Annotated in this window: 52 protein-coding genes and 2 riboswitches (2 of these 54 only partly in view); of the genes, 30 read left to right on the top strand and 22 right to left on the bottom strand. The window is 71.7% G+C overall.

Translation table 11 applies throughout. From position 1 onward, the window contains the following. Positions 1-1410, bottom strand: partial view of a flavin-containing monooxygenase gene (locus tag ACU6WY_RS13545; RefSeq protein ID WP_483820165.1) — the 5' portion only. The gene continues 54 nt to the left of window position 1, outside the view; the window shows 1410 of its 1464 coding nt (coding positions 1-1410); the start codon lies at positions 1408-1410; its stop codon lies off the left edge, out of view. After that, positions 1407-3812, bottom strand: a complete 2406-nt coding sequence (gene cofG, locus ACU6WY_RS13540) for a 7,8-didemethyl-8-hydroxy-5-deazariboflavin synthase CofG (RefSeq protein WP_483820164.1) — start codon at positions 3810-3812, stop codon at positions 1407-1409. Before cofG ends, ACU6WY_RS13545 begins: the two co-directional genes overlap by 4 nt. Positions 3813-3939: 127 nt before the next feature. Between cofG and ACU6WY_RS13535 the strand changes: the two genes are divergently transcribed. Beyond that, a complete protein-coding gene (locus tag ACU6WY_RS13535) occupies positions 3940-4329 on the top strand; it encodes a hypothetical protein (RefSeq protein WP_483820163.1) in 390 nt (129 codons plus the stop codon). A 186-nt stretch (positions 4330-4515) separates the two neighbouring features. Here ACU6WY_RS13535 and ACU6WY_RS13530 read toward each other — a convergent pair whose 3' ends face one another. Together ACU6WY_RS13530 and ACU6WY_RS13525 are read right to left on the bottom strand one after the other, a co-directional pair. Beyond that, positions 4516-5334: an ABC transporter permease gene (locus tag ACU6WY_RS13530; RefSeq protein WP_483820162.1), complete on the bottom strand. Its 819-nt coding sequence runs from the start codon at positions 5332-5334 to the stop codon at positions 4516-4518. After that, entirely contained in the window at positions 5331-6575 is a 1245-nt protein-coding gene (locus ACU6WY_RS13525; protein ID WP_483820161.1) for an ABC transporter ATP-binding protein, read from the bottom strand. Before ACU6WY_RS13525 ends, ACU6WY_RS13530 begins: the two co-directional genes overlap by 4 nt. An 87-nt stretch (positions 6576-6662) precedes the next feature. Here ACU6WY_RS13525 and ACU6WY_RS13520 point away from each other — a divergent pair, with 87 nt between their 5' ends. The 5 genes from ACU6WY_RS13520 to ACU6WY_RS13500 all read left to right on the top strand — a co-directional run bounded on the left by ACU6WY_RS13520 (position 6663) and on the right by ACU6WY_RS13500 (position 10605). Further along, positions 6663-7727, top strand: a complete 1065-nt coding sequence (locus tag ACU6WY_RS13520; protein WP_483820160.1) for an enoyl-CoA hydratase/isomerase family protein — start codon at positions 6663-6665, stop codon at positions 7725-7727. 7 nt (positions 7728-7734) lie between these two features. Next, positions 7735-8610, top strand: a complete 876-nt coding sequence (locus ACU6WY_RS13515; RefSeq protein ID WP_483820159.1) for an LssY C-terminal domain-containing protein — start codon at positions 7735-7737, stop codon at positions 8608-8610. Continuing rightward, positions 8607-9131 (top strand): hypothetical protein, encoded by a 525-nt coding sequence (locus ACU6WY_RS13510; protein ID WP_483820158.1) that lies wholly within the window; start codon positions 8607-8609, stop codon positions 9129-9131. The genes ACU6WY_RS13515 and ACU6WY_RS13510 overlap by 4 nt, the downstream gene beginning before the upstream one ends. 308 nt (positions 9132-9439) lie before the next feature. Beyond that, complete coding sequence (locus ACU6WY_RS13505; RefSeq protein ID WP_483820157.1) at positions 9440-10363, top strand: DnaJ domain-containing protein; 924 nt, start codon at positions 9440-9442, stop codon at positions 10361-10363. A 59-nt stretch (positions 10364-10422) separates the two neighbouring features. Then, positions 10423-10605 (top strand): DUF5302 domain-containing protein, encoded by a 183-nt coding sequence (locus ACU6WY_RS13500; RefSeq protein WP_483820156.1) that lies wholly within the window; start codon positions 10423-10425, stop codon positions 10603-10605. A gap of 98 nt (positions 10606-10703) precedes the next feature. On the opposite strand, the gene thiD is transcribed toward ACU6WY_RS13500, so the two are convergent. The 4 genes from thiD to ACU6WY_RS13480 all read right to left on the bottom strand — a co-directional run bounded on the left by thiD (position 10704) and on the right by ACU6WY_RS13480 (position 15171). Next, positions 10704-12125, bottom strand: a complete 1422-nt coding sequence (gene thiD, locus ACU6WY_RS13495) for a bifunctional hydroxymethylpyrimidine kinase/phosphomethylpyrimidine kinase (RefSeq protein ID WP_483820155.1) — start codon at positions 12123-12125, stop codon at positions 10704-10706. An 8-nt stretch (positions 12126-12133) separates the two neighbouring features. Further along, entirely contained in the window at positions 12134-12775 is a 642-nt protein-coding gene (gene thiE, locus ACU6WY_RS13490) for a thiamine phosphate synthase (RefSeq protein ID WP_483820154.1), read from the bottom strand. After that, a complete protein-coding gene (gene thiM / locus ACU6WY_RS13485) occupies positions 12772-13563 on the bottom strand; it encodes a hydroxyethylthiazole kinase (RefSeq protein WP_483820153.1) in 792 nt (263 codons plus the stop codon). The genes thiE and thiM overlap by 4 nt, the downstream gene beginning before the upstream one ends. Beyond that, a riboswitch (TPP riboswitch) is annotated at positions 13555-13646 on the bottom strand. Its footprint overlaps the gene before it by 9 nt. 19 nt (positions 13647-13665) lie before the next feature. Continuing rightward, positions 13666-15171: a D-alanyl-D-alanine carboxypeptidase family protein gene (locus ACU6WY_RS13480; RefSeq protein ID WP_483820152.1), complete on the bottom strand. Its 1506-nt coding sequence runs from the start codon at positions 15169-15171 to the stop codon at positions 13666-13668. A 37-nt stretch (positions 15172-15208) separates the two neighbouring features. Continuing rightward, a riboswitch (TPP riboswitch) is annotated at positions 15209-15318 on the top strand. Here ACU6WY_RS13480 and ACU6WY_RS13475 point away from each other — a divergent pair. From ACU6WY_RS13475 to ACU6WY_RS13445, 7 genes are all read left to right on the top strand, one after another. After that, complete coding sequence (locus ACU6WY_RS13475; RefSeq protein ID WP_483820151.1) at positions 15310-15948, top strand: ECF transporter S component; 639 nt, start codon at positions 15310-15312, stop codon at positions 15946-15948. (Overlaps the previous riboswitch by 9 nt.) Continuing rightward, entirely contained in the window at positions 15948-17399 is a 1452-nt protein-coding gene (locus ACU6WY_RS13470; protein WP_483820150.1) for an ABC transporter ATP-binding protein, read from the top strand. Before ACU6WY_RS13475 ends, ACU6WY_RS13470 begins: the two co-directional genes overlap by 1 nt. After that, positions 17396-18184 carry an energy-coupling factor transporter transmembrane component T family protein gene (locus ACU6WY_RS13465; RefSeq protein ID WP_483820149.1) on the top strand — a complete coding sequence of 263 codons (789 nt, stop codon included), beginning with the start codon at positions 17396-17398 and terminating at the stop codon, positions 18182-18184. Before ACU6WY_RS13470 ends, ACU6WY_RS13465 begins: the two co-directional genes overlap by 4 nt. 130 nt (positions 18185-18314) lie before the next feature. Next, positions 18315-19286, top strand: coding sequence for a hypothetical protein (locus tag ACU6WY_RS13460; protein WP_483820148.1), 972 nt, complete (start codon positions 18315-18317; stop codon positions 19284-19286). Positions 19287-19331: 45 nt separating this feature from the next. Next, positions 19332-20093 carry an SDR family NAD(P)-dependent oxidoreductase gene (locus ACU6WY_RS13455; RefSeq protein WP_483820147.1) on the top strand — a complete coding sequence of 254 codons (762 nt, stop codon included), beginning with the start codon at positions 19332-19334 and terminating at the stop codon, positions 20091-20093. Continuing rightward, the gene (locus ACU6WY_RS13450; RefSeq protein ID WP_483820146.1) at positions 20090-20866 is read left to right on the top strand and encodes an enoyl-CoA hydratase/isomerase family protein; all 777 of its coding nucleotides are present in this window, start codon (positions 20090-20092) and stop codon (positions 20864-20866) included. Before ACU6WY_RS13455 ends, ACU6WY_RS13450 begins: the two co-directional genes overlap by 4 nt. Beyond that, a complete protein-coding gene (locus tag ACU6WY_RS13445) occupies positions 20863-21693 on the top strand; it encodes an SDR family oxidoreductase (RefSeq protein ID WP_483820145.1) in 831 nt (276 codons plus the stop codon). The genes ACU6WY_RS13450 and ACU6WY_RS13445 overlap by 4 nt, the downstream gene beginning before the upstream one ends. A gap of 133 nt (positions 21694-21826) precedes the next feature. Here the strand turns inward: ACU6WY_RS13445 and ACU6WY_RS13440 are convergent, their stop codons facing one another. The 4 genes from ACU6WY_RS13440 to ACU6WY_RS13425 form a co-directional block, all read right to left on the bottom strand. Further along, entirely contained in the window at positions 21827-22672 is an 846-nt protein-coding gene (locus tag ACU6WY_RS13440; protein ID WP_483820144.1) for a Cof-type HAD-IIB family hydrolase, read from the bottom strand. A 59-nt stretch (positions 22673-22731) separates the two neighbouring features. Next, positions 22732-24147 carry a glycoside hydrolase family 1 protein gene (locus ACU6WY_RS13435; protein ID WP_483820143.1) on the bottom strand — a complete coding sequence of 472 codons (1416 nt, stop codon included), beginning with the start codon at positions 24145-24147 and terminating at the stop codon, positions 22732-22734. Positions 24148-24162: 15 nt separating this feature from the next. Continuing rightward, on the bottom strand, positions 24163-26019 hold the full coding sequence (locus ACU6WY_RS13430; protein ID WP_483820142.1) for a beta-glucoside-specific PTS transporter subunit IIABC: 1857 nt from the start codon (positions 26017-26019) through the stop codon (positions 24163-24165). 193 nt (positions 26020-26212) lie between these two features. After that, positions 26213-27121, bottom strand: a complete 909-nt coding sequence (locus ACU6WY_RS13425) for a PRD domain-containing protein (protein WP_483820141.1) — start codon at positions 27119-27121, stop codon at positions 26213-26215. Between the two features lie 173 nt (positions 27122-27294). On the opposite strand from ACU6WY_RS13425, the gene rlmN reads away from it, so the two are divergent. The 4 genes from rlmN to ACU6WY_RS13405 all read left to right on the top strand — a co-directional run bounded on the left by rlmN (position 27295) and on the right by ACU6WY_RS13405 (position 32045). Continuing rightward, positions 27295-28578: a dual-specificity RNA methyltransferase RlmN gene (gene rlmN, locus ACU6WY_RS13420; protein ID WP_483820140.1), complete on the top strand. Its 1284-nt coding sequence runs from the start codon at positions 27295-27297 to the stop codon at positions 28576-28578. A gap of 259 nt (positions 28579-28837) precedes the next feature. After that, positions 28838-29851, top strand: a complete 1014-nt coding sequence (locus tag ACU6WY_RS13415) for an aldo/keto reductase family protein (protein WP_483820139.1) — start codon at positions 28838-28840, stop codon at positions 29849-29851. A 77-nt stretch (positions 29852-29928) separates the two neighbouring features. Beyond that, complete coding sequence (locus tag ACU6WY_RS13410; protein WP_483820138.1) at positions 29929-31578, top strand: DUF4407 domain-containing protein; 1650 nt, start codon at positions 29929-29931, stop codon at positions 31576-31578. Then, positions 31578-32045 carry an NUDIX hydrolase gene (locus ACU6WY_RS13405; protein WP_483820137.1) on the top strand — a complete coding sequence of 156 codons (468 nt, stop codon included), beginning with the start codon at positions 31578-31580 and terminating at the stop codon, positions 32043-32045. Before ACU6WY_RS13410 ends, ACU6WY_RS13405 begins: the two co-directional genes overlap by 1 nt. A gap of 291 nt (positions 32046-32336) precedes the next feature. Here ACU6WY_RS13405 and ACU6WY_RS13400 read toward each other — a convergent pair whose 3' ends face one another. Next, positions 32337-33311, bottom strand: a complete 975-nt coding sequence (locus ACU6WY_RS13400; protein ID WP_483820136.1) for a zinc-binding dehydrogenase — start codon at positions 33309-33311, stop codon at positions 32337-32339. A gap of 68 nt (positions 33312-33379) precedes the next feature. Here ACU6WY_RS13400 and ACU6WY_RS13395 point away from each other — a divergent pair, with 68 nt between their 5' ends. Then, a complete protein-coding gene (locus tag ACU6WY_RS13395; RefSeq protein WP_483820135.1) occupies positions 33380-33958 on the top strand; it encodes a TetR/AcrR family transcriptional regulator in 579 nt (192 codons plus the stop codon). Positions 33959-34010: 52 nt separating this feature from the next. On the opposite strand, the gene ACU6WY_RS13390 is transcribed toward ACU6WY_RS13395, so the two are convergent. Continuing rightward, positions 34011-34325, bottom strand: coding sequence for a YbjQ family protein (locus ACU6WY_RS13390; protein WP_483820134.1), 315 nt, complete (start codon positions 34323-34325; stop codon positions 34011-34013). 107 nt (positions 34326-34432) lie between these two features. On the opposite strand from ACU6WY_RS13390, the gene ACU6WY_RS13385 reads away from it, so the two are divergent. Then, positions 34433-35617, top strand: coding sequence for a thiolase family protein (locus ACU6WY_RS13385; protein ID WP_483820133.1), 1185 nt, complete (start codon positions 34433-34435; stop codon positions 35615-35617). 115 nt (positions 35618-35732) lie between these two features. Here the strand turns inward: ACU6WY_RS13385 and ACU6WY_RS13380 are convergent, their stop codons facing one another. Beyond that, positions 35733-39245 carry a choice-of-anchor I family protein gene (locus tag ACU6WY_RS13380; RefSeq protein WP_483820132.1) on the bottom strand — a complete coding sequence of 1171 codons (3513 nt, stop codon included), beginning with the start codon at positions 39243-39245 and terminating at the stop codon, positions 35733-35735. Between the two features lie 187 nt (positions 39246-39432). On the opposite strand from ACU6WY_RS13380, the gene ACU6WY_RS13375 reads away from it, so the two are divergent. The 3 genes from ACU6WY_RS13375 (at position 39433) to ACU6WY_RS13365 (ending at position 42054) form a co-directional block, all read left to right on the top strand. Further along, positions 39433-40155 carry a VIT1/CCC1 transporter family protein gene (locus tag ACU6WY_RS13375; protein WP_483820131.1) on the top strand — a complete coding sequence of 241 codons (723 nt, stop codon included), beginning with the start codon at positions 39433-39435 and terminating at the stop codon, positions 40153-40155. Between the two features lie 58 nt (positions 40156-40213). Further along, positions 40214-41002: an enoyl-CoA hydratase-related protein gene (locus tag ACU6WY_RS13370; RefSeq protein ID WP_483820130.1), complete on the top strand. Its 789-nt coding sequence runs from the start codon at positions 40214-40216 to the stop codon at positions 41000-41002. A 74-nt stretch (positions 41003-41076) separates the two neighbouring features. After that, on the top strand, positions 41077-42054 hold the full coding sequence (locus tag ACU6WY_RS13365; protein ID WP_483820129.1) for a cytochrome b/b6 domain-containing protein: 978 nt from the start codon (positions 41077-41079) through the stop codon (positions 42052-42054). Positions 42055-42271: 217 nt separating this feature from the next. Here the strand turns inward: ACU6WY_RS13365 and ACU6WY_RS13360 are convergent, their stop codons facing one another. Next, the gene (locus ACU6WY_RS13360; RefSeq protein ID WP_483820128.1) at positions 42272-42871 is read right to left on the bottom strand and encodes a TetR family transcriptional regulator; all 600 of its coding nucleotides are present in this window, start codon (positions 42869-42871) and stop codon (positions 42272-42274) included. Between the two features lie 55 nt (positions 42872-42926). Between ACU6WY_RS13360 and ACU6WY_RS13355 the strand changes: the two genes are divergently transcribed. The 3 genes from ACU6WY_RS13355 to ACU6WY_RS13345 are packed head-to-tail and all read left to right on the top strand — an operon-like array spanning position 42927 to position 44805. Beyond that, positions 42927-43535: a biotin transporter BioY gene (locus ACU6WY_RS13355; RefSeq protein WP_483820127.1), complete on the top strand. Its 609-nt coding sequence runs from the start codon at positions 42927-42929 to the stop codon at positions 43533-43535. Beyond that, complete coding sequence (locus ACU6WY_RS13350) at positions 43532-44215, top strand: energy-coupling factor ABC transporter ATP-binding protein (protein ID WP_483820126.1); 684 nt, start codon at positions 43532-43534, stop codon at positions 44213-44215. Before ACU6WY_RS13355 ends, ACU6WY_RS13350 begins: the two co-directional genes overlap by 4 nt. Beyond that, a complete protein-coding gene (locus ACU6WY_RS13345; protein WP_483820125.1) occupies positions 44209-44805 on the top strand; it encodes a CbiQ family ECF transporter T component in 597 nt (198 codons plus the stop codon). The genes ACU6WY_RS13350 and ACU6WY_RS13345 overlap by 7 nt, the downstream gene beginning before the upstream one ends. A 72-nt stretch (positions 44806-44877) precedes the next feature. On the opposite strand, the gene ACU6WY_RS13340 is transcribed toward ACU6WY_RS13345, so the two are convergent. The 3 genes from ACU6WY_RS13340 to ACU6WY_RS13330 all read right to left on the bottom strand — a co-directional run bounded on the left by ACU6WY_RS13340 (position 44878) and on the right by ACU6WY_RS13330 (position 47819). Next, positions 44878-46443, bottom strand: coding sequence for an HNH endonuclease signature motif containing protein (locus ACU6WY_RS13340; protein ID WP_483820124.1), 1566 nt, complete (start codon positions 46441-46443; stop codon positions 44878-44880). Between the two features lie 106 nt (positions 46444-46549). Further along, a complete protein-coding gene (gene cofE, locus ACU6WY_RS13335; protein ID WP_483820123.1) occupies positions 46550-47311 on the bottom strand; it encodes a coenzyme F420-0:L-glutamate ligase in 762 nt (253 codons plus the stop codon). Between the two features lies 1 nt (position 47312). Continuing rightward, complete coding sequence (locus ACU6WY_RS13330; RefSeq protein ID WP_483820122.1) at positions 47313-47819, bottom strand: N-acetyltransferase family protein; 507 nt, start codon at positions 47817-47819, stop codon at positions 47313-47315. Between the two features lie 108 nt (positions 47820-47927). Between ACU6WY_RS13330 and ACU6WY_RS13325 the strand changes: the two genes are divergently transcribed. Continuing rightward, positions 47928-48869 (top strand): DUF817 domain-containing protein, encoded by a 942-nt coding sequence (locus ACU6WY_RS13325; protein WP_483820121.1) that lies wholly within the window; start codon positions 47928-47930, stop codon positions 48867-48869. Here ACU6WY_RS13325 and ACU6WY_RS13320 read toward each other — a convergent pair. Then, positions 48829-50424, bottom strand: coding sequence for an MFS transporter (locus ACU6WY_RS13320; protein ID WP_483820120.1), 1596 nt, complete (start codon positions 50422-50424; stop codon positions 48829-48831). The genes ACU6WY_RS13325 and ACU6WY_RS13320 overlap by 41 nt on opposite strands. Before the next feature lie 113 nt (positions 50425-50537). Here ACU6WY_RS13320 and ACU6WY_RS13315 point away from each other — a divergent pair, with 113 nt between their 5' ends. Further along, complete coding sequence (locus ACU6WY_RS13315) at positions 50538-51098, top strand: thioesterase family protein (protein WP_483820119.1); 561 nt, start codon at positions 50538-50540, stop codon at positions 51096-51098. A 1-nt stretch (position 51099) separates the two neighbouring features. Here ACU6WY_RS13315 and ACU6WY_RS13310 read toward each other — a convergent pair whose 3' ends face one another. After that, complete coding sequence (locus ACU6WY_RS13310) at positions 51100-51834, bottom strand: arsenate reductase/protein-tyrosine-phosphatase family protein (RefSeq protein ID WP_483820118.1); 735 nt, start codon at positions 51832-51834, stop codon at positions 51100-51102. 94 nt (positions 51835-51928) lie between these two features. On the opposite strand from ACU6WY_RS13310, the gene ACU6WY_RS13305 reads away from it, so the two are divergent. Together ACU6WY_RS13305 and ACU6WY_RS13300 are read left to right on the top strand one after the other, a co-directional pair. Continuing rightward, positions 51929-52255, top strand: coding sequence for an ArsR/SmtB family transcription factor (locus tag ACU6WY_RS13305; RefSeq protein ID WP_483820117.1), 327 nt, complete (start codon positions 51929-51931; stop codon positions 52253-52255). Next, a complete protein-coding gene (locus ACU6WY_RS13300; protein WP_483820116.1) occupies positions 52252-53235 on the top strand; it encodes an arsenate reductase/protein-tyrosine-phosphatase family protein in 984 nt (327 codons plus the stop codon). Before ACU6WY_RS13305 ends, ACU6WY_RS13300 begins: the two co-directional genes overlap by 4 nt. A gap of 15 nt (positions 53236-53250) precedes the next feature. Here ACU6WY_RS13300 and ACU6WY_RS13295 read toward each other — a convergent pair whose 3' ends face one another. Further along, the gene (locus tag ACU6WY_RS13295; protein WP_483820115.1) at positions 53251-54231 is read right to left on the bottom strand and encodes an acetylxylan esterase; all 981 of its coding nucleotides are present in this window, start codon (positions 54229-54231) and stop codon (positions 53251-53253) included. 256 nt (positions 54232-54487) lie between these two features. On the opposite strand from ACU6WY_RS13295, the gene ACU6WY_RS13290 reads away from it, so the two are divergent. After that, positions 54488-55499, top strand: the beginning of a protein-coding gene (locus ACU6WY_RS13290; protein WP_483820114.1) for an alpha-L-arabinofuranosidase C-terminal domain-containing protein. Its footprint extends 4493 nt past the window's final position; only the first 1012 of its 5505 coding nucleotides appear in the window; it begins with the start codon at positions 54488-54490; its stop codon lies off the right edge, out of view.

The following is a 55499-nucleotide window of genomic DNA, read 5'->3' as shown; positions in this document are numbered from 1 at the left end:
CAGTCTCTCGTGAAATGCCTGCACGGTGCCCGGCCACAGAAGTGTCAGCCGCCCCGATCTCTCGTCGACGTACCAGTTGCGGCATCCGCCGGTTATCCAGGGGGTGGATGCCGCGGCCGCGGCGATCTCGTCCGTGTACGCCGCTTCGGCCTCGGGGCGGACGCGCAGCACGCGGTCGGTGCGGCGGTCGCGCTCGGCGAGGGCGCGGACGACGTACGCGGCCTGCTCCTCCATCATGAGCACGGCCGAGTTGTGGCCGAGGCTCGCGTTCGGTCCGTTGAGGACGAAGAGGTTCGGGAAGCCCGAGACCACCGTGGAACCGAAGGAGGTCATGCCGGTCTTCCAGTGCTCGGCGAGGGTGTCGCTCTCGCCGCGCACGAGATCGGCGTACGGCTGCTGCGTCGAGGCGAAGCCGGTGGCCAGCACGAGCACGTCGGCGTCGTGCTGTCGGCCGCTCGCGGCGGTGAGCGTCGACCCGTCGACCCGGTCGAGGGCGGTCGGTTCGAGCGTGACCCGGTCGGATGCCACCGCGGGATAGAACGCGTCGGAGAGCAGCACGCGCTTGCACCCGAAGGCGTAGTCGGGCGTGAGGGCGGCGCGCAGGGCGGGGTCGGCGACCTGGGCGTACAGGTGCGCGAGGGCGGCGTCGCGGGCGGCGGCGGAAGCCGCGGTGTCGCCGGAGCGCGACGCGAAACGTGCCTCACCCTCGGCGTAGAGCTCGGCGCGCAGCCGCGCGAGAGCGCCGGGGCTCTGGGCGAGGCGTTCGCGCTCCTCGAGCGGGATCTCGCCGCCGCCGCGGGGCACGATCCAGGCCGGGGTGCGTTGGAAGAGCGTCACGTGGGCGGCGGTCTGCGCGAGTTCGGGCACGAGCTGCACCGCGCTCGCTCCGGTGCCGACGACGGCGACCCGCTTCCCGGTGAGGTCGACGTCGTGATCCCAGCGCGCCGAGTGGAACAGCGGTCCGGGGAAGGACTCGAGGCCATCGATCGCGGGCACGTGAGGCTCGGTCAGTCGCCCGCACGCGAGCACGAGGGAGCGGGCCTGGAGCTGCTCGGCGCCGGTGTCGACGTGCCACAGCGAGGTGTCGGCATCCCATTCCGCGCCCACGAGGGGGGTGCGCAGCCGGATGCGATCACCGAGGCCCGCGGCGACGTCGCGCAGGTAGGACTGGATCTCGTGCCCCTCGGCGAATGTCTGCGACCAGCCCGCGTGCGGGTGCGCCGCGTAGCTGTACAGGTGTGCCGGTACGTCGCACGCGACGCCCGGGTAGGTGTTGTCGCGCCAGGTGCCGCCGACGTCGCCGGCGCGCTCGATGACGATGACGTCGTCGCGACCGGCGCGGCGCAGAGCATCGGCCATGCCGAGCCCGGCGAATCCCGCGCCCACCACGACGACGTCGACGACGCTCACGTGCGGGTCCCCGACGTCGCTACCCCGTAGTCGGTGGTGCGCAGACGGAACGGCCGCATCAGGCTTCGCGCGATCCGTTCGGCCGCCGCGACCGGCAGTTCGAGGCCCTGCTCGATGCCGGTGTCGGGCCTCACGCGCCCGTCGTAGAGCGTGCCGCCGAGGTCGTCGCCGCCGGCGCGCAGCAGCACCGCGGCGTTCTCGCGTCCGACGCGGGTCCACGGGATCTGCACGTGCGGGATCGCCCCCGACAGCATGAGGCGCGACACCGCGATCATCGCGCGGTGCTCGTCGAGCGGGGAGCGCCCCTCGACCAGCGGCACGTCTCCGCCCGGGAGTGGGATCGGCACGAATTCGGCGAAGCCCCGCGTCTCAGCCTGGAGGTCGCGCAGCCTCCGCAGGTGCGCGATGCGCTCCGCGGCGGTCTCGACGTGTCCGTAGAACAGCACGGACGTGGAGCGGAACCCGGCGCGGTGCGCGGCAGTGATGCCCTCGACCCAGCGGTCGATCTCGAGGTCACCCGGGGCGACGAGCCCGCGCACACGCTCGCTCAGCACCTTCACGCCCGTGCCCGGCACGGTGTCGACGCCCGCCTCGCGCATCGCGGCGAGGGCGCCATCGAGGCCGAGGCCACCGCGATCGGCGAGGTCGCGCACGTCGAGCGGACGGTACGCGTGCACATGGATGCCGGGAGCCCCGCGCTTCACCGCACGCACGAGGTCGAGGTATCCCGCGGGGTCTTCGCCCGCCGGGAGCGCGCCCTGGAGGCAGATCTCGGTGGCGCCGAGGTCGGCCGCGTCGGCGGCGATCGCCTCGGCCTCCGCGAGGTCGAATTCGCCCGCGCCGTTTCGGCCGGCGCGGCGGAACCCGGTCGAGGTGAGGTTGCGGTTCTGCACGAGCGTGATGGGCTCGCCGACGGTGTAGCGGCGCGCGTCGTCGGCGGCCGTGGTCAGGGCGTCGAGCTCGGCGCCGGTGGCGTGCAGGAGTCGCGTCCAGTCGGCGTCGTCGAGCGCGAGGGGATCCGCGGCGGCGCGCTCGGCGAGGCGCTGCACGCCGGGGTCGGCGGGGCGGGCGGAGGAGATTCTGGCTGCGGAGGATGCGGCGGGGTCGGGGCGTCCTCCCGTCGCGGAATCCCCTCCCGTGGCGGGCACAGCCGGCACCGCGCCCGGGATCACGTCGGCCGCGAGGCCCGTGGCATCCGCCAGTGCCTGCACGGGAGCGTGCAGCGCCGGGTCGATCCACCGCTCGGCGTCGCGCACGTACTCGGGGTGGGACGTGAGCCGCTCGCGCAGCAGGAAGCCGTGGGCGGCCGTCTGCGCGGCGAGGTCGTCGATGTGCGGCCACGGACGCTCGGGGTTGACGTGGTCGGCGGTCAGCGGCGACACCCCGCCCCAGTCGTCGATCCCGGCCTCGATCAGGTGCCCGAGTTCGCGCGGGTCGGAGAGGTTCGGGGGTACCTGGATGCGCATGTCGGGGCCGAACACCAGGCGCGCGACGGCGACTGTCGCGAGGTACTCGTGCATGTCGGCATCCGGAGCGCCCTGCATGGCCGTGCGGGGCTTGGCGCGGAAGTTCTGCACGATGACCTCTTGCACGTGCCCGTATCGGTCGTCGCTCTCGCGCAGGGCGACGAGGGACTCGGCGCGGTCGCGCACGGTCTCGCCGATGCCGACGAGGATGCCGGTCGTGAACGGGATGCCAGCGACCCCCGCGTCGTCGATGACGCGCAGGCGCAGATCGGGGTCTTTGTCGGGGGAGCCGAAGTGCACCTGACCGGGCTCTTCGTAGAGCCGGCGGGAGGTGGTCTCGAGCATCATGCCCATCGACGGCGACACGGGGCGGAGCGCCGCGAGCTCGTCGGGGTGCATGACGCCGGGGTTGGCGTGCACGAGCATGCCCGTCTCAGCGGTGATGAGGTGCGCGATGTGCGCGACGTACTCGATCGTCGAGGCGAAGCCGTGCGCGTCGAGCCACGCGCGGGCCTCGGGCCAGCGCTCTTCGGGACGGTCGCCGAGCGTCAGCAGCGCCTCTTTGCAGCCCAGGGCCTGGCCCTGCCGCACCACCGTGAGCACCTGCTCGGGGCTCATGTACGCGGGCTTGCGGAGCAGGTTCAGCTGGCCGGGGGTGTCGACGAAGACGCAGTAGTGGCACCGGTCGCGGCACAGCGTGGTGAGGGGCACGAACACCTTGCGCGAGTACGTGATGACTCGCGGGCGCCCGGCGCGCCGCAGCCCCTCGTCGCGCATGGTCGAGGCGGCGCGGGAGAGCACATCGAGCGGCGCGTGGAGCAGCAGTTCGGTCTCATCGACGTCGGGGCGGTGCCCGGCGCTCACGCGCGCGAGGAGGTCGTGGATGGTTTCGCCGGGGCCGGGTGCGACCTGCGGCGCAGCGCTGCCCGTGCTCATCGCTCCAGGCTATCCCTCCCCTCCGACACCCGGGCCGTGGGCGGGCGGGCGCCGGCCGGAGGGATCGTTGCGTTCTCGTGAGGCGCGGCGGTGATTCGGGCATCGCGGCGCTGGCAGGATGGATGCCATGGTGACCCTGCTGCTCGATTCGACGCAGCTCGAGGTCGTGCTCTCGCCGACCGAGCGTGCCCTGTCGTTCCGCAAGCGCAACATCGTGGTGCCGCGCTCCACGATCGATCGCGTCCAGCTCACCGACGACGCGTGGACGTGGTTGCGGGGCGTTCCCAACCCCGGCACCAACCTGCCGACCGCCGTCGCGATGGGCACGTGGAAGTCGGCCGGGGGCAACGACTTCGTCATCATCCGGCGCCGCAAGCCCAGCGTGGTCGTCGACCTGCGCGGGCATGACGAGTTCGAGCGGCTCGTACTCACCACCAAGCACGGGGTGGCCCTGCTCAAGGCGCTGCGCCTCGACGTGGCATCCGAGCCCGAAGACGTCGCCGACCTCGTTTCCTGACGCCGGCGCGGAGGTCTGCCGGCGCGGGCCTTGGCGCCGAATGCACACGTTCGGGTCGAGCGCACACGGTGCGGACGTCTCGAACGTGTGCGCTCGTCTCGAACGTGTGCTCTCGCGGCACGGCCCTGCCCGGGCCGGCCCGCCCGCCGCCCGAACGCCCCGCGCCCCTCAGCCTGCCCGAACGCCTCAGTCGATGTCGCGGCGCCAGGTGGTGAACAGGCCGATCACGACGAGCACCACGGCGTAGGCGAGCAGCACGAGTCCGCCGGCCCACCACTCCAGCGGCTCCGACCCGCCGGTCGACACCGCGCCGAAGATCGTCTGGCCCACGAGCGCGTCGCTCGCGGCGCTGGGTAACCAGCGCACGACCTCGTCGAGCCCGTCGACGATACCGGCCACGGTCCGCACGATCGGCTCCACGAACAGGGTCACGGCCAGCACGATCACGATCGCCGCGACCTGGTTGCGCACGACCGTGCCGACGCCGATCCCGACCACCACCCACAGCGCGAAGGCGAGCAGCATTCGGCCCACGAGCACCCAGGTGTCGGACTCCCCGAGCGCGGTGTCGAGGCCGAACGCGGTGAGCACGCCCGCCCCGGCGCCGATCGCCGCGATCGAGCCGAGCACGCCGTAGAGGAGCCCGACCAGGATGCCGACGACGAACTTCCCCGCCAGAACGACACCGCGACGCGGTGTGGCGAGGAACGTGGGGGTGAGGGTCTTGTGCCGGAACTCCGTCGTGACCATCAGGGTCCCGATCAGGAGCGGAAAGACGTAGCCCACCGCCGTCGCGGAGCTGTAGATGAGCGCGGGCAGCCCCTCTGCCGTCGGCGCGGGGCCGTTGGCTCCCGTGAGACGACCGGATGCCACGCCCCCGAACGCGAGAGCGAGCACACCGGCGGTGAAGCCGACGTAGACCACGAGCACGATGGCGAGCACCCACCACCCGGCGGTGGAGAACTGCTTCGTGTATTCGGAACGGGTCGAGGCGATCACGCTCATCGCTGCACCTCCGTGTCGTCGGTGCGGGCTTCGTCGCCGGAGGGCACGACGTCGATGACGCCCGTCGAGGCCACGGCGTACGACGGACGCGGGGCGCTCGCCTCGGCGTCAGGCCCGGCCGGGGCCGCGTCGCCGACCGCGGACCGCGGCGGGGCGAATACCGGCACAACCTCCGTCGAGCGGCGGGGCGCCTCTACCGGCGCGGCCGCGTCGGCCGATGGGGATGCCTCGACCGGAGCCGGCGCGTCTACCGGCGTGGGCGCCGCTGCTGGCGTGGGCGCCGGGACAACGGCATCCGGAGCCCCCACCGGTGCCGGCGCGACCGGCCCCGCGGCGCTCGCGTGCACGCGCGCTCCGCTGACCAGGTCGAGGAAGATGTCCTCCAGGCTCGCGCCCTTGCTCTGCAGGTGTGACAGCGCCACGCCCGCGCCGGCGGCCATCGTCCCGATCTCGACGGGCTCGAGGTGACGGATCGTGAAGCCGTTGCGCAGCAGCTGGTAGTCGATGCTGCGCTCGTCGAGGAGGCGCGACAGGGCGTCGCGGTCGGGGGAGTCCACGACCGTGGCGTATTCGTCGGGGTCGGCGAGGTCTTCGGTGCCGCCCTGGAACACCAGTCGGCCGCGCGAAATGATGAGCAGAGCGTCGACGGTCTGCTGCACCTCGCTGAGGAGGTGCGACGAGATCAGCACCGTGCGTCCCTCTTCGGCGAGGTGACGCAGGAGCGAGCGCATCCAGCGGATGCCCTCGGGGTCGAGACCGTTCGAAGGCTCGTCGAGCACGAGCACGCCGGGGTCGCCCAGCAGCGCCGTCGCCAGGCCCAGCCGCTGCCGCATGCCGAGGGAGTATCCGCCGACCCGGCGTCCGGCGACGTCGGCGAGGCCGACGAGCCCGAGGACCTCGTCGACGCGCGAGAGGGGCAACCGCGCGGCCCGGGCGTAGGCCCGCAGGTGGTTCGCGGCCGATCGCCCCGGGTGGAAGCTGGATGCCTCGAGCGCGGCGCCGACGCTCTGCAGGGGCGCCGCGAGGTCGGCGTATCGACGGCCACCGATCGTGGCGGTGCCCGACGTGGGACGCACGAGCCCCAGCAGCATGCGCAGCGACGTGGTCTTGCCCGCGCCGTTCGGGCCGAGGAATCCGGTGACCAGGCCCGGCTCCACCCGGGCGGTCAGTCCGTCGACGGCCGACACCGCGCCGAAGCGTTTGGTCAGCCCCGAGAACTCCAGCACCTGTCCTTCGGGCATCGGGCACCTCTCGTTCGGCGGGCGTTTTCCTCATCTTCCCCGATCCGGGGCCGAAAACCCATCTCGCGGTCTGTGTAACGTGGCACCGTGAACGCACAGCGATCCGACGACGACGCGGTCGCCGCGCGAGCCTGGCGCGGCGTCGGCCACCTGACCCTGAACCGTCCGCGCGCGATAAACGCCCTCGATCTCGGCATGATCCGCGCTCTCGCGACGACGCTGGACCGCTGGGAGCACGACTCCGACGTCGACCTCGTGCTGCTCGACGGCGCGGGCGACCGGGGCTTCTGCGCCGGCGGCGACGTGCGCGCGCTCTACGACCTCATCGTGGCGGGACGCCTCGACGAGGTGCACACCTACTTCCGCGAGGAATACGCGCTCAACGCCCGCCTGTCCGCGTACCCCACCCCCCTCGTCGCGATCGCCGACGGCGTCACGATGGGCGGCGGCATCGGTCTCGCCGGCCACGCGCGCATCCGCATCGTCACGGAGCGATCGCGCCTGGCGATGCCCGAGACGCGCCTCGGATTCACCCCCGACGTCGGTGGGTCCTGGCTTCTCGGCCGCGCCCCCGGGCGCCTCGGCGAGTACCTCGGCCTCACCGGGGCGACGATGGATGCCGCGGACGCGCTGTACGCGGGATTCGCCGACCACCTCGTGCCCACCGCGCACCTCTCCGCCCTCCACGAGGCGCTGCAGTTCCGCGCCGACCCGGCGAGCCCCACCGAACTGGTGCTGCTGTTCGACGAGACCCCGGAGCGGTCGAACCTGGAGACCTGGCGCCCGTGGATCGACGACGCGTTCTCGGCGGACGACCTCGGCGGCATCCTGCACCGCCTGCGCCAGCGCTGGGAGCCCGAGGCCCACGCCACCGCGGATCTCCTGGAGACCTCGGCACCGACGGCGATCGCCGTGACGCTCGAGGCCGTGCGCCGCGCCCGCGCCCTCCCCTCGCTGCGCGCGGCGCTGGAGCAGGAGTACGGTCTGGTCATGTGGTTCGCCGCCACCCAGCCCGACCTCGTCGAGGGCATCCGCGCGCAGCTCGTCGACAAGGACCGGTCGCCCTCGTGGACGCCGTCGCGCCTCGACGACCTCCCGCCCGACCGCGTCGCGGAGGCCTTCGCCTACGCCCCCGAGCCTGCGCTGTGGTGACGGCGCGATGACGACGCACGGACCGCGACGGCGGTGGTCGATCGGGCGGATGCTCGACGGGTTCTTCTTCGTCTTCGCCGGCCTCGCCGCCGTCTGGCTCGCCTACCTGAGCTTCACCCAGACCTTCACCCTCGGCTGGGGCGGCGTCGTCATGGCGCTGGTGTTCTGGGGCCTCCTCGCGTACCTCGTGCTGCCGAGACTGCATCGCATCCTCACCTCCATCTACGTGCCGGACTACTTCATGGGGCGCACGCGCACGTCGGACGGTCTGCTCGGCGACCCTGTCAACCTCGCGTTCCACGGCGACCGGGCCCGGATCGAGGCGGCGATGGCCGCGGCGGGATGGATCCCGGCTGACCCCGTGGGCTTCGCCTCGTCGTGGCGCATCGTGGCATCCACGCTCACTCGACGCAGCTATCCGACGGCACCCGTGAGCCCGCTGTTCCTTTTCGGCCGTATGCACGACCTCGCCTACCAGCAGGAGGTCGCGGGGTCGCCGGCGCAGCGTCACCACGTGCGCCTCTGGCAGTGCCCGGACGAGTGGCTGCTGCCGGGCGGACGCCGGGTCGACTGGCTCGCGGCGGGAACGTTCGACCGCGCCGTCGGACTCTCGCTCTTCACGCTCCAGGTCACCCACCGCATCGACGCCGACACCGACATCGAGCGCGACCACATCGTCGAGACGGTGCGAGCGGTGCCGGGCGTCGCGGTCGATGTCATCCGTGATTTCTCCACCGGCTACCACTCGCGCAACGGCGGGGGAGACAGCATCACCACCGACGGCGACCTGCCGATCCTCGATGTGCGCGGGGTCGACCCGCGGGTCGTCGGGGAGCGGATGGATGCCAGCCCGCAGGGCATCACCGGGGAGGCGCGACCGTGAGCGAGCGGCATCCGAAAAAGAGGGCGGCCTTCGAGCCGCTCGCCGCCCCCGTCACCCACGACCCGATGATGCGTCGGCCGGGTGCGACGGTCGCCGGCGGAGTGCTCGTGCTGCTGCGCGCCGTCTCGGGACTCGTGTGGGCCTTCACGGTGGCCTTCGACCTCCCGCCGTGGCTGCAGGTGCTCTCGGCTGCCGCGGGTGGCGACGCCGACGAGCCGACGGCGCTCACGCTCTCCGACTTCGACGTGGATGCCGGGCTGTTCCTCGGCATCATGGGGGTGATCTTCCTCATCCAGACGGTGTTCGGCATCCTGCTGCTGCGCGGCAGCAACGTCGCGCGGGTCATCGGAATGCTGCTGTCGACGATCTCGATCACGGCGGCGTTCATCGGCTGGTGGGAGTTCGGGCAGGAGATCACCGTGGGTACCACCCTGATCACGGTGAGTCTCGACATTCTGGTGCTGCTCGCCCTGTCCAGTCGTGATGCCGCCGCCTACGCCCGCCGCAACGAACGGCGCTGACGCCGGGTCCGGTCGCGGGCGATCGGTGTCATCCGCACAACTCCTGCGGAGTGGTCGCTGAGGCGCCGACGGCGCGGGCATCCGGCAGTTCTGCCGGAGTTGTGCAGTCGGCGGCGCGCGGCCGGGTGAAAGCCAGGGGCGCACAACTCCTGCAGCATCCGTCCGTGGGCCGGGCGGCGGGGCGAACTCCCGGAATCTGCCGGAGTTGTGCAGCCGTCGGGGAGTCCCCGGCCGGATCCCGGGCCCCGCACAGACGGCGCCGACTAGCCTGGAGGATGCCGCGCCCGAGCGGCGGAACGGATGAGGGTGTGTTCGACAGTCCCATGTCGCTCTCGGCATACGAGGTGCTTCGCGTCGAGGCCGAGATCGACGACGAAGGTCTGCGCCGTGCCTATCGCGTGCGGTTGCGCGAGACGCACCCCGACACCGGTGGCGACGCCGCCCTGTTCGTGCAGGTTCAGCGGGCGTGGGAGCTCGTCGGGACGCCGGAGGCGCGCGCGGCCTACGACCGCGGGCGCGGGCACGCCGCCGCCGAGTGGGGCGGCGAGGCCACGGCATCCACTCCCGCGCGTCCTGACACACGTCCGCGGGCCCGGGCGTACGGGCAGCCCGGCGGGTGGCGGCGCGAGCGCTACCTGTCGCTGATCCGCGAGTGGGTCGGGCGCGGCGTCGACATCGCCGACCCGTACGACCCCGCGCTCGTGCGGTCGGCACCGCCGGAGATCCGACACATCCTCGCCGACGCGCTCGCCGAGGAGGAGACCGCGCGACTGGTCGCCGAGCTCGGCATGGGGTACACCGTGTGGCACGACGTCTTCGCCGACCGTGACGGCCTCGACCCGGAGCAGAAGGTCGATCACCTCGTGCTCGGGCCGAGCGGTCTCTTCGCGATGCTCAGCGAAGACTTCGGCGGCCCCGTGGGTGTGCGGCGCGGCGAAATCACGGGCCCGAACGTCATCGGCGCGCCCGTGACGCAGCTCGTTTCCCGCGCTCGGGTCGTCGCGCGGGCGTCCGGGGTGCGCTTCAGCGGTGCCCTCGTCGTGCTCCCCGACGACGCGATCCTCGACGCGGTGACCGAGCTGGGAAAGGTGCGCGGCACCCCGGTGGCGCTCGTCGCCCGCAGCGCTCTCACGACACTGCTGCGCCGCGGCCTCCCGGGGGCCCGCGAGGTCGGCGGCACCGAGCTGTTCGACATCCGTACCCGCCTGCAGCAGCGCGTCCGCCACGTCTGACGGCCACGCTCGGGCCCTTCGCGCGGCGGCGGCTCGTCGGAGGTGCCTAGGGTGGGGACATGAGTACCGACGAGACCCCGGATGCCACGGCATCCGACGACATGAAGCGAAAGTTCAAGGAAGCCCTCGAGAAGAAGAACGGGCAGCACCGGTCGGGTCAGGCGCACCTGGACGGTCACTCCGCTGTGCAGGGCACGCACGGAGCCGTCACCAAGCGGGAGTTCCGCCGCAAGAGCGGCTGACCCGGCCCGGTCAGAACTCCTGAGAATCGCGTCGGTGGAGGTCTCCTCCAGCGAGCCGGGGAGGCCCCGCCGCGAAATCTCAGGAGTTCGGCCCGCCCTCACCCGCGCAACGGCGCCTCGAAGAACGCGAGCTCCAGCGCCATCGACCGGTCGAACGCCGCGGCCATCGCGGCGCGGACGGAGGGGGAGGCCGCGCGGGCCGTGGCATCGACGATCCGTGTGGCCTCGGCCGACGACGCCGCGAAGGCCTCGTCGCCGTAGGCCGTGAGCCAATCGGCGTAGGGGTGCGCGGCGGTGAACGTGCCGCGCCACCGCGCACCGATGTCGGTGTACAGCGTGAAGCACGGCAGCACCGCGGCCACGAGCACCGCGTACGCTCCCGCGGCCGAGACCGCGTGCAGGTGGTCGGTGTAGGCGGTGGTGGCGGGCGCCGGCGCGAGGTCGGTGGCATCCACGTGCGACTCGTGCAGCGCCGCCTCTTCGGCGAGGCACGAGACCGACGCCGCCGCCCAGAAGCGCTGCTCCTCGGCCGTCGGGGCCAGCGCCGCGGCGCGCGCCAGCACACGGGCGTACTCCCGCAGGTACAGCAGGTCTTGGGCGAGGTACCAGGCGAAAGCCTCGCGATCGAGGTCTCCGGATGCCAGTCCCCGCACGAACGCGCACCGATCGACGTTGGCGCGCACCGCCGCTGTCGCCGCCCACCGCTCGGCGGTCCACGAGCCGCCCAGGTCGAGGAAGGGCCGTAGCTCGTGGAAGTGGTCGATCGGACCGTTGCCCCGCCCGACGTGCAGGGCCTCGGCGTTCTCGAGCGCGCCAGTGAGCCACCGCTTCGCGCGGGTGAGAGCCGCGGGCCAGTCGAGGCCGTGCGCGGCGAGGGTCGCCATCGCCGACGACAGCGAGCACCCGGTGCCGTGGGTGTGGCGGGTCGCGACGCGGCGGCCGGGCACGAGGTGCACCCCCGCGGCGTCGATGACGGCATCCGGACTGTCGGGTCCGGCGAGGTGTCCGCCCTTGAGCAGCACCGCGGTGCCGGCCCGCGCCGCCAGTGTCTGGGCCTGCGCGACGGCGGTGTCCCAGTCCGCGGCGACGGGCTCCTCGACGAGGACCGCGAGCTCGGGCAGGTTCGGGGTGACGAGGTCGGCGTGACGGCAGAGGTCGCGCACGGCGTCTTCGGCGTCGGCGTCGAGCAGGCGGTCGCCGCTGGTCGCGACCATGACGGGGTCGAGCACGACCACCGCGGGGCGCATCTCGTCGAGCCACGCGGCGACGACGGCGGCGACCTCGGCCGACCCCAGCATCCCGATCTTCACCGCGTCGATCTCGACGTCGTCGCTCACCGCCCGCAGCTGCGCGTCGAGGAACGCCACGGGCGGCACGTGCACGTCGCGCACCCCTCGGGTGTTCTGCGCGACGAGCGCGGTGACCACGGCCATGCCGTACCCGCCGAGCGCGGCGATCGACTTGAGGTCGGCCTGGACCCCCGCGCCGCCGGTGGGGTCGGTGCCGGCGATGCTCAGCACGCGGGGAATCATGCCCACGCCCCGCGCAGTGCCCGCGTCGCTGCCGCGGGATCCGCGGCACCGCTCACGGCCGACACCACCGCGACGCCCGCGGCACCGGCCCGCCGGAGAGCGGCGACATCGCCCACCTCGATCCCGCCGATCGCGACGCAGGGCAGAGGGGCGGATGCCACGAGCCCGGCGAATCCGTCGATGCCCAGCGGTTCCGGGTGATCTGTCTTGGTCGAGGTGGCGCGGATGACGCCGACCCCGAGGTAGTCGACGGTGCCGGACGGGAGCGCGGCGGCGGCCGCGAAGTGCGCGGCGGTGTTCGCCGTCCAGCCGATGAGGGAATCGGCTCCCAGGAGCCGGCGTGCGGCGAAGACCGGCAGATCCGTCTGGCCGAGGTGCACGCCGTCGACGCGTGCGCCCGCCGCGCGGGCGGCGAGCACGACGTCGACGCGATCGTCGACCACGAACATGACCCGCCCGGCGATGACGTCGGCGAGCGCCGTGACGCGGTCGAACAGGTCGTGCCCGGTCGCCGTCTTGTCGCGGAACTGCACGACGCTGACACCGGAGCTCGCGGCGGCGTCGACGATATCTGCCACGCGGGCGAACGGCATCCGGTGATCGGTGACGAGGTGCAGGCTCAGGTCGACGTCGGTCATGCCCGCACCCGCCCCTCGAGGTCGGCCGGTTCGATCGCCGCGAGGGCGTCGAGGAACGCGACCGCGAACGATCCCGGTCCGGTCGAGGCCGCCGCGGCACGCTCCGACGCCACGGCCCACACCGCGCTGGCCGTAGTCGCCGCGGTGAACGGGTCGGTCACCGCGAGGAAGCCCGCCATCGCCGCGCCGAGGGCGCAGCCGCCGCCGGTGACCCGGGTGAGCAGAACGCTGCCGCCGGGCACGCGCGCGGTGCGCTCGGCATCCACGATCAGGTCGACGGCGCCCGAGACGGCGACGGTCCCGCCGGTGCGGGCGGCGAGCGCCCGGGCGGCGTCGAGCGCGGCCTCGGGGGTGTCGGTCGAGTCGACGCCGCGGCCGCCCGCGCCGGTCCCGGCCAGGGCGAGGACCTCCGATGCGTTCCCGCGGATCACGGCGGGCCGTGCGGTGAGCAGCTCGTGCGCGAGCGCGGTGCGCACCGGCAGCGCGCCGACGGCGACCGGGTCGAGCACCCACGGCGTGCCGACGACGACGGCCTCCCGCGCGGCGTCGCGCTGCTCGGCGGTCGGGGTGCCGAGGTTCACGAGCACGCCCCCGGCAACACCGGCGAACATTCCCGCTTCGCCGGGGATGTCGCACATCGCGGGCGCGGCGCCGAGGGCGAGGAGCGCGTTCGCGGTGAAGTTGGTCACCACGGCGTTGGTGATGCACTGCACGAGCGGCGGGGAATCCCGCAGTGCGGCCAGGGCCTCGGCGGGGGTGGACGGAGACGACGACGTGCGAACGACCATTCGCGACATCCCTTCGCTAGTACGAACTAGATCAGGTTCGACGGGTGTGTTCTCAGCCCCGAAGGGCACCCCGTGTCACTGCCGCGACCGTAGCACAGCGGGTCAGTCGTTGAGCCCCAGCAGGTCGAGGGGATGGGTCAGCCGCCACCAGGGGCTCGGTGGCTCGATCTCGGTCGCCAGCCGCGCCTCGACGGTGTCGATGTCGAGCGGCCCGGTCGTGGACAGCGCGCCGACCGTGTCGCCCTGTCCGCGCGCCTCGCCGAGGTCGAACGTCGAGGAAGACTCCGCGCGGGCGCCGTTCCAGAGCACATTGATCGCGTCTTCGGCGGTGACGATGTCGACATCGTTCCCCCAGAGCGTCGAGACACGGCCCACGACGGTCCCCGCGGGCACCGAGGTGCGCGCCTGCACTTCCTCGGTGAGGCGGGCGAGCAGATCGCGGCTCGCCTGGTCGCGCTCCGCCGGACCGGGCTGCCCGAGCACGGCGGCGTAGACGCGAACGGTGCTCGTACCCACCACGAACTCTTTCGCCGACAGCAGGTTCCAGGCATCCAGGGTGCCGGTCTTGATGCCGATCACCCCCGGGTCGGCGAGCAACGGATTGCCGTTGCGGAACGACCCCGCCCCCGGGAGCGTGAGCTCGGGGGTGCGCACGATCTCGGCGATCACGGGGTTCTGCAGCGCCTTCTCGGCGAGGGCGATCAGCGCGCCCGGCGTCGCGACGTTCCCGGCTTCGATGCCCGTCGGGTTGACGATCGTGATGCCCGTGATCCCACGGTCGGTCAGGTAGGTGTTCGCGGCGGCGACGAAGTCGGCGTTCGAGGGCCAGAGATCGGATGCCAGGCGCTGGGCGTAGTTGTTCGCCGAGGCGATCAGCATGCCCTGGAGCATCTGGTACTGGGTCAGGGTCCCGCCGACGGGGACGTCGAGCGAGGACTCGCCGCGCGCGCGGTACTGCCAGTAATCGGCGCTGTCGGCCTCGGTGAACGCGTAGGTCGGCCCCTGTTCGCCGGGGGCGAGGGGGAGACGGTCGAGCACGAGCAGAGCCGTCACGACCTTCGTGATGCTCGCGATCGACTCGGGGGCGTCCGCGGACGAGAGCACATCGGGCATGCCCTCGACCGCGACCGCGGCCGCCCCCTGGCCGGGCCAGGCCGGGGCAGATATCGGGGCCACCGTGGTCTGGACGCCGACCGCCTGCACGCGGGGGGTGACCGCGTTCAGCGGCCAGAGCAGCGTCACCGCGCTGTAGGCGGCGACGAGCAGCAGGATCAGGAGCGTCGGAACGACGGTGCCCGGACGCAGGATCCGGCGGCGATGCCTGCCCAGCAGGTCGGCCGTCGGCGATACGGGGCCGGCGACGACGAACTCCGGCGCGGGCCGGGGCGCGCTCGCCTCCGCGGGGTCGACCCACGTCAGCGCGATCGGCGCGCCGATGGGCGTGGACGCCGGGGTGGCGGGCTCGGGAGCGACGGCGGTGTCGGGGGACTCGGGAGCGACGGCGGTGTCGGGGGCCGGGGTCTCGCCCTCACCCTCGCCTTCGCCCTCGCTCGAGGGTGCCTCCCGATCGCGCAGCGCGCGCCGCGTGGCCGGGGTCTCGTCGTGCACCCGCCCACGCTACCCCGGCGACCTGCCTATACTCGGGAAACACAACCACGGGAGTCCGGTGAGCCGGGCTGAGAGGAAGCGACCCACGCTTCGACCGTCGAACCTGATCCGGATCATGCCGGCGCAGGGAGGAGAGAAATGCACACGTCTACGTCTGCCCGCACGGCACCCGCCGTCGCCACGTCCGACCGCTTCCGCTGGCGCGTCGTCGACATCGTCGTCGCCGCCGTCCTCGGTGTCGCGATCGGCCTGGTGTTCTGGGCCTGGAACACCGTCGGCGGCCTGTGGTTCGCCGCGATGGACGGGTTCACCCCGGGCCTGGGCGGCATTGCCGTCGGCATCTGGCTGCTCGGGGGCGTCGTCGGCGGGCTCGTCATCCGCAAGCCGGGCGCGGCACTCCTGGTCGAGCTCGTCGCCGCCATCGTCTCGGCCCTCATCGGCAACGTGTGGGGCATCAGCACGATCTTCTCGGGCCTCGCGCAGGGGCTCGGGGCCGAGCTCATCTTCCTGGCGTTCCTCTACCTGCGCTTCACGCTCCCGGTGGCCATGCTCGCCGGCGTCGGCGCGGGTATCGGCGCGTGGGTGCTGGAGTTCTTCGTCGGAAGCTCCCCCAACATCCTCAAGACCGTCGAGTTCAACCTGCTGTACCTCGGCACGCTCGTGGTGTCGGGGGCGCTGCTGGCCGGTCTGGTCGGCTGGCTGCTCGTGCGCGCCCTCGCCGCGACGGGTGCCCTCGGCCGATTCGCCGCGGGGCGGGAACGGCGCCGCGACGTCTGATGCCGCATCCCGCTCGCGTCGACGTCGACGGCTGGGGGTGGCGGTACGCCGGCCGGCGCCTCCCCGCCACCCGTGACGTCGACCTCGTGATCGAGCCCGGCGAGCGCGTGCTGCTGCTCGGCGCGTCGGGTGCCGGTAAGTCGACGCTGCTCGCGGGCCTGGCGGGCCTCCTCGGCGGGAGCGACGAGGGCGAGCGCACCGGCCGCATCCTGGTCGACGGGGCACCGCCCGAGGCGCAGCGCGGGCGCATCGGACTCGTGCTGCAGGACCCCGAGGCGGGGGTCGTGCTGTCGAGAGTCGGCGACGACGTGGCGTTCGGCTGCGAGAACCTCAGGGTCCCCGCCGACGCGATTCCGGCCCGTGTCGCCGAGGCGATGGCATCCGTGGGTCTGACCGTGCCGCCGGACCGCCCGACGAAGGCGCTCTCCGGCGGGCAGAAGCAGCGGCTGGCGCTCGCCGGGGTGCTCGCGATGCGGCCGGGGCTGCTGCTGCTCGACGAACCGACCGCCAACCTCGACCCCGACGGGGTGCGGGAGGTGCGCGCCGCCGTCGAGCGCGTCGTTGCTCGCGATGAGACGACCCTCGTGCTCATCGAGCACCGCACCGCGGTGTGGGCCGACCTGGTCACCCGCGTCATCGTGCTCGCCCCCGGCGGAGGTCTGCTGGCCGACGGCCCGCCCGCGTGGGTGTTCGCCGAGCACGGCGATGCGCTCGCCGCGGCGGGGGTGTGGGTGCCGGGGCGTCCGGTCGATCTCCCCGTTCTGGAGCCGGTGTCGTCGGGGGTGGATGCCGCGCTCTCGACGTCGATGCTCACGATCGGTCGCGATCGCCGGGAGCCCGTTCGGTCGGCGCTGAACCTGTCCGTGCCCGTCGGAGCCGGAACGGTGGTCACGGGACCCAACGGCGCCGGCAAGTCGACGCTCGCGCTGACGCTGGCGGGGCTTCTCCCCGAGCTGTCCGGCGAGGTGGTCGCCGCGCCCTCGCTCGCCGCCCGCGGCGTGCGCCGCCCGTCGCGCTGGCGCTCGACCGAGCTGCTCACCCGCATCGGCACCGTCTTCCAGGAGCCCGAGCACCAGTTTCTCGCGGCGACCCTCCGTGACGAGCTCGCCGTCGGTCCGCGGGCGCTGCGGATGCCGGCATCCCAGGTCGACGCGATCGTCGACGAGCTGCTCGAGCGGCTCGATCTGGCCTCCCTCGCCGAGGCGCACCCCTTCACGCTCTCGGGCGGGCAGAAGCGGCGGCTGTCGGTGGCGACGGTGCTCGCGTCGTCACCCGCGGTGATCGTGCTCGACGAGCCGACGTTCGGTCAGGACCGGCGCGGTTGGAGCGAACTCGTCGGGCTCCTGCAGCGGGAGATCGCGCGCGGCCGCACGGTGGTCGCGGTCACCCACGACGCCGACGTGGTGCGCCATCTCGGTCAGCACCGGATCGTGCTGGGGGATGCCGCGTGACCGGGCTCATCTCTCGTCGGGAGCAGGCGATCGCGTGGCTCGATGGGGTCAACCCCGTCACGCGGATCGTCATCGCGCTCGTGCTGTCGGTGCCGCTGTTCGTCACGCTCGACGCCGTCAGTGCCGCGACCGCCGTCGTGCTCGAACTCCTATGCGTCCCGCTCACCGGTCTCACGTACGCGACGGTGCTGCGCCGCCTCGTCCCCGTCGCGGTGTTCGCGCCGATCGCGGCGTTCAGCATGCTGCTGTACGCCCGGCCGGGCGGCACGGTCTACGGACAGTTCCTCTTCGCCACGATCAGCGACGACTCCATCGCCCTGTCGATCGCGGTGCTCATCCGGGTGATCGCGCTGGGGCTGCCCACGATCCTGCTCTTCGGCCGCACCGACCCCACCGAGCTCGCCGATGCGCTCGCCCAGGTCGCGAAGCTGCCGAGTCGGTTCGTGCTCGGCGTTCTGGCGGGAGCGCGCACGGTCGGTCTCTTCGTCGACGATTGGCGCACGATGACCCTCGCCCGCCGCGCGCGGGGTCTGGGCGACCGGGGAGCCGTGCGGCGGTTCTTCTCGATGGCGTTCGTGCTGCTGGTCTTCGCCGTGCGCCGCGGCACGATGCTCGCCACCGCGATGGAGGCCCGCGGCTTCGGTGCCGACACCGAGCGCACCTGGGCGCGGCCCTCGCGGCTTCACCCGCGCGACGCCGTGGCGCTGACGGGGGCCGTGGGGCTGATCGGCGTGGCGCTGCTCGTCGCCGTGGCAACCGGGGCGTTCCGCTTCGTGGGGGGCTAGTCGGGTGATCCCGACATATCTCGACCCCGGGTTAACGATGCGGTGAACATCACTGGTCCGTCTGCCCCGGGGGCTACTCTGTTACCCGGGCGTCGGGGGTACTCGCCCGGAACGCGTGTGAGGGGATGCCGTGGGTTATCCGTATGCGCTTCTGGTGATCAGCGTCGCCGTCGTCGCGGCCGTGCTGTTCGTCGCCATGCCGCACGTCGGTGCGCGGGGTCCGCAGGCGCTGTTCTTGCGCTTCGCCGCGGCATCCGGGATCGCCGCCGTCGGCGCCAGTGTTCTCTACCTGGCCTACGGCAGCGGGGGCGGCTCGGTCGCTCTCGCGCTCGGAGACATGTGCATGGTTCTCGTGCCGCTCCTGCTGTTCGTCGCCGTCCGCACTCTCGAGGGGCGCCGCGCGCTGCGCACGTCGCTCCTCGCCTTCGTCGTGGCGATCGTCGTTGCGGTCGTGACCTCCCTCACCCCGCTTCCTGATTCCCTGGCGGTAAAGGTCGCGGTGCTCGCGGCCACGTGCGGCGCGTGCGCCTGGGCGGCGGCGCGGGCACAGGTCGAACCGCGGGCGCCGATGCTCACGATCGCGATCGCGACCGGCGGGTACTCCCTCTTCTCTCTCGCGCGCCTCGCGGTCGCCGCCGTCCTGGGGTGGGGGTCCCCGCCCTACGCCGTCGGGTTCTCGTTCCTCCCCGCCATGGTCGTCGGATCGCTGGTCATCCTCGCCATCGGGATCGCGGTCGTGCAGCTGCGGGTGCTGACCCGGGGCGCTCCCGAGCGCGCATCCACCCCTCGCACCGGGACGATCGTCGTGGTGGGTGACTGGAGTCTGGCATCGGCGGCGTACGGACCCGACCGGGTGCGCGCCCTCGTGCTCGACCTGCGTGCCGCGGGGCGCGCGCTCGACCCGGAGGCGGGCCAGGTGCCGCGCGGTGTCGAGGTCGGCATTCCGCAGGCGGTGGCGGTGCTATCGGAACGGCTGCGCACGGCCTACGGCTGGACGCCCGACGAGATCGCTCTCCTCGCCGACGGCTCGGCGACGGCGGCGCTGCGCACGCACCCCGTGCGCGTCTCCGGGTGGACGTGGCCGCGATCGACGCGATCCTGAGTCCCGGGTAGAGTGACACTCGGTTTCTGCTTCGAAGGAGAAGGCATGGACATCACGGGTGCATCCGCCCTCGTCACCGGCGGGGCCTCGGGCCTGGGTCTGGCGACGGTGCGCCGCCTCGCCGCCGCCGGCGCGCACGTCACGGTCGTCGATCTCCCCTCGTCGGACGGCGCGCGCATCGCCGACGACCTGGGCGCCTCGTTCGCCCCGGCCGACGTGACCGATCCCGAGCAGATCGCCGACGCGGCCGCGCTCGCCGCCGACGCCGGCCCACTGCGCGTTGTCGTCAACTGCGCCGGCATCGCCCCGCCGGCGAAGGTGCTCGATCGCGACGGCGTCCCCACCGCGCTCGCCGATTTCGAGCGCGTGGTCCGGGTGAACCTCCTCGGCACGTACAACGTCATCGCGCAGACCTCGGCCGTGATCGCCGCGACCGACCCGACCGACGGCGGTGACCGCGGCGTCATCATCACCACCGCCAGTGTCGCGGCCTTCGACGGGCAGATCGGGCAGCCGGCCTACTCCGCCAGCAAGGGCGGCGTGCACGCGATGACCCTGCCGATCGCGCGGGAGCTCGCGCGTCACGGCATCCGGGTGGTCACGATCGCCCCCGGCATCATGGAGACCCCGATGCTCAAGGGACTCCCGCAGGCCGCGCAGGACTCGCTCGGCCAGCAGGTGCCGCACCCCTCACGCCTCGGCGCCCCCGACGAGTACGCGCGCCTCGTGCTCGCCATCGTCGACAACGGCTACCTCAACGGCGAGACGATCCGCCTCGACGGCGCGATCCGGATGGCCCCGAAATGACCGACGGCATCCGGCTCCACGTCGAGGGCGCTCTCGCCCGCGTCACGTTCGACCGTCCGGCCTCGCTCAACGCGATGGATTTCCCCATGGCCCGACGCTGGCGCGCGGTCGCGCACGAGGTGACCTCTGACGCGTCGGTGGGAGCGGTGATCCTGGATGCCACGGGCCCCGCGTTCTGCGCGGGCGGCGACGTGGTGGCGATGGCGGCGAGCGGCGCCGCGGGTGCGGAGGTGACCGCGACGGCCGAGGCGATCCACGACGGCATCCGCACCTTCGTCGAGGCGCCGCTGCCGATGGTGGCTGCGGTGCAGGGGGCCGTCGCGGGCGGGGGCCTCGGGCTGATGCTCACCGCGGACTACGTCGTGGCGAGCGAGAACGCCCGCTTCGTCAGTCGCTATGCCAACATCGGCCTCACTCCCGACCTCGGGGTCTCCACACTCCTCCCCGCGGCGATCGGCCAGCGCCGCGCCCTGCAGCTCCTGCTCCAGGACCGCATGCTCGATGCTGCGGAGGCCCTCGACTGGGGACTCGTCGCCGAGGTCGTGGCATCCACGGATCTGTCGGCGCGGGTCGACGAGATCGCGCGGTTCTGGCTCGACGGGGCGACCGCCGCGTTCGGTCAGGCGACGCGGCTCGTGCGCGGGGGCGCCGGCCGGACGTTCGTCGAGAACCTCGCCGACGAGGCCGCGACGATCGGTGCGGCCTTCGACACCCCCGAGGCGCGGGCGCGGGTCGCGGCCTTCGCCGCCCGCTCCGCGAAAGGAACAGCGTGACGCTCGCCGGAAAGACCATCCTGATGTCGGGCGGAAGCCGCGGCATCGGCCTCGCGATCGCGCTGCGCGCCGCGCGCGACGGCGCGAACATCGCGCTGCTGGCCAAGACCGACACCCCGCACCCGAAGCTCGAGGGCACGGTGCACACCGCCGCCGAGGCGATCCGGGCCGCGGGCGGGCGGGCGCTGCCGATCGTCGGCGACGTGCGCGACGAGGAATCGATCACCGAGGCGGTCCTGAAGACGTCGGGCGAGTTCGGCGGCATCGACATCGTCGTCAACAACGCCAGCGTCATCGACCTGTCGGGCTCGCTCGACCTCGCGACGAAGAAGTACGACCTCATGCAAGACGTGAACGTTCGCGGCACGTTCCTGCTCTCGCGCGCCGCGATCCCGATGCTGACGGGTGCCGCGAACCCCCACATCCTCTCGCTCTCGCCGCCCCTGAACGTCACGCCGAAATGGCTGGGCGCGCACACCGGCTACAGCCTCGCGAAGTTCGGCATGACGATGGCAACGCTCGGGATGGCGGCGGAGTTCGCGGATGCCGGGATCGCCGCGAACACCCTGTGGCCGCGGACGACCATCGCGACCGCGGCGGTGCAGAACGTCATCGGCGGCGACCGGCTCATGGCCGTCTCGCGCACGCCGGAGATCTACGCCGACGCGGCGTACGAGGTGCTCACGGCGCCGGCGCGCGAGCGCACCGGGCAGACGCTCATCGTCGAGGACGTGCTCGAGGCCGCCGGCGTCACGGACTTCTCCGGCTACGCCGCGGTGCCCGGCACCCCCGACGCCGCGCTGTACCCCGACATCTTCCTGGACTGACGCGCCCCGCGCCCCCGCGCGCCCGCGCCCCGCGCCCCCGCGCAGGCCCTGATAAACGGGATCGGCGGGAAGAAACGCGCCGCCGGGCCGTTTCTCCCCGCCGATCGCGTTTATCGCGAGAGGGGGCGCGCGCTCAGATCAGCCCGAGCTCCGCGAAGGCGTTGTGCACGCCGTCGTCGAGCACGGCGGTGGTCACGCGCCCGGCGAGGCGCTGCAGCTCGGGCTGGGCGTTGCCCATGGCGACGGGGGTGCCGACGACCTCGAACATCTCGACGTCGTTCCAGCTGTCGCCGATGCCGATGGCATCCACCGCGTCGAGGCCGAGCAGGGCGAGCACCTCGAGGATCGCCGAGCCCTTGGTGACCCCGGCGAGGCCGATCTCGCCGTTGGATCCGCCCGGCAGCGGGATCGACCCGGGGATCACGTGGAACCGCTCGCCCAGCTCCTGCGCGCCGTGCGCGACGGTGTCGGGGGCGGGGCTGATGAACACGGCCTTGGCCACCTGATCGCGATCGATCTCCGCGAGCGGACGCGTGCGCGGAATCGGCGACGTCGTCGGGGCGGCGAAACCGAGGGCCGTGAGCTCCGCGGCGCGCTCGGCCCGCCGTGCGCGCACGTACTCGTCCATGAGGGGCTCGATGCCGGGGGAGGCGAACACCGCCTCATGGGTCTGGAGGAAGTACTGGATGCCATGGGCGGCGAAGTACCCCTCGATCGCGGCCACATCATCGCGGTGCATCGGGTGCTCCACCACCATCTCGCCGTCGCGAGTGGCATAGGCGCCACCGTTGCTGATGGCGCCGTCGAAACCGATCGCCTTGACGTCGGGGTGGATGTCGCCCTCGGCGCGGCCGGTGCACAGCCACACGAGGTGGCCGTTGGCGCGGGCCTGGCGGATGGCGGTCACCGTCGAGGGGGCGATCGCTGAGCCGTGCTCGAGGATCGTGCCGTCGACGTCGAGGAAGGCGATGCGGGTCATGTGCACTCCACAGGATCGGCCCCGGGCCGTGAGGCCCGGGGCCGACCCGATCGATGGGATCAGCGCGTCAGGGACGCGCCGTTGGTCCGGATGACGTCGGCGTACCAGTGGAACGACTTCTTCCGGTACCGATCGAGGGTTCCGGAGCCGTCGTCGTTGCGGTCGACGTAGATGAAACCGTATCGCTTGCTGAGCTGCGCCGTGCTGGCGCTGACGATGTCGATGCAGCCCCACGAGGTGTAGCCGAGCACGTCGACGCCGTCCGCCAGCGCTTCGCCGACCTGCACGAGGTGATCGTTGAGGTACTGGATGCGATAGTCATCGACGACCGTCTTCTCGCCGTCCACCTCGACCAGCTGGTCACGGGCGCCCAGGCCGTTCTCGACGATGAACAGCGGCTTCTGCCAGCGGTCCCAGAACTGGTTGAGCACGAGGCGCAGCCCCACCGGGTCGATCTGCCAGCCCCACTCGCTCGCGGGGAGCGTCGGGTTCGGCACGCCGCCCATGATGTTGCCCTCGCCGCCGACCTTCTTCCCGGCGTCGGCGGTCTCGGCGATCGACATGTAGTAGCTGAACGAGACGAAGTCGACGGTGTTCGTCAGGTCGGCGCGGTCCTCGTCGGTGATGTCGAGCTCGATGCCCTTCTCGCGGAGGGTCCGCAGGAAGTACCCGGGATATTCGCCGCGGGTGTGCACGTCGCCGTAGACGAGGTTGCCGTGGTCGGCCTCCATCACCGCGACCGCGTCGGCGGGCGACGGGCTGAGCGGGTAGATCGGCATCGACAGCACCATGCAGCCGACCTGCGCGTCGGGTGCCACCTCGCGGGCGATGCGGGTGGCCCGGGCGGATGCCACGAGCTCGTGGTGCATCGCCTGGTACAGCTGCGCGGTGGGCACGCCGCCCTCGGGGATCGGGATGCCGCCGCTCATGAACGGCGCGTGCAGGAGCGAGTTGATCTCGTTGAACGTCAGCCAGTACTTCACGCGGCTGCCGAAGCGCTCGAAGAGCGTGCGGGCGTAGCGCTCGTAGAACCCGATCAGCGCGCGGTTCGTCCACCCGCCGTACGCCTCGGCGAGGTGCAGCGGCGTCTCGTAGTGCGAGATCGTCACGAGCGGCTCGATGCCGTGCTTCTCGAGCTCGTCGAGCACGCGGTCGTAGAACGCCAGGCCCGCCTCGTTCGGCTCGGTCTCGTCGCCGTTCGGGAAGATCCGGCTCCACGCGATCGAGAAGCGGTAGACCGAGAACCCCATCTCGGCGAACAGCGCGATGTCCTCGGCGTAGCGGTGGTAGTGGTCGATGCCGACGAGCTTGAGGTTGTCGGGCGTCGGACGCTCGCTGCGCGGACCGGAGATGCCGCGGGGCATCACGTCCTGCACCGACAGGCCCTTGCCGTCCTCGTCGTACGCGCCCTCGATCTGGTTCGCCGCGGTCGCGCCGCCCCAGAGGAAGCCGTCGGGGAAGGGGGTGTTCGTCATTCTTTTCTCCAGGGGTCAGCGGGCGGAGGTCATCGAGTCGACCGACACGGCCCGGAACAGGGTCTCGCCGTGGGACAGGGGACCGGATGCCACGTCGGCGATGTCGGGGTAGAGCTCGCCGTTGGTCACGATCACCGGGGTGATCAGGTCGTAGCCGGCGCGCTCGATCGCGTCGCCGTCGAACTCCAGCAGGAGGTCGCCGGCCTTCACCTGCTGGCCCGAGGAGACCTTCAGCGAGAAGTGCTCGCCGCCGAGCTTGACGGTGTCGAGCCCCACGTGGATCAGCAGCTCGACGCCGTCGGTGCCGCGCAGCCCCACGGCGTGGCCGGTCGGGAACGCGGCGACGACGGTGGCGTCGATCGGGGCGTACACCGCCCCCGAGGTGGGGCGGATCGCGACGCCCCGGCCCAGGGAGCCGTCGGCGAAGGCGGCATCCGGAACCTCGCTGAGGGCGACGGCGGTCCCATCGATCGGGGAGAGCACCACGGCGTCGGTCGCGGCGGTCGGTGCGGGGGTGCCCGCGTCGTCGGCGGGGTCACGGAAGCCCACGAGCACCACGAGCAGGAACGGGATGAGGATCGCCGCGGCGAGGCCGATGCCGAGCATGACCATGTTGCCGTTGCCGAGGAGGGCGGGAAGCGCGAGGCCCGACGGAACCACGAAGGCCGTGGAGAAGACCCCGCCCATCGCGATGATCGCGCCACCGATGGCGCCGCCGACGACGCCGAAGGCGAAGGGACGCTTCAGCGGCAGGTTGATGCCGTAGATCGCGGGCTCGGTGATGCCGGCGAGGAAGCCCGAGAGCGTCGCCGGTGCGGCGAGGGAGCGGAGGTTCTTGTTGCGCGTGCGCACGAGGACGCCGGCGACCGCGGCCGCCTGGGCGAGGACCGCGGCGAAGACCGGGCCGATGAGCAGGATCATGCCGGTGGTCTGGTACTCGAGCTGGAACAGCGGCACCAGGCCCCAGTGCAGGCCGAAGATCACGAACACCTGCCACAGGCCGCCCATGATCGCGCCGCCGAGCCACGGCACGGTCTGGAACACCCAGCCGATGCCCGCGGCGAGACCGCCGCCGATGAGGGCCGAGATCGGGCCGATGACGACGAACACCAGCGGCACGGCGACGAGCACCACGATCATCGGGGTGGCGAAGCGGCGGATCGCGCCGGGGAGCACGCGCAGCAGGACACGCTCGGCGTGGCTCTGCAGCCACACGATGATGATCACCGGGATGACGCTCGAGACGTAGCTGACCATCGTCACCGGGATACCGAAGAACGTCACGTCGGGCGCGCCCGTGAGGGCCGTGATCGACGGGTAGACGAGGGCGCCGGCGATGGCGAACGACGTGAACTCGGATGCCTTGAAGTAGCGCGCCGCGGTGATCGCCAGGGCCATCGGGAGGAAGTTGATCAGCGCGTCGGAGAGCGCGTTGAGGATCGTGTACGTGGTGGTCGTGGCATCCATCCAGCCGAACGTCACGGAGGCGGCGAGGAAGGCCTTCAGCAGACCCGTGCCGGCGAGCGCCCACAGGATCGGCGTGAAGATCGCCGAGATCATCTTGATGAAGCGGTTGAAGATGCTGCCCTTCGGGGCGTCGTCACTCGCGTCTGCGCCGCCGCCGAGCTTCGTCTGCGCCTGAATGGCGGCGTAGACGTCGGGAACGTCGTTGCCGATGACCACCTGGTACTGCCCGCCGGCCTGCGCCGTGGTGATGACGCCGGGGGTGGCGCGGATCGCCGCGGCATCCGCTTTGCTCTCGTCTTTCAGCACGAACCGGAGCCTCGTCGCACAGTGCACGAGGGACTGGACGTTGCTCTCTCCACCGACACCGGCGAGGACACCCGCCGCCGTTTTCGCGTGATCCGTCATTGGAATCCGCCTGCCTTTCACCGCATCTGCGCGGCCTGTCGACTGTTCTGTGGCGACGACCCCGGAGTGTTTCGGGCAATAAAAAAGACCCGAACCCGTTCATCGCTCGGAAGCGATGTGAGTTCAGGTCTTGCCCGCTCGCGCGGTAACAATCCAGAAAATCGTCGGCAGGGTGTGACACCTGCGACGGTGACTATAGCACCGGGGCGCCGGGGCCGCCAGTATCGTCGGCACGCCCCATGCTCGTGGCCAGCCGCTCGACGTGGACGATGAGGTACAGCACCTCTTCGTCGGTCAGGGCCGAGCCCGTGGCGGCCAGGACGTAGGCCTTCACGGACTCGGCGATGCCGAACGCCCGCGGATACCGGTGCTTGGCGAACTCGAAGAACGACGAGTCCCCGCTGGCGAGCATCGTGCGCTCGACGAGCCGCTGCAGCAGGAAGCGCACGTGCAGGATGAACCGGGCGTAGTCGGCGCTGCCGGTGTCGAGCGAGGTACCGAGACCCGTCTCGACCGTGCGAACGACGTGCTGGACGCGCCGGAACAGCAGGGCGGCGGTGCCGTTGGGCTCGTCGCGGGTGGCGTTGAGCAGGTGCATCGTGAGGAACACCCCCTCCTCGGGCGGCAGCTCTCGCCCCAGGGATGCCGCGATCGAGGCGGCCATGTGCTCGGCGACGCGCGACTCGTCGGGGTGGAGGATGCGCAACTCGGGCATCGACGTGCCGGGGATCCGGATCCCCTGGTCGAGACGCTCGACGACGTAGTGCACGTGATCGATCACCGCGAGCGGCAGACGCCTCCCGAGGTCGCGCCCGAGTTCGCGTTCGGCCTCGTCGACGGCCCGCATCACCGCCTGCACGAGGGCATACGGCGCGTCGGTGAGGAGCTTCTGCGCGTGGGCGGTGTCGGTGGCCTGGTCGAGGACGAAGGTCTTCTCGACCTTCGCGGGGTCGATGCGCCCATCGTGCTTGAGCTGGAACCCGATGCCGCGGCCCATGAGGACACGTTCGCGACCGTCGGCGTCGATCGACACGACGACGTTGTTGTTCAGCAGCTTCTGGACGCCGCTGGGCGGGATGGAGACGTCACCGGCACCGGGCATGGGATGCAGTTTAGGGCTGCCGTGTCGCGGGGTGCGCGGCATCCATCTGCACAACTCCTGCAGGAGCGGGCTCTGGGCGCGCGGGGGGCGTGGGAAGGGGCGGTGTGGCCGGAGTTGTGCGGCCGAGCCCGCGCCCAGCCGGGGTGCAGGTGCTCGCCGGTACCCTGGAAGGCATGACCGATCAGCCCCCCGTGCGCACGACCACGCCCCGGCAGGTGCGCCCCGCGGGGGCCCCGGCCGATACCGGTATTCGCCAGGTGCGGCCCAAGACCGAGGGCTGGCAGCAGCAGAAAGACGAGACCGGTCGCCCGCTGCTCCAGTTCGCCAGCCCCAAGCGCGGCAAGCCCCCGGTCCACCTCGCCGACCTCACGGCCGACGAGCGCGTGGCCAAGGTGAAGGAGCTCGGGCTCCCCGGCTTCCGCGCGAAGCAGCTCGAGAAGCACTACTTCACCCACTACACGTCCGACGCGTCCGCGATGACCGACCTTCCGGCATCCGGTCGCGACGAGCTCGTCGCGGGGATGCTGCCGCCGCTGCTGACCGAGGTGCGCCGCCTCGAGACCGACCGCGGCGACACGATCAAGTTCCTGTGGAAGCTGCACGACGGCGCCCTCGTCGAATCGGTGCTCATGCGCTACCCGGGCCGCATTACGCTGTGCGTCTCGTCGCAGGCCGGGTGCGGCATGAACTGCCCGTTCTGCGCGACCGGGCAGGCGGGGCTGACGCGCAACATGTCGGCGGCCGAGATCATCGAGCAGATCGTGCGCGCCAACCGTCTCATCGCCGAGGGTGGCCTGGGCGGCAAGAAGAGCGACGACCACTCGCTCGATCGCGTGTCGAACATCGTCTTCATGGGCATGGGCGAGCCGCTGGCGAACTACGCCCGGGTCATGCAGGCCGTGCGCGTCATGGTCGACAAGGAGCACGGACTCGGCATGAGCGCGCGCGGCATCACGGTGTCGACGGTGGGCCTGGTTCCCGCGATCACGAAGCTGGCGAACGAAGACATCCCGGTGACCTTCGCGCTGTCGCTGCACGCGCCCGACGATCACCTGCGCGACGAGCTCATTCCGGTGAACTCCCGCTGGAAGGTCGACGAGGCACTGGATGCCGCCCGCGCCTACTTCGACAAGACGGGGCGCCGCGTCTCGATCGAGTACGCCCTGATCAAAGACATGAACGACCACGCCTGGCGCGCCGACCTGCTGGCCGAGAAGCTGAACGCCCGCGGTCGCGGCTGGGTGCACGTGAACCCCATCCCGCTGAACCCCACACCGGGCTCGATCTGGACGGCGTCCGACGTGCCGGTGCAGAACGAGTTCGTGCGGCGGCTGAACGACGCCGGCATCCCGACGACCCTCCGCGACACCCGCGGCAAAGAGATCGACGGCGCGTGCGGCCAGCTCGTGGCCACCGAAGACGACGAGGCCGCGGCCGCCGCGACACCCGTCGCCTGACGCGCGGGGGGCGTCGGCGGCGGGCTGTGCGCCCGCGCCCCTGCCCCACGCCTGCCCCACGCCTGCCCCGTGCCTGCCCCGCGCCGCGCCGCGCCTGCCCCGCGATAAACGCTATTCCCGGCGAGAAACGCGCCCTCGGTGCGTTTCTCGCCGTGGATCGCGTTTATCGGTGTGGGGGCTGGCGTTTGTCGGCCGGGGGTGCGCGGCGAGAGCCAGGCGTGCGGCCCCGTGTGTCGGTGGCCGCCGATAGCGTGGAGACATGGTCGCTTATCGCTATCTCGGCAACAGTGGATTCAAGATCTCGGAGATCACCCTCGGCAACTGGGTGACCCACGGCTCGCAGGTCGGTGACGACGCTGCCATCAAGACGGTGCACGCCGCGCTCGACGCGGGGATCACGACGTTCGACACGGCCGACACGTACGCCAACACGGCGGCGGAGGTCGTGCTCGGCAAGGCCCTCGAGGGGCAGCGTCGCGAGTCGCTCGAGATCTTCACGAAGGTGTACTTCCCGACCGGTCCGCAGGGCCCCAACGACACCGGGCTCAGCCGCAAGCACATCATGGAGTCGATCAACGGCTCGCTGAAGCGTCTCGGCACCGACTACGTCGACCTCTACCAGGCGCACCGCTTCGATTACGAGACCCCGATCGAAGAGACGTTCCAGGCCTTCGCCGACGTCGTCCGTCAGGGCAAGGCGCTGTACATCGGCGTGTCCGAGTGGACCGCGGAGCAGCTGCGCGAGGGCCACGCGCTGGCGAAGCAGCTCGGCATCCAGCTCATCTCGAACCAGCCGCAGTACTCCATGCTGTGGCGCGTCATCGAGGGCAAGGTCGTGCCGGCTAGCGAAGAGCTCGGTATCTCGCAGATCGTGTGGTCGCCGATGGCGCAGGGTGTGCTCAGCGGCAAGTACCTGCCCGGCCAGCCGGTTCCCGACGGCTCGCGCGCGACCGACGAGAAGAGCGGCGCCACGTTCATCCAGCGTTTCCTGCGCGATGACGTGCTCGAGGCCGTGCAGCTCCTGAAGCCCATCGCCGACGAGGCCGGGCTCACCATGCCGCAGCTCGCGATCGCGTGGGTGCTGCAGAACCCCAACATCGCCGCTGCCCTGGTGGGCGCGTCGCGCCCCGAGCAGCTCGCCGACACGGTGAAGGCATCCGGTGTGCAGCTCGATGCCGACACCCTCGCCGCGATCGACAAGGCTCTCGGCGACGCGGTGTTCTCCGACCCCGAGAACACGTACGAGGTCTCGCCAAAGGCCCGTCTGGTCTAACCCTCGCGGAGCGGGGCCTGGGCGAGACCCCAGGCCCCGCTCAGCAGATGGCAGGAATCGCGTCGTACTCTGTGCGAATGTCCTTTTCCGCTCACCGGCCGGGTCGCTTCGGTTCCGACGGCCGCATCGAGTTCACGACGGACGAGGAACGCGAGCCGCAGTACCTCGACGACGTCCTCGCGAAGCAGCACGACGACGCCGATGCCGCAACCGAGGAGGTGACCCCCTCCGACCCCACCGAGCCGTGGGGGGCGCCGCCCGCCGGTGACGACGATGAGACCCTTCCCGTTGCGCCGGTCGACCCTGCAGCGGCGACAGACGCCGAGCCCGAGCCCCGCGACCTCGGGCCCGAGCTCGAACCGCGCGACGTCGGGCCGGACGCCATCCCCGACGCCGCGCCGTCCCCCGACGCCGCGCCCATCCCCGACGCCGCGCCGTTCCCCGCGCCCGTGGCATCCGATGCCCGTCCGCCGCGCCTGCGGCGCGCTGACCCCCGCCGCCCGAGTCTGTCGCTCGTGCGCCGGATGGCCGTGCTCGGCGGAGCGGACAACGACGTGCTCAACGAGGTGCCCGAAGAGGTGCCGCGCTTCGTGCAGATGTTCCTCGTGCTGCTGGGCACGGCCCTGGTCTCGGCCCTGTCGATGATGTTCGCCCTGATGACGGGGGTGCGCGTGAGCGTCCTGCTCGCGATTCCGCTCGCCCTCGTGTGGGGCCTGATCATCTTCAACCTCGACCGGTTCCTCACCTCGACCATGCGGTCGACGAAGAACATCTTCCGGCTGCTGGGTCTGGCGGTGCCGCGCGTGATCATGGCGGCGCTGATCGGCATCGTGGTCGCCGAGCCGCTGGTGCTGCAGGTGTTCCAGAACGACATCAACCGCGAGGTGAACTCCACCAACGTCACCCAGGCCCTGAGCGATCAGGATGCCGTGACGAACGGCCCCGAGAAGCAGGCGCTCGACGCCGCGAGTGCGCAGGTGGCGGCGCTGGAGAACCAGGCTGCGACGGGCATCGTCGCCGGGACCTCGTCGACGTCGGCGGAGGCGGCCGCCGCGCAGCAGACGGTCGAGCAGCTCACCCAGCAGCTCGCCGCGCAGCAGACCGTGATCGACCAGGCGCGCGCGGTGTACCAGTGCGAGCTCACCGGCCAGGGTGCCGGCGAGGTCCCCGGGTGCACCGGCATCGCCGGCGACGGCGCGAGCTCCGACGCCGCCGAGGCGCAGCTCGCGCAGGCGCAGTCGGCGTACGACGCGCTGTCGGCGCAGCTGCAGCAGGCCCAGACGGCGCTCGCCGCGGCGAACTCGGCCGGTGCCGATGCTGCGGCGGCCTCGGCCGACCAGAACAAGCAGCAGGCGCAGGACCAGCTCCCCGCCGCCCGCGCGCAGTACGAGTCGGCGCTCGCGGCCTACAACGAGCGCGCCTCGTCGGTGGCCGACGGCAACGCCGGGGCCGTGGGGTTGCTGAGCCAGATCTCGGCGCTCGAGCGGCTGTCGGAGCGTGAGCCGACGCTCCGCTGGGCGCACTGGCTCATCGCGGCGCTGTTCTTCATGATCGAGCTGCTCCCGGTACTGGTGAAGGTGCTCACCGGCTTCGGCGGACCGTCGCTGTACGAGAAGGCCGAGAAGATGCGCACGCAAATCGCCCTCGATCGCGTCACGGCGCGCACGTTCCGCAAACGCGCCGACGTGATCGCCGACGAGGCCGCGCGGGTTCCGGCGGGCGTCTGATGACCACGTGGAGCGCGGGGCTGCTGCTGTACCGGCGGCGCCCCGCGCTCGAGGTGTTCGTGGCTCACATGGGCGGACCGTTCTGGGCCCGTAAAGACGCCGGTGCGTGGTCGATCCCGAAGGGGGAGTTCGACCCCACATCCGAGCAGCCCGTGGATGCCGCGAAGCGGGAGTTCCGCGAAGAGCTCGGCGTCGAGCCGCCCGACGTCGAATGGGCCGAGCTCGGCACGTTCTCCTACACCTCGGGGAAGAAGATCGTGGTGTTCACGGGCGACGGTGCCGGGTTCGCGGCATCCGCCTTCGTCTTCGGCGAGTTCGAGATGGAGTGGCCCCCGCGGTCGGGGCGTCGAGCGTCGTTCCCCGAGGTCGACCGCGCGGAGTGGATGGGCCTGGATGCCGCCCGCGAGGCGCTCGTGAAGGGCCAGCGGCCCGCGCTCGACGCGCTGGAGTCTCTGCTCGGGGCCTGAGTCGGGGCGTCCCCCGGCCCGCGCGGCCCGCGAGCCAGCCGAACTCCTGAGAAACGGCGCAGCTCCGCCCGGCTCGTCGGCCGGTGATCGGAGTTGGCCCGGTTTCTCCGGAGTTCGGCCCGTGCGGCGGTGAGGGCGGGGTGCCCCGGCCCGTGCGGCGGTGAGGGCGGGGTGCCCCGGCCCGTGCGGCGGTGAGGGCGGGGTGCCCCGGCCCGTGCGGCGGTGAGGGCGGGGTGCCCCGGCCCGTGCGGGCAGTGAGGGCGACGGTCGCTCCCACCGGCGAGGGACGGCTTACGGGCGCAGGAGCACCTTGCCGACGCGCGGCGACAGGCTCGCGGTCACCGCGTCGCGGATGTCATCGAGGGCGAACGTCGCGGCGACGGGGAGGGTGACGGTGCCGTCCGCGAGGTAGCGCGACAGTTCGCCGAAGAGGGCGCCGCGGGTCTCGGCATCCATGGTTTTGCTCACGACGCTGCCCCAGAATCCCTTGACGGTCGCCTGGCGGAAGATGATGTCGCCGGCCGACAGCTCGAGCTTTCCCTCGCCCATCGACCCGAAGATCACGAGCGTGCCGTTGTCGGACAGGAGCGAGAGCACCTGGTTGCTCGCGGCGCCACCGACCGAGTCGACGCCCGCGACGATCGGGGCGCCGGCGGCGAGGGCGAGGGCCTTCTCGCGCCAGTCGTCGGCGTCGGTCGAAACGATCCCGTCGATGCCCTGCTGGGCGAGTTCGTCGACGGCGCTCTGGCGACGGACGAGGCCGATGACCCGGATGCCACGGGCCTTCGCGATCTGCGCGACCATGCGTCCGACCGCGCCGTTGGCGGTGTTCTGCACGATCCCGTCACCCGGCTTCAGGTCGAGCGAGTGCAGCAGGCTGATGGCGCTGAAGGGCATGGCGACCAGCTGTGCGGCCATCTCGTCGGAGAGGCCCTCGGCGACGGGGATGAGGCCGGCGGCCGAGGCGACGACGTACTCGGACCACACGCCGAACGTGCCACCGGCCGCGACGCGTTGGCCGAGCTCGAGGCCCTCGACGCCCTCGCCGAGCGCGTCGATGACGCCCACGGCCTCGGTTCCGGCGCGGGCGGGCAGCTCGGGCTTGTAGCCGTAGGTGCCGCGAATCGTCCACAGGTCGTGGTTGTGGATGGGCGAGAGCGTGATGCGCAGCCGCACCTCGCCGGGTCCGGGCTGCGGGGTCTCGACCTCGTCGACGGTCAGGACGTCGGCCGGTTCGCCGAACTCGTGGTGCACAATCGCGCGCATGTCTCTCCTCCGCGGTTATTTTGTAACGACCGGTCTAATATAGACCCCGACCGGAGAGAAGGAAACCCATGGGCAGGATGCCGACGTTCGACCGCTCCGCCGTCGTCGATGCCGCGCGCGACGTGTTCTGGCAGCGCGGCTACGCCGAGGCCGGCATCACCGAGCTCGAGGATGCCACCGGTCTCACGCGGTCGAGCCTGTACAACGCGTTCGGCAGCAAGCGCGGTCTCTTCGATGCGGTGCTCGCGGCGTACCTCGACGACGTCGTGCGCACGCGGCTGCGTCCGCTGGGCGGGGGAGACCCGGGTGCGCTCGAGGCGTACGTCGACGAGATGAGGGCCGCGATCGTGGCGGACAGCCCCCGCGCGCGTCTGGGATGCCTGCTCCTGAACGCCGGGTCGTCGCCCCTCGCGTCGGATGACGCCGAGGTCCGCGCGCTCGTCTCGCGCTACGCCGCCGAGATGCGCTCGGCGATCCGCGACGCCGTCGCCGATCGCCGACCCGACCTGACCCCCGACGCCGTGGACGCGCTGTCCGGCGTGTGCGCGTCTCTCGTGGTGGCCGCCCTCACCCTCGCGCGCGCCGACCGTGACGGGGCGCTGGCGACGCTGGCATCCGTGCCCGTGACGCTCGAGGCGTGGCGCTGAGGCGACGGCCTCGCGCGCGGATGCGGCGGGCGGAGGGAGTCGGAGCCGCGGGTCAGGCGAGCTTGACGGCCGTGCCGTAGGCGACGACCTCTTGGAAGTTCTGCGCGACCTCGCTGGTGTCGAAGCGCATCGCGACGACGGCGTCGGCACCGAGAGCCTGCGCCTGCTCGATCAGGCGCTGCTTCGCCTCGTCGCGGCTCTCCTGCAGCTGTTTGGTGAGTCCCTCCAGCTCGCCGCCGAAGATCGACTTCAAGCCGGCACCGAACTGGACGCCGATGTTGCGGGAGCGCACCGTGAGGCCGGTGACCTCGCCGTAGACCTCGACGATCTGGCGACCCGGGACATCATTCATCGTGGAGACGAGCATGCGGTCAGTGTGACAGCCGGGCGGCCCGACCCGCCAGCGTTTTCGGCTCGTGCGAGAAAAACGCGGGCACAATGCTGTGATCGCCCCTTCCCGTCCCGGAGGTTCGCATGGCATCGACCGCCCCGCGCATCGTGATCGTCTCGGGGGCGCGCACCCCCATCGGCTCGTTCGGGGGTGCGCTGTCGGGCGTCGACGCGCACGAGCTCGGCGCCGTCGCCGTGACCGCCGCGCTCGAGCGGGCGGGCGTGGCCGCGGGCGACGTCGACGAGGTCGTGATGGGCTGCATCGCGCAGAACGGCCCCGACGCATACAACGCCCGCCGTGTCGCCCTCGCCGCGGGGCTCCCGACCCGCGTCCCCGCCTTCACCGTCAACCGCCTGTGCGGGTCGGGGCTGCAGGCGATCTGGTCGGGCGCGCAAGAACTGCGGTGGGGTGGCGTCGATGTCGTGGTTGCGGGCGGCGACGAGAGCATGTCGCGGACGCCCTTCCTCGACTACGGTGCGCGCGGCAATTCCCGCCTCGGAAACCGGACGCTCCTCGACGGCACGCTCGCGATCCTCACCGACCCGTTCAGCGGCCGGCACATGGGCACGACCGCCGAGACGGTGGCATCCCGCTACGGGGTGTCGCGCGAAGAGCAGGACGCCTTCGCGGTCGAGAGTCAGCGCCGGGCGGCCCTGGATGCCAGTCGCGCGGCGTTCGCGGAAGAGATCGTGCCCGTGACGACCGGCGGGAAGCGGCCGGTCGAGGTCGCAGTCGACGAGCACCCGCGCCCCGACACGACGCTCGAGGTGCTCGCGGGGCTCCGGCCGGCGTTCGAGGCGGGCGGGTCGGTGACGGCGGGCAACTCCTCGGGGATCAACGACGGTGCGGCGGCGACCGTGCTGATGCGCGAGGACGACGTGCGCGAGCGCGGGCTCACGGGGCTGGCGACGCTGGAGGCGGTGGCGACCGCCGGCGTGGACCCCGAGATCATGGGGTACGCCCCGGTGCTCGCCCTGCAGCGGCTGTGGGAGCAGACGGGGCTGACGCCGGCCGATGTCGACGTGATCGAGCTCAACGAGGCGTTCGCGGCGCAGGCGGTCGCCGTGATCCGCGATGCGGGACTCGACCCCGAGAAGACGAACCCGTACGGCGGCGCGATCGCGCTCGGGCATCCGGTGGGGGCGACGGGCGCGATCCTCACGGTGCGCGCGGCCCTCACCCTGCAGCGCCGCGACCTCGAGTATGCCGTGGTGACGATGTGCATCGGCGGCGGCCAGGCGCTGGCCGCGCTGCTCCGGCGTCTCTAGCCGCGCGAGGGGTCAGTTTCTGTCGCCTGGCGGTGGGCGAAGCGACAGAAAGTGACCCCTCACGCGAACGGGAACGGCCCCCACCCGCACGGGTGAGGGCCGTTCCGGACCGGGGTCAGGCCGTGCGGCGCTTGCGCAGGGCGAAGGCCAGGCCACCCGCGACGAGCAGGAAGCCGCCCGCCAGCGCGAGGCCGAACGGGGCCTCGGCGCCGGTGGTCGCGAGGGCGCTTCCGGCCTGCGCGTTCGACGACGACTGGCCGTTGCCCGTCTGGCCGCTACCGGGCTGGCCGGTGCCCGGCTGCTCGGTACCCGGCTGCTCCGTGCCCGGCTGCTCCGTGCCGCCACCGGGGGTGCCGGTGAACAGGGCCGCGCGACCGGTCGAGGCCGGGTCGACGACCGTCATCGCTTCGAAGTACGCGATGGTGGCATCCAGGTCGATCTGGCCGGTGTCGGTGCGGTCGGTGCCCTTGGCGAAGGTCGAGAATCCGTCGCCGCCGTTCGCGAGGAACGAGTTGGTCACCACGGTGAAGGTGTCGGTGTCGGCGACCTTCTTGCCCTGGTAGGTCATCGACACGACGGAGCCGACGCGCGGGTTGGTGGCATCCTGCGTGTACTCGTAGGAGAAGCCCTCCGAGACGCCGAGGTGCAGCTTCGGACGGTCGCCCGTGGCCTTCCACTGCTCGTTCAGGATGCCGCGGATCTGCTCACCCGTGAGGGTGACGGTGACGAGGGTGTTGGCGAACGGCTGCACGAGTGCGGCCTCCTTGTAGGTGACCACGCCGTCCTCGCCCTTGAGCAGGTCGGCGCGCAGGCCGCCGGGGTTCATGAGCGCGATCTGCGCCTTCGTTCCCCCGTACGCCGGGTTCTCCGACGTCGCCCACAGGTAGACGTCGGCGACCCAGTTGCCCATCGACGACTCCACGCCACGGTCGGATCCCGAGGGGGTTCCGCCGCGCATGATGTCGGCGCTGACCGCACCGACCGGCTCGGCGCCGATGACGTCGGCCTCGGCGACGTACTCGGCGACCTTGGCCTGGATCGCGGCATCCGCCGGGAAGGCCTTGGCAACCGGGAAGGTGGCGGCGTCGATGGATGCCAGCTCGTCGGCGCGCTTGTCGTACCGCAGCGACAGCTGGCCGAGGGCCTTGCCGTACTCCGACGCCTGGATGACGGGACGGGTGCGGTCGGTACCGGCGACGGGCACGTCGCACGCGTACGTCTGGTGCGTGTGCGCCGAGACGATCGCGTCGATCTCGGGCGAGGCCTGCGTGGCCAGCGCGCCGAAGCCCGCCTGGTCGCCCGCGACGTCTGTGCAGTTGTTCGAGGTGGCAGCCCCCGAGTGCGTGAGCAGGACGATCACGTCGGCGAGGTCGCCCTCGGTGATCTCGGCGGCCACGCGGTTCGCGGCCTCGAGCTGGTCACCGAACTCGATGCCGGCGATACCGGCGGGGTCGACCATCGTGGCGGTGTCTTCGGTGACGGTACCGATGAACGCGATCCGCACGCCGTCGACCTCCTTCACGGCGAACTCGTCGAGGACGGGCTCCTTGGTGCCCTTCGCGTAGACGTTGGCGCCGAGACCGAACTCGCCGCCGCCGTACTCGGGGAGCACGCGGTCGGTGAGGTCGGCGAACCCGCGGTCGAACTCGTGGTTACCCACGGCCGAGACGTCGAGGCCCGCGTCCACGAGCGTGTCGATCGTGGGGCTGTCCTGCTGGATCAGCGACGTGAACGTCGAGGCGCCGATGTTGTCGCCCGCAGACACGAACAGGGTGTTCGGGTTCAGGGCCTCGGTGGTGTTGACGGCGCCCGCGATCACGGCGGCGCCGGCCTCGCCCTGCGATCCGGCTTCCAGGCGGCCGTGGAAGTCGTTGATCGTCAGGATGTCGATCTCGGCCACGTTCGGGTCCTGCACCGCGTAGAGCGTCGTGGTGCCCGAGACCTCGTTGCCGACGGCCACGAGCGGCCGGCCGGTCGGAGACATCTCGGCGGGAATGAACTCCAAGCCCTCGGGGCCGAGGTCGCCGGCGCGCGAAAGGACCTCGCGGTCGGCTGCCTCGTCGCCCGTGACGTCGTCTTCCACCGACACCGAGAAGTCGCGGTTGTTGATGTAGGAGGCGTACGTCGGGGCGCTGGGGTCGGTGATGTCGTACGCCATCACACCGCCCACACGCTCGAGACCGATGAAGGCGTAGGTGCGCCCCTCGACGGTGCCGAGCGCGAGTCCCTCGGGCTCGGGGCCCTTGTCGTCGCTGCGGCCCTCGAGGTTGGACTCGGAGTGGTTGGAGTTGAAGAACGCCGGGTTCGCGTCGTGCGTGATCTCTTCGAAGGCGGAGCCGGAGTCGAACACCTGCGTGCCCGTCTCGGCATTCCACACCGAGAACCCGCGGCCACCGAACGTGTACAGCTCCGTGTAGCAGGTGCCGTCGTCGTTCAGGCCCATGTCAGTCGCGACGTTGAGGCGACCGAGGTCGGCGTCGCCGAGCTTGCCGGCGAGGGGGCTGTCGGCGCAAACGGGGGCGAGCCCGTTGGACCCGAGGTCCTTCACGCGTGCGGTGTCGTTGAAGTCGCCCCACTCGCGGCCGTCGCCCTCGTTGGCCGTGACGAGGTAGGTCTTCCCGTCGACCTCGTAGGCCTGCATGCCGTCGGGCATGTACATGCCGAACAGGCCCGGGTAGCTCTTCTCGTTGTACACGGGGGCGTTCCGCGGGTCGCGGTCGCTCGCGTCGAGCGTCTGGGTGCCGTAGTCCTTGAAGCCGAGCGACCAGACGTCGGTCACCGTCGCCGAGGCGATGTCGATCACGGCCACCGCGTTGGCTTCCTGCAGCGCGGCGTAGGCCGTGCCGCCGGCGACGGCGATGTACTCGGGCTCGAGGTTGCGGCTGACGCGGTTGGATGCCAGGGGCGCGTCGCCCTGGTCCGGCGCGGCCACGTCGGGCCCGGACACGCGCACGTCGGCGTCGAGCGTCTTGGCGCCGCCCTCTTCGAACGCGCCGAATCCGGCGGTGCGCACGGCCTCCTGCGCCGGAGCCGACTTGCCACCGGGGAGCGCGACGACGCCGATGGAGCCCTCGGGGTCGGTGGAGAATTTGTCGGCCGGCTCGCCCTCGTTGGCGACGATGGCGTAGGCGCCGTCGTCGCTCAGCGTGACCATGTCGGGAAGTGACCCGACGGTGACCTCGCCCAGGATGGTCGCGGTGGCGGCATCAGCGTCGAAGAACACCAGTCGGCCGGGGGCCGTCTTGTCTTCCGCCTCGAGCGCCACGACGCCGAGGCCGTCGGCGCGGACCGCGAGGGAGTTGGCGACCCCGGTGCCGGCGAGAGAGTAGAGCTTGGTCGGCGCGGCCGGGTTGCTGTTGTCGAGCACGTCGACGGCGCCGGCCTGCGCGTTCACGACGAACAGGCGGTCCTTGTAGGCGTGCACGATCTCGGCGGCCGAGGCGTCGAAGACGCCCGTCTCGTAAGAGCCGATCGGACGCAGAGTGAGCGATGTGTCGGGTGCGGTGTCACGGACGGGATCGGCGACGATGGCGGCGGAGGCCACGGTCGATCCGGTCAGCGCGAGCGCGCACACCGCGGAGGCTGTCACGGTGACCGCGACAGCGCGGCGAAGGAAAGTCGAAGGCATGAACGTCCTCGGTGCGGGGCGGGCGGATTGGTGCGACCGACACGGGGCGCCGATCGCGCCCACTGTGTCGCGCTGTCATGACGTTCCGGTGAACGGGGCACGAATGCGCGGTACGCAGGTGTGTCGAAGATCACCCCGCGGTTCCACTCCGCGCAGGCGGTGGGGACGAGGGGACTAGCCTGACCGCATGACCGATTCGCCCGTGGGGGCGCACCCCGATGAACCTCACCGGCAGGGACTCGCACAGCGATTGAACTGGCTCCGCGCAGGAGTGCTCGGCGCGAACGACGGCATCGTCTCGACGGCGGCGGTCGTCGTCGGTGTCGCGGGGGCGACGAGCGAGGTCGGGCCCGTGCTCATCGCGGGTCTGGCGGCCCTGGTGGGTGGCGCGATCTCAATGGCTCTCGGCGAGTACGTATCGGTGTCGAGCCAGCGCGACAGCGAGCACGCGCTCATCCAGAAGGAGCGCCGCGAGCTCGCGGAAGATCCGGATGCCGAGTTCGCCGAGCTCGTCGGTCTGTACGAGGCGCGTGGTTTGACCTCCGACACGGCGACACGAGTGGCGACCGAGCTCACGGCATCCGATGCCCTCAAGGCGCACCTCTCGGTCGAGCTGAACATCGACGCGGACGACGTGGTGAGCCCCTGGGCGGCGGCGCTGGCATCGGCCGTGGCGTTCACGGTCGGCGCGATCCTGCCGATGCTGACGATCCTGCTCGCGCCGGTCGAGGTGCGCGTGCCGCTGACCTTCGTCGCGGTGCTCCTGGCTCTCGCCCTGACGGGGTACCTGGCCGCGTGGATCGGTGGAGCACGACGGGGCCGCGCGATTGTGCGCACGGTCGTCGGCGGAGCGCTCGCGCTCGGGGCGACCTACGCGGTGGGCGCGCTGTTCGGGGTGGCGGCGGGCTGATACCGGCGATGTCGGCGGGTCGTGCGACGATGCCGGGAACGATCACGACGGGAGTGGCATGAGCGATCAGAGCACCACGTACGAGACGATCCGGGTCGAGCAGCGCGGGCGTGTGGGGTGGATCACCCTCGACCGACCCGAGGCGTTGAACGCCCTGAACACGCAGTCGATGACCGACGTGGTCGCCGCCGCAACGGCGTTCGACGCCGCGACCGACATCGGGGCGATCGTGATCACCGGTTCCGAGAAGGCCTTCGCGGCGGGTGCCGACATCAAAGAGATGGAGGGCAAGTCCGGGCTCGAGATGACCCTCACCGACCACTTCGGCGCGTGGAGCCGTTTCGCGGCGGTCCGCACGCCCGTGATCGCCGCGGTGTCGGGGTACGCCCTGGGCGGCGGGTGCGAACTCGCCCTCATGTGCGACATCATCCTGGCCTCCGACGGCGCGAAGTTCGGCCAGCCCGAGGTCCAGCTCGGCGTGATTCCGGGCATGGGCGGTACGCAGCGGCTCGTTCGCGCCCTCGGCTCCTACAAGGCGGCCGACATGGTCCTGACCGGGCGCATGATCGACGCGGTCGAGGCCGAGCGGGCCGGCCTCGTCTCGCGGATCGTGCCCGCCGCCGACCTGCTCGACGAGGCGGAGGCGGTCGCTCGCACCATCGCCGAGAAGCCGCTCCCCGCCCTGTACGCCGCGACGGCGGCGCTCGACGTCGCCCTCGAGTCGACGCTCGCCGAGGGCGTGCGGTTCGAACGCCAGGCCTTCGCGTCGCTGTTCGACACCACCGACCAGAAAGAGGGCATGGCCGCGTTCCGCGAGAAGCGGCCGCCCGAGTTCCTTCACCGCTGAGCGATCAGAGGGGCGGGCCGGGCCGGGTTCGGTATCGTCGGGAGTTCAGTCTTTCGCTCCGGCCCGAGAAGTAGATGGCGTCCACACCCCGCATCCCCCAGCCCGGGTCGTCGCGCGTCGAACCACGCCGCATCGGTGGCTACACGCGGGCCCAGTGGGTGGGGTCGGTGGCCGTGCTCGGGGTCGCGGCGCTCGTGCTCGCGGGAATGCTCGTGCTGATGGCCCGTGTGCTGGTGTCGGTGGAGCCGGTCCGGGAGTTCCTGGCGACCTATCCCGGTGAGTACGCCCTCCCCACGGGGGCGCCGGTGGGGATCCCCGCGTGGCTCGGCTGGCAGCACTTCCTCAACAGCCTGTTCCTGCTCCTCGTCATTCGCTCGGGGCTGCAGTTCCGGCGCGAGAAGCGCCCGAACGCGTTCTGGTCGCCACGGGGCAACAAGCGGCGCCGGATCAGCCTCGCGCTGTGGTTCCACCAGGCGATCGACGTGTTGTGGATGGCCAACGGCGTCGTCTTCGTGGTGCTCCTGTTCGCCACGGGGCAGTGGGTGCGGATCGTTCCGACGTCGTGGGAGGTCATCCCCCACGCGCTGTCCGCCGCGCTGCAGTATGCGTCGCTGGACTGGCCGACCGAGAACGGGTGGGTGAACTACAACAGCCTCCAACAGCTGTCGTACTTCGCGGTCACCTTCGTCGCGGCGCCGCTGGCGATCGTCACGGGCGTGCGGCTGTCGGGCGTGTGGCCGCGCGACGCCGAGCGCCTGAACCGCCTCTTCCCCGCGGAGTGGGCGCGTGGCATCCATTTCCCGGTCATGCTCTTCTTCGTCGCGTTCATTGCGGTGCACGTCTTCCTCGTGCTCGCGACCGGCGCGCTGCGCAACCTGAACCACATGTACGCGGCGCGGGGATCGGTCGCCCCCGACGCGTTCGCCTCCGACCCGACGGGTCTGCTGCTGTTCGCGGCATCCCTGCTGGCGATGGCTGTGGCGTGGATCGCCGCGCGCCCGTCGGTGCTCATCCCGATCGCGCGGCTGTTCGGTGAGGTGAAGCAGCGCTGACGCGGGTTCCCGGGCGTGCTGCCGGTGGCGGGCGCCCGCGGCGGTCCGCGTGGGCCGGCGAAAGCACACGTTCGGTACGAACGCCCACGTTGCTGCGCGCCATAGCGTGTGCGTTCGTGTGGATCGTGTGCCCTCGTGGCGCCTGGGCGGCGGCGGCGCGGCCCGGGCGGCGTGCGCGGGTGCCGCGGCCCGGGCGGCCCGCGCGGCGGCGAGGCGCTTACGCGGACCGGGATGCCGCCGCGTGCAGGCCGCGGTGGATCAGCTCGACGCCGAACGTGAAGTCGGCGTCGGGGAGGTGTGGTGCGGCGGCGCCCGCATCGGGAGCAGCGCCGGATGCCACCACGCCGACGCTGTCGTACTGCAGGCGCTGCTGCTCGTGCCAGACGTGCCCGAGCACGAAGTGCCGCAGCGTCGTCGCCGCCCGTGCGGAGGTGTCGGCGTCGAACCCCTCCGCGGCGACGGCGGCGGCGAGGCGGTCGTGCGCCGACGTGGATCCGAGGCCGAGCGCGAGGGTGCTGGAGACGACCTCGGCGCCGTCGCGATAGGCCAGAAGTGCGTCGCGCAGCGCGCGCGCCTCGGCGATTACGCCGGAGCCGACGAGCAGGGATGCCGCCCGCCCCACGATGCGGTCGGACAGCTCGGCCAGCAGCGACTGCTTGTTGGCGAAATGCCAGTACAGCGCGCTCGGCTGCACGTCGAGCCGTGCTGCGAGCCGCCGCATCGTCAGATCGGCCAGTCCGTCGTCGTCGAGGATCTGCAGCGCGGCGCGCGCGACGTCGTCGGCGGAGTGGCCGCGACCGCGTCCGGGAGGAGTCACGCTCCTGAGTATAGTGAACGGCGTTCAGGTGAACAGTGTTCAGGTAAGGATTGACATGACCCCTCGTACTCCGGATGCCACCGACCTCGCCCGCGTCGCCGTCTTCGCCGCGCTCATCGCCGTGCTCGGTCTGCCGGGGAGCTTCCCCGTCTTCGGCGGCGTTCCCATCACGGCCCAGACGCTCGGTGTGATGCTCGCCGGCGCCGTGCTCGGTCCGTGGCTCGGCGCCCTGTCGGTGACGGTCCTGCTCGCTCTCGTCGCGGTCGGACTGCCGCTCCTGGCCGGCGGACGCGGCGGATTCGCCGTGTTCGCGGGGCCGACCGCCGGGTACGCGCTCGGGTGGATTCTCGGCGCCATCGTCGTCGGGCTCATCGTGCACGCTGGCAACCGGCGCCCCGTCTGGTGGCGAACCGCCCTGGCGATGCTCGCCGGGGGTGTCGTCGCGATCTACGCGCTCGGCATCCCGGTGCAGAGCCTGGTCACGCGACTCCCGCTGGCCGAGACGACCCTCACGAGTCTCGTGTTCGTGCCGGGCGACCTCCTGAAGGCGGCGATCGCGACGATCGTGGTGACTGTGCTCGTGCGGGTGTATCCGCGCGGCTTCCGTCGGCAGTGGCGTTCCGATGTCGGCGCGGAGTCTGCCCCCGTGGGCGCTGCGGCGTGATCCTGCGCTGTCGCGACCTCGGCGTGCGCCTCGAGGGCCGCCACGTGCTGCGCGCGGTGAGCCTCGACCTCGACGCCCGCACGGTCGCGGTGATCGGCGACAACGGCTCGGGCAAGTCGACCTTCGCGCGCGTGATCGCGGGGCTCGTGCGCCGCACGGAGGGGGAGCTGCGCGTGCTCGGACTCGACCCCGAGACCGATGCCGCCGAGCACCGCCGCCGCGTAGCCCTCGTGTTGAGCAACCCCGACGCGCAGATCGTGATGCCCCTCGTCGCGGACGACGTCGCGTTCTCGCTGCGGGCGGAGCGGCTCCCCCGCGCTCTCCGCGCGGCGCGGGTGTCGGAGGCTCTGGCGAGGTTCGGTCTGTCCGATCTTGCCGATCGGCCCGCCCACGACCTCTCGGGCGGGCAGAAACAGGTGCTCGCGCTGTGCGGCGCGTTCGTGCGCGCGCCCGCCCTCGTCGTCGCCGACGAGCCCACGGCCTTCCTCGACGCGCGCAACGCGCGCCGCGTCGCCGACCACCTCCTCGCCGACGCCGGGCACGCCCTGGCGCTCGTCACGCACGACCTGGCGCTCGCGCGCCGCTGCGACGCCGCGGTGCTGTTCGCCGACGGTCGCGTCGCCGCCGCCGGAGCGGCATCCGGAGTGGTCGACGCGTACGAGCGGACGCTGGTGTGCTGAGCCTGTATCGGCCCGGCGCGGGCGTCTTGCATCGGATGCCGGCCGGCCCGAAGATGATCCTGCTCGCGGCCGCGGCGGTCGGTCTCGCCGCGTTGCCGACGGTGGCGTGGGCGGCGGCGGTGTGCGCGGCTGCGGTTCTCGGGGCGTACGTCGTTTCGGGCGTCGGTCTGCGCGAGCTCGCGCGCCAGGCCGGGGCGCTCCGCTGGGTCGTCGCGGTGACCGCGCTCGGGCAGATCATCTTTCTCGGGCCCGAGCCCGCCCTCGCCAACACGGCGCGGGTGGCGGCGGCGCTGCTCGTCGCCGCGCTGCTCCCCCTGACGACCCGCGTCGAAGACCTGCTCGACGCACTCGAACGCGGGCTCGGGCCCCTTCGCGGGTGGGGGATGGATGCCGAACGCGCGGCGCTCCTCCTCGCGGTGGCGATCACGACGATCCCGGTGCTCGCTCGCCTGGGTGCCGAGGTGCGCGAGGCCCAGCGCGCGCGAGGGGCGCGCCCGTCGCTGCGGGCGAGCATGGTGCCGTTCATCGTGCTGTCGCTCCGCCACGCCGATCAGCTCGGCGAGGCGCTTGCGGCGCGCGGGGTGCGGTGAGCGTGCGCCCCCCTTCGGCGTGCGTGCTCTGAGCGGCCGACCACCCCGAACCGGGGTGGTTCTGCCTCGCGCCTAGAAGGGCGGCGGGTCGGCGTCGATGCGCGTGCCGAGGGGGGAGAGCCAGAACAGGTCACCGGTGTCGGGATCTCGTGCGGGGGCCCACCGCGTCTCGTGGCGGATGCGATGGTGGCGGCGGCACTCGGGTTCGAGGTTCTCGTCGTCGGTGGGGCCGCCCTCGCCCCAGGCTCGCAGGTGGTCGAGGTCGCATTCTCGGGCGGGGCGCCCGCAGCCGGGGAAGACACACGTCGGCGAGGTGATGCCGAGCCAGCGGCGGAGCGCGGCGGGCACGCGGTAGGCCGTTCGGTCGAGGGTGAGGGGTGCGCCGGTGACCGGATGGGTGAGGACGCGGATCCACGACGTCGCCTCGCCCGCGAGACGTCGTGCGGTATCGAGGTCGATGGGGCCGTAACCGTCGAGCGTCGCCGGTGTCGTGTCGGCACCGAGCAGGGTGAGCACGGGGATCGTGACGACGACGCCGGGGCCGGCGGCCGGCGTGGGGCCGGCGCCCGGCGCAGGGCCGGCGGCGGGCGCGGAACCCGCGCCGAGACCGGTGCTCGCGCCGAGACCGGTGCCCGCGCCGAGACCGGGGCCCGCGCCGAGACCGGTGCTCGCGCCGAGACCGGGGCAGGCCGCGAGGCCGCTCGCCTCAGAGCGCGTCGACCCCGTGAGGAGATCCGCGAACGCGTCGGCGCGGAGCTGGGTGAGCGTGCGCTCTTCGTCGGGCGCCGTGCTCAGGTGGCGAGCGAGCCGGTCGACCCGCGTCATCGCGTCTGCCGCCCGGTCGGCGGGGAGCAGCGCGGTGAGCGTTGCCATGCCGTCGAGCTCGGCCGTCATCCACACGCCCCGGTCGCGCCGGGCCCGCTGGTGGCGGATCTCGATCGACTCGGCGTGCACCCGCTCGCGCAGCACACGGGCCGAGACAGCGAACCGGGCCGGAGGAAGCCGGAGCGCGCGATCGAGGACGCCGGTGTCGAACGCCTCCCACGAATCAGCATCGTCGGGGAGGGAGGCCGCCAGCCGGGCGGTCTCGACCGCGTGGCGTTCGGACACGTCTCCGTCGGCAAACGCGGCCCAGAGGCGCGGGCAGCGTGCGCGCAGGGTCTCGGCGTGCGCGGCGCGCGTGCGCACCGTCTGCTCGGCCACGCGCAGACGAACGGCGATTTCGGCGACCGCTGCGCGTTCGGCCATGTCGATCCGGTCGCGCCGGACCGCGGCGGCCGTGCGCCCGCGCGGATCGTGCCAGATACCGTCGAGCGTGGGGTCGGGTCCGACCCAGGGCTCGGGGTCGGCGACCGCATTGACGAGGATGCGATGGATCAGACCGTATTCGGCGGACGTCGCGCGATGCCGCTCGCGGGCACGGTCATCGAGTCGGTCGAGGAGCCGAGCGGCGACGGAGGCGGCATCGTGGGGCGACCTGACGTCTGCACACCCCGCGTCGAGCTCGTCGCTCAGACCGAGTTCGACCGCCCACGCCGAGTCGGCAGCCGCCTGCATCTCAGCTTCCCCAGGTTCGGGTGCTCCACCCCACGGATCGACCGGCATCGGCCGGTCGCTCAGCGGTGTGCGGATTCCCATGCTCGAACACTAACGAGGGGGTCCGACATCGCCCCGGGTCAGGGGCGGGCGAGGTCCGAGCCCGCCAGAGCCAGGCCACGAGGCGTCGAACGCACCGTCTGCTCGGTCACGGGTCGACGGACGCCACCCCGGCCGCCAGCCCCTCGGCATACGCCTCGTCGGCCCCCAGGCGGAACATGTCGTGCGCGGCATCCCGCACGATCGATCGCGCGCCCGGCAGATCGAGGTCGCCGACGAGATCCGGGCGACCGCGCACGATCGCGACGGGCAACCGCGCGGCCTTGCCCTTGACGAGGTCGGTGGCCGCGGCCAGTTCGTCGGCGACGCACGGCAGCGTCACGACGAGCGGGCGGCCCTCGGCATCCGTGGTTCCGCGAAGGTCTTCGAACACGTGCACCCCCGCGGCGCCGATCGCGTGATCGGTCTGCCCCTCGCGCCACGCACGGCCGAGCGTGTCGGTGATGAGCACCCCGACGCGGGCGCCCGTGGACGCCCGCAGCCCCGCCGCCAGAGCGCGCGCCGAGGCGTCGGGGTCTTCGGGCAGCAGCAGCACGGTGCCCTCGGGGGTGTTGCTCGCGTCGACGCCGGCGGCGGCCGAGACGATCCCGAGCCGGTTCTCGACGATGCGCGTGACGTGCCCCGAGGGAGAAGTGCGGGATGCCACGAGCCGCACGGTCTCGCGCGTGATCGCGTCTTCGCGGTCATCGGCCCGGAGGATGCGCCCCTCGGCCTTCGAGACGATCTTGCTCGTGACCACGACGATGTCGCCGTCGCGAAGCGTGTCGCCCGCGGCTTCGTGGATCACCGCGACCAGGTCGGTTCCCGGTGAGATCTCACCGATGCCGGCGAGGGCCCAGATCTGCAGCACGTCAGCGGACGAAACGCACCTCGGTGAGCTCCTCACCGAGGAAGGGCTGCACCTGGGTCGCACCGTCGAGCGCGAAGCCGTTGCGCGTGTAGAAACGGTGCGCGCGCGGGTTGTCGTCGGCGACCCAGAGGTAGAGTCCCTCGCCCTCTTCGACGGCGGCGTCGAAGAGCTGCTGGCCGATGCCGGTGCCGTGGAACTGGTCGAGGAGGTAGATGAAGTAGAGCTCGCGCGGGCGCGGCGCGTCGTCGTCGCGGGCCGGGCCCGAGCCGACGAAGCCGACGATGTCGCCGTCGACGAGCGCGGCGTGCATGCGGTAGTCGTCGCCCTGGGAGGCCCAGTGGGTCCAGAGCTCGGCCAGGCGCTTGGGGGAAACCGCCTCGAGGGCGGCCGTGCTGATGAGGTGGTCGTACGTCTCGTGCCAGCACGTTGCGTGCACGCGGCCGAGGGCCTCGGCATCCACATCGCGCACCGGACGGACGACGATGTCGGTTCGGGTCTCCGCAGTCATGGCGCGACTCTACGCGGGTGCTCGGCGACGGTGAAATCGGTTCGGGCGACCGGCGCGATGCGGTAAGGCTTCGGCATCCTGCCAGACTCCCGTGCCACGATCCCGGGCATGACCGCGCGCCCGGCCCTCACCTCGGTCGAGGCGCGTATCGACGCCTTTGCAAACCGTCTGCTGCGCTCCGCGCCCGAGACGGGAGCCCGCGCGCGACTGGTCGAGTTCGCGGTCTTCGTGCTCAAGCAGGCGTGGGCGTGCGTGTTCGGCGTGGCCCTGCTCGCGGTCCTGCTCGCCGCGAAGCTCTGGTACCCCGACGATGCGGCGCTCGCGCGCAACGACGCCCTCACGATCGCCGCGGTTCTCATCCAGGTCGGCATGCTCGTCGGGCGGCTCGAGACGCTGCGCGAGCTGCGCGTGATCGTGCTGTTCCACATTGTCGGAACGCTCATGGAGCTGTTCAAGACCGACGTCGGATCCTGGATGTACGCGGCCGACGGCGTGCTGCGAGTGGGCGGCGTTCCGCTCTACAGCGGCTTCATGTACGCCGCGGTCGGCAGCTACATGGTGCGGGTCTACCGCCTGTTCGACCTGCGGTTCTCGCGCTATCCGCGGCGGTGGCTCACCGCGATCGTGGCCGCCGCGATCTACGCCAACTTCTTCACCCACCACTGGATCGTCGACCTCCGGTGGGTGCTCATCCTCGCGGTGGTCGCGCTGTGGTGGCGGACGACCCTGCACTTCCGCTTCTTCCGAGGGACATTCCGGATGCCACTCCTGCTCGCCTTCGCCGGAGTGGCGCTGTTCATCTGGCTCGCCGAGAACATCGCCACGTACGCGGGGGCCTGGCTGTATCCGTCGCAGGTGGCGGGATGGCATCCGGTCGACGCGTCGAAGCTCACGTCGTGGTTCCTGCTGATGATCGTCTCGGTCGTCCTGGTCGCCTGGGTGTATCCGCCGCGCGAACCGGATCCCGCCGATGCGTCGGCAGCTCACAAAGGAATCGCCGTTCCCTCTCTCAGGCGCGGGCGGCATCCGCTCGCTCGTACGAGGCGATGAGCTCGAGCTCACTCGACTTCCCCGGCAGGAAGAACCACGCCACCGCAGCGCCGAGGGCGATCGCGACTGCACCCACGGCGTAGGCGGCGATTGCTCCGGTCATGAGCGATTGCTGCGCGGCCTGGATGATCTGGTCCTTGTACTCCGGGTACTGGTCGGCCACATGCACCGCTGAGGCGTACGACGCTTGCAGCGCTGCGGTGACCTGGTCGCTGATGCTCGATGCCTCGGACGACTCCGAGATGAGCTTGGCGAACGCGTGCGCGAAACCGGCGGCGAGGATGGCGCCCAGTACGCCCTGCATGACCGATCCGCCGAGGTCGCGCTGCAGGTCCGCGGTGGCAGAGGCCATGCCGATCCGACGCACGGGGGTGGACTCGGTGATGGCGCGGGAGGCCGGGGTCATCGCGAAGCCCGCTCCGATCCCGATCACGAGGTAGGCGATCGAGACGTACCAGAACGGCGTGGTCTCGTTCCAGAAGAGCATCGTGACGAACCCGACCAGGACGAACCCGTACCCGAGCATCATCGTGAAGCGGGACCCCCGAGTGAGGACGAGCCGTGCCGACTGCGGGGCGACCAGGAGCAGACCGACGCCGGCGGGGACGATCGAGAGGGATGCCTCCAGGGTCGAGTATCCGAGGATGTTCTGCTGGAACTGCTGCCCGACGAACATCGCGCCCATGAGCGAGCCGAAGACGATGAGTCCGGCGGCCGCGGGAGCCCAGAACGTGCGGCGCCGCGCGACCTTCAGGTCGTAGAGGGGGCTCCGCGCGGTCAGCTGGCGCCACGCGAAGAGCGCGATCAGAACGGCAGCGGAGATCAGCAGGATGACGCCGAACGTGCGCGTGGTCGGCACGAACACCGTCGACAGCCCGAGCACGATCGAGCCGATCATGAACACGGAGATCACGCCACCGAGGTGATCGACCTTGTCGTCGTTCTCGGCGACATGCGACGGGACGAACAGCCACGCGAGGATGACCGCCGCCATCGCGAACGGCACCGCGAGCAGGAAGGCGACACCCCACCACAGCCACAGCAGCAAGATGCCGGCGAGGACCGATCCGATCACGGTCGCGGTCGCGCTGACCGCCGACCACAGCGCGATGGCGACGGTGCGCTGCTTTCCCGGACCCCACAGCGCCGTGATCAGTGAGAGCGTCACCGGGTACGCCATGCCCGCCGCGATACCGGTGAGGATGCGCGCGACGACGAGCATCTCGACGGAGGACGCGAACGCGGCGACGAAGCTGAGGACCACCGTGAATGCCAGGCCGATCAGCAGCAGCTGCTTGCGTCCGTAGCGGTCGGCGACAGCGCCGAGGTACAGCACCGACATGGCGAGGCCGAGAGAGCAGCCGACGGCGACGAGGTTCAGGGCCGTCTGCCCCGCCCCGAAGGCGTCGCCGATGTCGGGCAACGCGATATTGGCCGCCGCGAGGTTGATGTTGCACACCAACGCTCCGAGGATCAGCGCCGTCAGCACGAGCTTCGGGCGGGGCGGCGCGGCAGGGGCGGCGGGCGCGGATACCGCGGCGTCGGCGTCGGTCACGCGACAACAGTAGCGAGCAGCACCCGCCCGGCGCGGGCCGGGGGTGCCGTCGCTTTGTCGGCTCGACACAAGAGAATCGCTCATCTCTAGGGACATCACTACGCTCGCCGGTCGTGAACGTTCTCTGGCGCACCCTGCTCGTCCTCCTCCGCGCGCGGCGACGTCTGCGCCGCGAGGGACCGATCGATCCGAACACGATCGGTCGGATGCCGCTGCGCGTGCTGCCGACCGACATCGACGTGCTGCGCCACCTCAACAACGGCCGATACCTGTCGCTGTTCGACCTCGGGCGCTGGGACCTGCTGACGCGGACGGGCCTCGCCGGAGCGATGAAGGCGCACGGGTGGTACGCGGTGGTGGGGGCCGAAACGATCACGTTCCGCCGTTCGCTGGAGCTGTGGCAGCGCTTCGACCTCGAGACGCGCCTGCTCGGGCACGACGACCGCGCGGTCTATCTCGAGCACCGCGCGGTGGTCGACGGGGAGATCTTTGCCCGGGCGATCATCCGCGCGCGCATTCTGCGGCGCTCGGGCGGCACCGTGCCCCACGACGAACTGTTCGCGGCGGTCGGGCGCCCCGAGGGGCTGCCCGACATCGAGCCGTGGGTGCACGAGTGGGCGGCCGCGTCCGCCCTGCCCTCGACGAAGCGCCCCGCGCCGAGCGAGTGGCGCTGAGCTAGCTGGCGAGCGTACGGACGCCGGGGGTCCCGCTCTCCGCGTCGGCGGGGGCGAGCTGCGCGATCAGATCCTCGACGAGCACCTGCACGTGGTCGCGGAGTTCCCGGACTCCCTCGAGGGAGAGGCCGGCGGGATCGGTCAGATGCCAGTCGAGGTAGCGCCTCCCCGGGTAGACGGCGCACGCGTCACCGCACCCCATCGTGACGACGACGTCCGCCGCGCGGACCACGTCGTCGGTCAACGGCTTCGGGAACTCCTCCGACACGTCCACCCCGATTTCCTGCAGCGCGAGCACCACGTGGGGGAGAAGGTGCTCGGCCGGTTGTGATCCCGCGGAGCGGACGTGGACGCGACCGCCCGCGAGGTGGCGGGTGAGAGCGGCGGCCATCTGGCTACGGCCGGAGTTCTGGACGCAGACGAAGAGGATCTCGGGGACGGGTTTGGCCACGAGGCCGCGCGACTGAGCGAGCGCGGTGAGGCGGTCGCGGGCGAACTTCTCGGCCAGCGTCGGCAGGAGCGAGGACACCCGGGCGGTGCGACCGAGCGCCGTGTAGGACTCGAACACGACGCGTTCCACCGTCTCCTCGCTCACCATCCCCGCGAAATGATGGGCGAGTCGTGCCGCGGCCCTGCTGAGCACCGCGTCCGCGGCCAGCAGGGACTCTTGGCGTCGGCCGACGTGCGGCGGGATCTCGGCATCGGGCGTCTGGGCGGTGAGTGAATTGTTCGACATTGGACCTCCTTCACCACGACTGATTATAGATGAACATCTATGTGAAAACGAGAGGTGAGATAGATCTTTGTCTATCTCGTTCTAGGCTGAGCGTGTGCCTTCGTCTGCGTCCCTGCCCGCCGGTTCCGAACCGGCTCGGCCGCGCCTGGAGCGGTCCACCGCCGAGGTGCTGGCGCGTACGCTCCGCGTCGTCGCCGACCCCACACGTCTGCAGCTGCTCAGCGTGGTGCTCGACTCCGCCGACGGCCGCGCGACGGTGGGGCAGCTGGCCGACGCGCTCGGGCTTCGCCAACCCACGGTGACCCATCACGTGCGGATTCTGGTGGAGGACGAGCTCCTCGTGCGCACTCGGTCCGGCAAGTACATCTGGCTGTCGGTCGCGCCCGACCGCCTCGCGGCGATCGAGGATCTGCTGCGGTGACGAGCGGCGGCGGCACCCATCGGGTGGGGCGGCCCCTCGGGGCCGACGCCGCGCGAGTGCGCGCCGCACAGGCGGCCGTCCTCGGCGACACGGGGGTGCTGCGCGTCCTCAGCGCCATCGCCGCGGGAACACCGGACGCCGAGATCCCCGAGGTGCTGCAGACGTCGACCCTCGCGGTGAGTGACGCGATCGCGCGCCTCGAAGAGGGGGGAATTGTCGGTGTCAGCGCGACCGGCGAGCGAACGCTCACGGCCGACGCCTGGGTTCGGTTCGGTCGGCTGCTGGCGACGGGGTCTCCCGCCCTCTCGGTCGTGAACCCCGACGTCCGCCTCACCGTCCTGCCGGATGCCATCGAGAGCATCGCCCGTGATCTGACGTACCGCTTCAGCTCGACCTTCAGCGCGGAGACGGTGTCGCGGTACGTCGCCGAAAGCTACGCCCTGATCAGTCGTCGCGCCCGCGTGCGGGCTCATCTGCCGATGCTCACCGCGCGGTATGCCGCCGACCGCCTCGACGCCCTCGCGTCGGCGAACGGCCTCGTGCTCCGGGACACTCCGGAGGTGCTCTTCGTCTGCGTGCAGAATTCGGGTCGGTCGCAGATGGCCGCGGCCTACCTCCGCTACCTCGCCGGTGGCGCGGTGCACGTGCGGACCGCGGGGTCCGACCCCGCCGGCGAGATGGACGAGCGCATCGTCCGGTCGCTCGCCGAGGTCGGTGTGCCGTTCGGTGACGAGTACCCGAAGCCCCTGACGGACGAGGTCGTGCAGGCGGCGGACTACGTCGTGACGATGGGCTGCGGCGACGCGTGCCCGGTGTATCCGGGCCGGCGCTACATGGACTGGGACCTCGACGACCCCCTGCTGCTCGACGACACGGGGATCGCCCGCGTGCGCGACGAGGTCCGCGGGCGCGTGGAGGGCCTCATCCGCGAGATGCGGCTCTTCCGGTCGCCGAGCCCGGGAGTACCTGACTCCGTGTGAGGCCCGGCGGCCGGATCAGCCCCGGCCGAAGCGCGCGTCGAGCCACGCGACCTGGCGCGCCCAGTGCCGTGTTCCGCCGCCCTCGTGGCCGTTGTAGGGGTACACCTCGATCGCTGCATCGTCGGATGCCAGGCCGTGGAAGGCCGCGAACACGCCCGACGGCAGCACGATGTCGTCCATCAGTGCCACCGAGAAGAACGCGGGCACGCGAATGCGGCGGGCGAGGATCGCCGCGTCGATGTGCGAGAGGGTGTGCAGCGCCGCCGCGGTGTCGTCGCGGTGGATCGAGAGCCACCGCGTCACCTCGGTGAACGGCGGCGAGGGAGTCCGAACGATCCCGTTCGGGATGTCGCACAGGAACGGCACGTCGGGCATGACCGCGGCGACGGCGTCGCCGGAGAGAGCCGCTGCGGCGATCGCGAGCGCGCCGCCCTGGCTCCCTCCCGCAACGGCGATGCGGGTGGCATCCACCCCCGGCAGGTCGCGGACGACGTCGACTAGGCGCGCGGCGTCGGTGTACAGGCGTCGGTAGTAGTAGTCGCGAGGGTCGAGGATGCCGCGGGTCATCACGCCGGGGTGGGCGGCGGAGGATCCGTGCGGGTCGGGGGTGTCGCCGATGCTCCAGCCGGAGCCCTGGCCGCGAGTGTCCATGATGACGTGCACGTAGCCGGCGGCCGCCCACGCGATCTTGTCGCCGGGGAGGCCGCGGCCGCCGCCGTAGCCGATGTACTCGATGACCGCCGGCAGCACCTCGTCGCCGTGGGGGCGCACGACCCAGCCGCGGATCTCGTCGCCGGCGAACCCGGTGAAGGTGAGGTCGCTCACCGAGAGGGCGCGGACGGGGCCGTCGACGGGGGTCAGGGTGGCGGGCCGGGCGGCGGCGCGCGCCTCGGCGAGCGTCTCGGACCAGAACGCGTCGAGGTCCGCCGGCTCCGTGAGGTCGGGGCGGTACTCGCGCAGCAGCTCGAGCGGCATATCGGTGAAGGTCTGGGCCATGCGGAAGCTCCAACGGATCGGGATGAGGAGACAGTAGCGAACAGGAGCCGGGGTGGTCGACGCGACGCGTGATCGGGGAAACACTCCCCCTGGAGTGTGAGGCCTCACATCTCGACCGGGGTGGGAGCGATTCCACGCAAAACAGTGATTGACAGGCCTCCTGGGCGCATCGAAGATGGTGCAAAGTGAGCGCTCACAATTGGAGCGGTTCCCCACCGGCCCTGCCGGACACCCATCGTCGAGGAGGACGATCTTGGTGCTGTCACGCCCCCACACCGATGAGGCTGCGCGCGGGAGGACGTTCCGCCGCGCCGGCTCCATTCTCGCCACCGCCGCCGTTCTGCTGAGCGGTGTCGTCCCCGCCGTCGGCGCCGCCGCGGCGCCCCTTCCCACCCCCGTCGCGTCGTACGACTTCGCGGACACGAGCGGGACGACGGTTCCCGACGCCTCGGGCAACGGCCACGACGCCGCGATCCGCGGCACCGGGTTCACCGTCGAGGGAGACGCCCTGTCGCTCCCCGGTGGCGCGGCCGGCTCCACCGCCGCGTACGTCCAGCTGCCGACCGGGCTCTTCGACGGCCGCAGCACGGTCACCGTGTCGGCCTGGCTGCAGGACCGCACCGGCGCGGGGAACCAGGCCGCGATGTTCTTCGGCACCACCGAGAACCTGCCGCAGCAGTACTGGCTGCTGAACCCCGCGAACCCCGCGGGGCGGGTCAAGTCGGTGGTGACCGACGGTCCGCGCATCGCGCAGCCGTGGACCCTTGAGAGCGGGATCGCTCCGACCAACGGGTCCCGCGGCATCCCGGGGCCGGCGGCGACGACCGACTGGGCCCTGTACACCACCGTGATCACCCCCACCTCGATCACCGCGTACATCGACGACACCAAGATCGGCACCGTCGCCACCACGCGCACCGTCGCCGACTTCGGTTCCGACCTCGTGGCCTATATCGGCAAGTCGTCGTACCCCGACCGCCTCTGGAAGGGCGGGGTTCGCGAGGTCGCGATCTTCGACAGCGCGCTGACCGACGACGAGGTGACGGCGCTCGTGGCGCAGGGAACGCCGTCGAACCAGGAAGACGTGGATGCCGCGGCCGCCGCGCTCGCCATTCCCGGGGCCGACGATGTGCGCGGCAACGTGACCCTGCCGACGTCGGGTTCGAACGGGACGACGGTGTCGTGGACCTCGTCCGATCCCTCGGTCGTCTCGGTCACCGGCGAGGTCACGCGCCCCGCGACGGGCGCCGCGGCGAAGACGGTCGAGG

Source organism: Microbacterium sp. ZW3a (assembly GCF_057167165.1).
Note: the sequence above shows the minus strand (reverse complement) of the source record. Positions and strands in the feature narration are given on the sequence as shown.

Coding starts and splice junctions, on each gene's coding strand:
- cofG (WP_483820164.1), bottom strand. CDS start 3,812: ATGAGCACGGGCAGCGCTGCGCCGCAGGTCGCACCCGGCCCCGGCGAA.
- ACU6WY_RS13535 (WP_483820163.1), top strand. CDS start 3,940: ATGGTGACCCTGCTGCTCGATTCGACGCAGCTCGAGGTCGTGCTCTCG.
- ACU6WY_RS13530 (WP_483820162.1), bottom strand. CDS start 5,334: ATGAGCGTGATCGCCTCGACCCGTTCCGAATACACGAAGCAGTTCTCC.
- ACU6WY_RS13525 (WP_483820161.1), bottom strand. CDS start 6,575: ATGCCCGAAGGACAGGTGCTGGAGTTCTCGGGGCTGACCAAACGCTTC.
- ACU6WY_RS13515 (WP_483820159.1), top strand. CDS start 7,735: ATGACGACGCACGGACCGCGACGGCGGTGGTCGATCGGGCGGATGCTC.
- ACU6WY_RS13500 (WP_483820156.1), top strand. CDS start 10,423: ATGAGTACCGACGAGACCCCGGATGCCACGGCATCCGACGACATGAAG.
- thiE (WP_483820154.1), bottom strand. CDS start 12,775: ATGACCGACGTCGACCTGAGCCTGCACCTCGTCACCGATCACCGGATG.
- thiM (WP_483820153.1), bottom strand. CDS start 13,563: ATGGTCGTTCGCACGTCGTCGTCTCCGTCCACCCCCGCCGAGGCCCTG.
- ACU6WY_RS13475 (WP_483820151.1), top strand. CDS start 15,310: ATGCACACGTCTACGTCTGCCCGCACGGCACCCGCCGTCGCCACGTCC.
- ACU6WY_RS13470 (WP_483820150.1), top strand. CDS start 15,948: ATGCCGCATCCCGCTCGCGTCGACGTCGACGGCTGGGGGTGGCGGTAC.
- ACU6WY_RS13455 (WP_483820147.1), top strand. CDS start 19,332: ATGGACATCACGGGTGCATCCGCCCTCGTCACCGGCGGGGCCTCGGGC.
- ACU6WY_RS13450 (WP_483820146.1), top strand. CDS start 20,090: ATGACCGACGGCATCCGGCTCCACGTCGAGGGCGCTCTCGCCCGCGTC.
- ACU6WY_RS13440 (WP_483820144.1), bottom strand. CDS start 22,672: ATGACCCGCATCGCCTTCCTCGACGTCGACGGCACGATCCTCGAGCAC.
- ACU6WY_RS13435 (WP_483820143.1), bottom strand. CDS start 24,147: ATGACGAACACCCCCTTCCCCGACGGCTTCCTCTGGGGCGGCGCGACC.
- ACU6WY_RS13430 (WP_483820142.1), bottom strand. CDS start 26,019: ATGACGGATCACGCGAAAACGGCGGCGGGTGTCCTCGCCGGTGTCGGT.
- ACU6WY_RS13425 (WP_483820141.1), bottom strand. CDS start 27,121: ATGCCCGGTGCCGGTGACGTCTCCATCCCGCCCAGCGGCGTCCAGAAG.
- rlmN (WP_483820140.1), top strand. CDS start 27,295: ATGACCGATCAGCCCCCCGTGCGCACGACCACGCCCCGGCAGGTGCGC.
- ACU6WY_RS13415 (WP_483820139.1), top strand. CDS start 28,838: ATGGTCGCTTATCGCTATCTCGGCAACAGTGGATTCAAGATCTCGGAG.
- ACU6WY_RS13410 (WP_483820138.1), top strand. CDS start 29,929: ATGTCCTTTTCCGCTCACCGGCCGGGTCGCTTCGGTTCCGACGGCCGC.
- ACU6WY_RS13405 (WP_483820137.1), top strand. CDS start 31,578: ATGACCACGTGGAGCGCGGGGCTGCTGCTGTACCGGCGGCGCCCCGCG.
- ACU6WY_RS13400 (WP_483820136.1), bottom strand. CDS start 33,311: ATGCGCGCGATTGTGCACCACGAGTTCGGCGAACCGGCCGACGTCCTG.
- ACU6WY_RS13395 (WP_483820135.1), top strand. CDS start 33,380: ATGGGCAGGATGCCGACGTTCGACCGCTCCGCCGTCGTCGATGCCGCG.
- ACU6WY_RS13390 (WP_483820134.1), bottom strand. CDS start 34,325: ATGCTCGTCTCCACGATGAATGATGTCCCGGGTCGCCAGATCGTCGAG.
- ACU6WY_RS13385 (WP_483820133.1), top strand. CDS start 34,433: ATGGCATCGACCGCCCCGCGCATCGTGATCGTCTCGGGGGCGCGCACC.
- ACU6WY_RS13380 (WP_483820132.1), bottom strand. CDS start 39,245: ATGCCTTCGACTTTCCTTCGCCGCGCTGTCGCGGTCACCGTGACAGCC.
- ACU6WY_RS13375 (WP_483820131.1), top strand. CDS start 39,433: ATGACCGATTCGCCCGTGGGGGCGCACCCCGATGAACCTCACCGGCAG.
- ACU6WY_RS13370 (WP_483820130.1), top strand. CDS start 40,214: ATGAGCGATCAGAGCACCACGTACGAGACGATCCGGGTCGAGCAGCGC.
- ACU6WY_RS13365 (WP_483820129.1), top strand. CDS start 41,077: ATGGCGTCCACACCCCGCATCCCCCAGCCCGGGTCGTCGCGCGTCGAA.
- ACU6WY_RS13355 (WP_483820127.1), top strand. CDS start 42,927: ATGACCCCTCGTACTCCGGATGCCACCGACCTCGCCCGCGTCGCCGTC.
- ACU6WY_RS13340 (WP_483820124.1), bottom strand. CDS start 46,443: ATGGGAATCCGCACACCGCTGAGCGACCGGCCGATGCCGGTCGATCCG.
- ACU6WY_RS13330 (WP_483820122.1), bottom strand. CDS start 47,819: ATGACTGCGGAGACCCGAACCGACATCGTCGTCCGTCCGGTGCGCGAT.
- ACU6WY_RS13325 (WP_483820121.1), top strand. CDS start 47,928: ATGACCGCGCGCCCGGCCCTCACCTCGGTCGAGGCGCGTATCGACGCC.
- ACU6WY_RS13310 (WP_483820118.1), bottom strand. CDS start 51,834: ATGTCGAACAATTCACTCACCGCCCAGACGCCCGATGCCGAGATCCCG.
- ACU6WY_RS13295 (WP_483820115.1), bottom strand. CDS start 54,231: ATGGCCCAGACCTTCACCGATATGCCGCTCGAGCTGCTGCGCGAGTAC.